This is a genomic window from Kitasatospora sp. NPDC006697 (genome assembly GCF_042869935.1).
Lineage (GTDB): Bacteria > Actinomycetota > Actinomycetes > Streptomycetales > Streptomycetaceae > Kitasatospora.
On sequence record NZ_JBIAGU010000001.1, the window covers coordinates 226,067 to 282,248 of the forward strand.

The window sequence follows — 56,182 nt, forward strand, 5'->3', positions numbered from 1 at the left end:
GTCATCCAGGCGTACCGGGACAGCCACAACGGCACGTCCCCGTCGCCCGCGCTGGTGAAGAAGTTCCTCACCGGCACCGCCGCCGACCTCGGCCTGCCGGCCGAGGAGCAGGGCGCCGGCCTGCTGAACGTCCGGGCCGCCGCCGAGGCCGCCCGCGGCTACCAGAGCCCCGTCGGCGCCCAGGGCAGCAGCACCGTCGCGGTGACCACCGGTCAGATCAACGACACCGGCGCGGCGGGCACCTCCCGCACCGCCGAGGTCACCGTGGTCAACACCAGCGCCAAGCCGCAGACCGTGACCGCGAGCAGCCGGGTCTTCGCCCCGCTGGGCGACGCCCAGCAGACGGTGCAGATCAACTCCGGCACCGACCCGCAGTTCTCGTACGCCACCAACGGCGCCCCCTGGGTCTCCCACAAGGTCACCTTCACCGTCCCCGCCGGCGCCGACCGGCTGGCCGCGTCAATAGCGTGGCAGGGTGCCCCGCAGGCCTCCGGCAGCTCCACCGTCACCCCGGTGGTCCGGATGACCCTGCTGGACCCCTCCGGCCGGTTCGAGACCAACACCCGTCCGCAGGGCGGCCCGGTCTCCCCGAACTTCGGCATCGTGGACGTCCCGCACCCGGCGGCCGGCACCTGGACCGCCGTGCTCTACACCCCGGCCGGCAGCAAGGGCTTCACCGGCCCGGTCCTGCTGGACGCGGCCACCCAGCGCGCGGTGCCGGCCGGCGCCGTCAGCCCGCAGGTCACCGACCTGGCGCCGGGTCAGAGCAAGACCCTCAAGGTGCAGCTGACCACCCCGCCGGCCGGCGGTGACGCCACCGAGTCGGTCGTGGTCGCCTCCTCCAACGGCACCACCACCAGCGTCCCGGTGGTGCTGCGCAGCCTGGTGCCGCTGACCGGCGACACCGGCACCTTCACCGGCACCGTCACCGGTGGCAACGGCCGGGCCAGCTCGCCGGCCCAGAGCTTCTCCTGGGCCTTCGACGTGCCCAAGGGCAAGCAGGACCTGCGGGTCGGCGTCAGCGTCGCCCAGGACCCGAAGCTGTTCATGCAGGGCGTGCTGGTCAGCCCGAACGGCACCCCGGTCGACGCCGAGTCCAACGCGGTCTTCGACACCAGCGGCAACCTGACCGCCACCACCGGCGGCGTCTCGGCCACCACCGTCAACCCGGCCGCCGGCCGCTGGCGGTTCGTGCTGAACATCCTCAACCCGGTCAGCGGCGCCGAGCTGGGCCAGGGCTTCACCGGCACCATCGGCCTGGACCAGAACCAGGCCAGCGCGCCCGGCCTGCCGAACTCGGCGGCCGTCCGGCTGCCGGCCGGCAAGCCGGTCTCGCTGACCGTCGACTACACCAACAACACCGCCGCGGTGCAGCAGCTGCAGGCCGACCCCCGGCTGACCAACCGGGTCAACCTGCCGCTGGTTCCGCTCGGCGGCTCGGCCACCGTCTCCCTGCCGCTGAGCGCCAGCTCGGTGGTGCCGGGCTTCCTGGTCCCGCCGGGCACCGACACCCTGACCGGTGTGGCCGCCTCCAGCACCGCGGCGCAGTTCGAGATGAGCAGCCCGACCGGCTCGCCCGACCTGTTCGGCGACCTGAAGAAGGCCCAGGACGGCTCCACCGTCTCGGTCGTCAAGGACGGCGCCAGCGCCTCCCAGCCGGTGGTCACCGGCTTCTGGGGCACCTCGGTGCAGCAGATCGGCCCGTTCCCGGCGGCGGGCGCCCCGGCCGGCAGCTCCACGCTGACCGCCTCGGCGCACACCCTGGCGTTCGACCCGGCGCTGAGCTCCAGCACGGGTGACCCGTTCGCGGCCTCCTGGAACGCCGCGGCTCCCGCGGTCACCCCGGTGACCGTCCAGCCGGGCGCCTCCGGCAGCCTGCAGGTCACCATCACGCCCAAGGGCGCCAAGGGCAGCGTGGTGCACGGCGTGCTCTACCTGGTCTCCGGCCCGGGTGGCGCGGTGCTGGCGAACAACAGCTTCGCCACCACCGGTTCGGTGCTCGCGCAGCTGCCGTACAGCTACACCGTGAGCTGACGCTCCACCGCTCCACCGCTCCACCAGGCGAGGCCGTCCCCTTCCCGGGGGCGGCCTCGTCCGGCTGTGGCAAGCTTCCGGGGTGAACGACGCAGCTCAGCGCAATCCGATCGGCGCCCACGTCCCGGTGGCCGGGCGCGGCCTGGTCGGCACCGGCCTGGCCTACAACGAGCGGATCGGCGGCGAGGCGGTCCAGGTCTTCGTGGCCAACCCGCGCGGCTGGGCCACCCCGGCCGGCAACCCCGCCCAGGACGAGGCCTTCCGCACCGCCTGTGCCGAGCAGGGCGTGCCCGCCTACGTGCACGCGCCCTACCTGATCAACTTCGGCTCGCCCAACCCCGCCACCCGCACCGCCTCCACCGACTCCCTGCGCCACTCGCTGCGCCGCGGAGCCGCGATCGGCGCCCTCGGCGTCGTCGTCCACACCGGCTCCTCGCTCACCCCCGACCGGCGCGCCGAGGCGATGGCCCAGGTCCGCGCGGACGTCCGCCCGCTGCTCGACGAACTCGACGACGCCTCCCCCTGGCTCCTCCTCGAACCCACCGCCGGCCAGGGCGCCTCGCTCTGCTCCCGCCTCGAGGACCTCGCCGAGTACCTGGACGCCCTGGACCGCCACCCCCGGGTCGGCATCTGCCTCGACACCTGCCACGCCTTCGCCGCCGGCCACGACCTCGCCGCCCCCGGCGGCGTCGACGCGGCCCTCGCCACCCTCCTCACCGCCGCCGGCCCCGACCGCCTGCGCCTGATCCACGCCAACGACTCCAAGGACGTCGCGGGCGCCCGCAAGGACCGCCACGCCAACATCGGCGACGGCCACGTGGGCGCCGACCCGTTCCGCGACCTCCTCGCCCACCCGGCGACGGCGGGGGTGCCGTTCATCCTGGAAACCCCGGACCGCTCGGCGGCCCCGGGCTTCGGGCACCGGGAGGACGTGGCGCGGCTGAAGGCACTGCGCGCGGAGGCGGCGGCACAGGGCCGCTGACCAGCACGGCATATGCGGAACGCGCCCCGGCACCTCCGCCGTGCCCCTGCCGGGCGCGGGTCGCCGCCCCCGCCGCCACCTGGCTGGCAAGGATCCGGCAAGGCCGCGTCAGGGGTTCCGCCAGGCGACCGGAGTACCCCCGAAGTGGCTGCGTGTCTCACCGCCGCAGCCCCAGTGCCAGACCAAGGGGGAAACAACCATGTCGTCGATCCAGCAGCGCTCCGGGCCGGTCCGGCGCGATCCCACGCAGTGGAGTTCGCTGTCCGAGATCAAGCGGGTGCTCGTCGTCATCCACACGGCCGTCTACGGGCGCCGCCTGCAGGACGTGATCCACCTGTTCCGAGCCGACCTGCGGGTCGGCGTCCAGTTCACCGTTGCCCCGCACGCCTTCAACAGCGGCACCGAAACCGTCCTCGCCGATCTCGGCAGCACCGCCATCCCGTGGGACGAGGCCCGCCGCACCACCTTCGACCTCATCCTGACCGCAGGCTCCCAGGGCATGGAGCAGTTGACCGGCCCGGTGGTCCGCCTCCCGCACGGTGCGGGGCACATCAAGCTCTCGCGCCCGCAGGACGGCGCCGAGCGGACCGTCGGCGGCTTCGGCCGGCGCTACCTCACCTGGGAGGGCCGGGTGGTGCCGGTGGCCTTCGCTGTCGCGCACGACGAGGACCTGGCGGCGATCGGGCGCTGGTGCCCGGAGGCACTGCCGATCAGCGAGGTGGTCGGCGACGCCAGCTACGACCGGATCGCTCTTGGGCTCGGCCACCGTGCCGCCTACCGGCGGGCGTTGGGGCTGGGCGAGGACGAGCGGTTCGTGCTGGTGAGCTCGACCTGGGGGCTCGGCTCGGCCTTCAACCGGCTGGATTCGCTGCTGCCCCGGCTGCTCACCGAGCTGCCGGACCACCGGGTGGCGATCCTGGTACACCCGAACGTCTGGTCTAACTACGGCTCCTGGCAAGTCCGTTCATGGCTCGGGGACGCCCTCGGCGAGCGAATCGCGCTGGTGCCGCCGCACCACGACTGGCGGCCGCTGCTGATCGCCGCCGACTTCGTGATCGGTGACCACGGCTCGGTGTCGCTCTACGGCACGATGACCGGAGCACCGATCCTGATCTCGCGCTACCCGTTCCGGTCCGTCAACCAGGACTCCCCCGGCGCCCAGCTCGCCCGCACAGCACCGGCGCTCTCGCTGACCGCGCCGCTGGCCCGGCAGCTCGAGTACGCGGCCGAGCGGTACCGGCCCGACGATTACCGGGTCATAGCAAGCCGAATCTCCTCCCAACCGGGGGCCTTCAACTCGAACACCCGTCGACTCCTGTACCGCATATTGGAGTTGGGCGAGCAGGCACATCGGCCCGATACTGAACCCCTCACCCTTCCGGTACCGCTCGGCGCCAAGGAGATCTGATCGTGCGTCAGATGATGACCGTCACCGTGCGGAGCAGCGGAACGGGGGCGCAGGCCGCGCTGCAGCGGGCGGGGCTGGGCGATGCCGCACCGCTGCTGGCGCAGTTGGAGCTCCAGGCGCGGCCGGTGGGCGCAGGGCTGATGGGCGATGGGCTGGTGGACGAGCACCTGGCCCTCGACCTGACAGCGGAGCGCCCTGACCTGGCCGACGTGCTGTACCGGAACACCGAGGGGCCGGAGCAGCTGGCGGAGGTCCTGACCCTGTACCCCGCCTGCCTGGTCGCCGCGCTCACCTGCCGGGACGGCGGCACCGCGATCGGCTGGCGCGGCGGCGGCCGGCTGCTCTGGCGCCCGGGCCTGAGCGCGCCGGGCGTGCCCGCCGGGGTGCTCGGCTCGCTGGTGCACGCCTGCCTGGTGCACCGACTGCTCCCGGAGCGACTGCACACGGTAGCGCTGGTCACCCCGACGGGCTCGCTGGTTTCCACGGTCGAGCAGTGGCCGCGTTCCGGCGGTGTGCCGGATCAGCCCGCCGCACCGGCCTCCGGTGGCAGCACGGCGGACAGCCGCCCCAGCGCGACGCCCAGGCGGTCGGCGTCGGGCGCGCCCATCCGCTGATACCTGGCCAGGGACTCCTCGTAGCAGGCCCGGGCCTGCTCCGGGGCGTCCCTGGCCTCTGCGAGTTCGCCCAGCAGCTCCAGGGTCCGCCCCTCCCAGTACAGCGAGCCTGCGGCCCGGAAGAGCTCCAGGGCGCGGTCCAGGTCGGCTGCGGCAGCCGCATGGTCGCCCAGCCCGGTCCGGGCCGCGCCCAGGTGTGCAAGCGCCCTGGCCACCTCGTAGGTCTCCCCCAGGTCCGACAACTCTTGCTGGGCCAGCAGGAGTTCCGGTACCGCGCGGTCTGGCAGGCCGCGCGCGACGGCCACCTCCGCCAGAGTCACCCGGGTCAGTGCCGCGCCCCTGCGATAGCCGGCGTCCAACCGCAGTCGCAGTGCCTGCTCGAAGCTCTGCTGGGCTTCGTCGAGTTGGTCGGCAGCCCGGTGGATCCGACCGATCCCATGCAGTGCCTGGGCCTTGCCCTTGTCGTCGCCGCGGCTCTCGGCCGCCGCCAGCGCCTCGCGGTAGAGCGCGATCGCCTCGGGACCGCGCCCGAGGTTGTAGAGCCGGCTGCCGCTGTCCGTGAGCAGCCGTGCGAGGGCCGCCGGATCGCCGTCTTCACGGGCGCCCTTGAGGCCCAATTCATGAACCTCTGCTCCGAGTTCATGGGCTCGCAGGCGGTTGAAGAGCGGGTGCATGGCGTCGGCCAGCTGCCAGGCCAGATCCGGCCAGCCGCGCTCGGCCGCCATCCGGACCGCCGCGGCGAGGTGGCTCCGGCGGGCGTCCAGCCAGTCCAGCGCGGCCCGCTGGTCGGCCGGGTCGAAGGGCAGGGGCTGCGGCGGGAAGCGGTAGTCGCGGCGCTGCTTGGCGTGGTTGGGGGTGAGCAAGCGCTCGGCGGCACTGCTCGCGGCCAGGTACCGCTCCAGTACTCGGCGCAGCGCGTCCGCCCGCTCCGCGGTGGTTTCGCGGTCCCGGGCCCAGACACCGGCGTGCAGGCGCACCAGGTCGTGGAAGCGATGGCGGCCGGCGCCCAGGTCCTCCACCAGGTTGGCCTCGGCCAGCAGCTCCAACAGTTCCTCGGCCGGGCCGGGCTCGGTGCCGAGCAAGGCGGCGCAGTCCGCGGCGCCGAAGTCGGCGAACTGCAACAGGCCCAACAGGCGGTAGAGCCGTCCGGGTTCCCTGGCCAGCCCCGCGCAGCTCGCATCCAGCGCGCTCTGCACGGCGAGTTCGCCGGCCAGCCGCAGCGCGGTCAGGCGCTCGCCCTCGCGTTCGAGGGCGGTGGCGGCCTCGGCCAGGGTCATCCGCGGGCGGGATGCCACCTGGGCGGCCACCACCGAGATCGCCAGCACGAGTCCGCCGCAGCGGGCGACGACCTCACGGGCCGCCTCTGGCTCGGCTTCGGCGCGGCGTGCGCCGATCCGGCGGGCGAGCACCTGGCGGCCCGTGGTCTCGTCCAGCACGCCGAGCGCCAGGAAGGCCGCGCCGTCCACACCGAGCCCGCTGAGCCGGTGCCGGCTGGCCACCGCGACCAGCCCGTCCGGTCCGCCCGGGAGCAGGTGGCGGACCTGGGCGGCGGAGAGTGCGTCGTCCAGCAGCACCAGCACTCGCTTGCCGGCCGTGACGGAGCGCCAGAGCGCGGCCGCCTCCGCGGCGTCGTCGGGGATCCGGTCGACGCCGAAGGCCCGTAGGAATCCGCCCAGGGTCTCGGCAGCGCCGGCCGGTTCGCCCGGGCCGTTGCCACGCAGGTCGGCGAAGAGCTGACCGTCGCGGTCAGCCGATCGGCGTTCGGCCCAGGCCAGCAGCAGCCCCGTCTTGCCGACGCCGGCCGGGCCGTTGACCACCAGCAACCGATGCGTGGCCGCGAGTTCGTCGAGGACGGACAGTTCCTCTTCGCGCCCGACAAAGGCGGCGGTGGGGGCGGGGAGTTGGCGCGGCACCGGAGCCGGCGGTCGGGCCGGGTGCAGGTGCACCTCACCGATGTCTCGAGCCTGCACGACACTGCCGGAGAGATGCGCGGTGCCGGTGATGGAATTGGTGTGGGTCGGGCGGTCGGACATTCGGGCGAGCCAACTCAGCAGAGCTGCGGCGAGGACGGGGTCCTCAGCCGCCCTGCTCGTCGCATACTCGGCCAATTGGCGATCGTTTGACGAGAGTTCACCTTCCGGCGGCACGCCGATCAGACCCAGTAGTGCCGCGCGGCCGGATGGACCGTAGCGGACCAGCGCCTGTACCACCAATTCGACCTCGATTGCACTCATGACCTCCCCCTTTTCCTAATTGATCATTGATCGATCAACTTCTTTCGCTTTTCTTGTTAGTTCGAAGCTCGATCGGCAAATACTTTGCATAACCAACAAATGGCTAGCACAGTGATCTCTACCCCACCAAGCACCCGGTCCGAACGCATGGCGTGGGGTGAGCCCGACCGGAAGGAGAGATTCCTTGGTGGAGCTGCGACTGCTCGGCACGGTCGAACTGGTGGCCCTCGGCCGACCCACCAGAATCAGCAGGGAGCAGGTCCGCTGCCTGCTCGCCGCGCTGGCAGTGGACGTCAACCGGCACCTGTCGCTCGGCGCCCTGGTGGAGCGCATCTGGGACGGCCAGTTGCCCGCCGAACCCGCGAACAGCCTCTACTCCCTGGTCTCCCGGCTGCGCGGCGCCCTGCAGTCAGCGACCGCGGCCGAGGGCCTGCCCGCTGACACCTTCGAACTCACCGGCCATGCCCACACCTACACCCTGGCCGCCGACCCGGAGTTGATCGACTACCACCGGTTCCGCCGCCTCACCGAACGCGCCCAGGCCCACGCCGAACGCGGCGAGGACCGCAGCGCCTTCGACCTGCTCCGGCAGGCCGAGGACTTGTGGCAGGGCGAACCCCTGGCCGGCCTGAACGGCGGCTGGGCCACCGCCACCCGCTCGGCACTGCGCTCCCATCAGGTCGCTGCCGCGCTCACCCAGGCCACAGTGGGGATGCGGCTCGGGCGTTTTGGCGAACTGGTGCCGGTGCTGCGCAGGTTGACCGACCAGCACGAGACCAACCAGCTGCTGGTGGCACGGTTGATGGTGGCGCTGTACGGGTCCGGGCGGCAGGACGACGCGCTGCTGCTGTTCCACCACACGCGCAAGATCCTCAAGGCCCGACTGGGCACACAGCCGGGGCGGGAACTGACCGAGCTGAACCAGCGGATCCTGGCCGGCACCGCTGCCGCGGACCTGGTACCCCCGCCGGCCGAGCGACCGGCGGGCCGACCTGCTCCTCGCACGGTCCCCAACAACCTGCCCACCCCGCGGCTGTTGGTCGGCCGCGATAACGAACTCGCAGCTGCTCTAGATCCCTTGGCGGTCGGCCCACTGGTGATCAGCGGGCTCGGCGGCACTGGCAAGACCTCCCTCGCCACTCATCTGGCCCACCGCCTGGGCGAGCGGTACCCGGATGCCCAGGTCAAGGTGGAGCTCCAGTCCAGGTCCGCCTCGCAGCGGCCGCTGACCACGGACGCTGCCCTGCTCGCCCTGCTGCGCGCCTTGGGGCTGCCGCCCCAAGCCGTACCCGCCGACCGCGAGAGCCGCACCGCGCTCTGGCACCAGCTCCTTGCCGAACGCCGTTGCTTGATCATCCTCGACGACGTGGCCGACAGCGACCAGGTGCGCGAGCTGCTGCCGATGAGCAGCCGCTCACTCGTCCTGCTGACCAGCCGCCGCGGCCTGAGCGACCTCCCGGGCGCCCGCCACCTTTTGCTCGATGCCCTGCCGGACGACCGGGCGGTCGACCTCTTCCGTGCCCTGGTCGGGCCGGAACGGGCCGACAACCCGGACCGGATCGAGGAGATCGTCCAGCGATGCTACTGCCACCCCTACGCAGTCGAGTTGGCAGCCAGCCGGTTCAAGACCCGCTCCACCTGGACCCTCGACCACCTGCTCAAGCGGCTCCGCCACGCCACCCGACTGCTGGATGAACTGCACGACACGGGGAGAGACCTGGCCCCAATCCTCGAACTCTCCTACCGCACCCTCTCCGAAGAGCATCAGGAGTCCTTCCGCCTGCTCAGCCTCTACCCCGGCCCGCGCTTCGGTCAGCACGCCGCAGCGGCACTGCTGGGGCGCTCCGCGGCTGCGACCGAGCGGGCCATCGAGGAGTTACTGGAGACCCACCTGTTACAGGAGCCCAGGCCTGAACTCTACGCATTTCATGACTTGATGGCGGAGTTCGCGGCGAGCCTGGCCCACCGCACCAATCCGGGCACTTCCGAACGCGCGGCCATGACCCGCCTGGTGCACTTCGCCATCGACGCCGTCGACCGCGCGGACCGGACCCTGTACCCGCACCGCCTGCGGCTGCCGATACCGGCGGAGTTCACTGCGGCTGCGCCGACACCGCACTGGGCGGATCCGGCAGCGGCACGGGCCTGGCTGACGGACGAACTGGAGGGCCTGCTTGCCGTGTTGCAGTACGCCACGGACACCGAACAGGAGATCGAAGCCGCCTGGCTCACCCACGTCCTCGGCGGCCACCTAGACGTAGAAGGCTACTGGACGGAGGGAATCGCCCTTCATCACACAGCGGTCGACCACTGGCACAACACCGGCGATCTCCACGCCGAAAGCCGCGCCCTCCTCGACCTCGCCGGCCTCTACATCCACCTGGCCCGCTTCCCCCAGGCGGCAGCCATCAATGCGCAGGCGGCCACGCTCGCCCACCTCGCCGACGACCCGGAGGCGATCGCGGAGTCGATCGCCCAGTCGGGCACCCTGCACGGCAAGACCGGCGACTTCCGCGCCGCGTTGAAGGCACAGGACCGGGCCCTGACTTTGGCGTTGAGCATCGGGAACTCGCTGCAGGCGGACCGGATCAGGAACAACATCGGAATCGTGACCATCTATTTGGATGACCTGTCCACCGCGATCGCCAACTTGGAGGAAGCACTGGTCGGGTTCCAGCGGGTGGGGAACCTGCGGATGGAGGCGAGTGCACTGAACAATCTGGGGCAGCTTCTGTTCCAGAAGGGCGACAAGGATTCAGCGAGAACGGTCATCGAGAGATGTCTGGCCATCGGCGAGTTCGTCCTCTCCACACACGAACTCGCGAGTGCACAGACGAACTTGATCGCCACCCTTGATGGCCCGAACGACTGGCAACGCGGGCACGAGTTGGGCATCTCGGCGCTGGCGGCCTTCCGCAGGGCAGGGGAACGTCTCTCCCAACTGAACACCATGATCGCGCTCGGCGACCTCCTCCGCCGTGCCGCGCACCCCGAGGAAGCGATCTCCTGGTACCAGGAGGCCCTACCCCTCAGCATTGTCATCGGAGCAGACCACGAACGCGCCGCGGCGACCCACGGCCTCGGTTCAGCCGAAGCCGACGCCGGACGCCTGGACTCCGCCGAGGCGCGCCTCACGGCCGCAGTCGGCATGGCCCAGCGACTCCAGATCCCAAGCGAGGAGGCCGAATCGCGCAGCACGCTCGCGGCGGTTCTGTCACGGCTGGGCCGCCACGCGGATGCCGCCGAACACACCCGCATCGCGGCCCTGCTGACACAGCAGTCCACAGAACCCCGGGGGCTCCACTAGGCACTCCTGGCATATGCCACCAAGCAACAGTCCTAGCACATCATCAGCTTCATCGACAAGTCGATTTGTAGCTCAACAGAGAGGGTGACTAACCTGTCAGATGATCAGTCAATCCTGCTGGTCAGAAAGACAGTTAAGGACACCAATGAGCAACCAGAAGGTCGACGGCCGAGCCACGTGCGCCTGGCCGTCACCCGAGTCCACCGCCTCTCGCGGCAGCCGCACCCCAGCCGCGGCGAGCCAGTCCATAGCCGACTGGATCCCGCTCTGGCTGATCATCTGCTGCTGACGGGGTCGGCCAGGCTCGAACGGGGTGCGCTCGACGAGCGCACCCCGTTGCACTGCGCGGGTTCCGTGACCGCTTGCGCAGTACCGGTCACTCTTGGGGATGAAGAAGCGGCCCGACGGGCTGTACTTGCATAAGACGCAAGATACTCTTCAACTTATGCAATCTCCTCCGCCGGCGCTCCTACCACTGCTACGCACGCCGTTCCAAGGAGAGATGCTGGCCTGGCTGTATCTGCATCCGCAGGAGGAGACTTCTCTGGCCGACATCGCCGCGCGCTTCGCCGTTTCGACCGCGACCGCGAGCCGCGAGGCGGACCGGCTGGTCGAGGCAGAGCTCGTCAGAGAGCGACGGTATGGAAACCTGCGACTGCTGCGGGCCAACACCACCGGGCGGTTGGCGGGTCCGCTGACCGAGTTGTTCGCCCTCACCTACGGCCCGATCGCAGTGCTCGGTGACCTACTGCTCCCGCTGTCCGGTGTAACGGAAGCTCACATCTACGGCTCCTGGGCAGCCCGCTACTCGGGAGAACACGGTGGGGTGCCCAACGACGTCGACGTGCTCGTGGTGGGCGACCCCGACGAGGACGAACTGTACGAGGCTGCGCGAAAGGCGGAGCGGCTACTCGACCGAGAGGTCAACGTTCACCGGGTCTCGTCGGTCCGGTGGCATGAGCCGGGCCCGGATCCGTTCCTCACGGGCGTCAGGAGCCGGCCAACGGTTCAGCTCGAGGCGTTCGAAAGGAAGCACAAGGGATGAAGTGGCAGCAGGGCCGTTCCGCAGTCGAAGGGATCGATGCCGTCGGCGCCTACCAGCTGCTGTACGACGCCGCCCGAAAGGCGTTGGTCGCAGTCCTGGAGAACCAGGGGCTGCGACCAACCAGCCGAGGGGGTCACATCGCGGTCCTGGAAGCTGTCAGCGCGCAGCTCGATCCGCCTCTCGGTGCGACTCTCAGGCCGTTCGACCGCATGCGCCGACGCCGGAATCAGGCGGAGTACGCGGATCTGGAAGCGCCTCGGATCGAAGCTCAGGACGTGACGAACGATGTTCCGAAGGTCCAGGCGATCATCGAGCTTGCTCAGCGGGTCCTGGATGAAATGAGCCCGTTCTGACGTACTGCGGTGACGGCCCCGGGGCGGTCGGCGCTGCGCCTCGGCCCCGGATCGGTCATCGAGATGGCGGACCGACCGGATAGTTGGCTGCAACTGGCTCCTGCTCCCGCCCTCCCCCGAGCGCGGTCCGGCGTACGATCCCCGCCAGCGCCACCGCCGCCGTCCCCGCCCCGAACTCCACCGCCGCCACCAGCGGGAAGCTCCCGTGCTGGGCGAAGCCCGCCTCCGCCCAGCGGACCAGGCCCGGCACCGTCGCCGCCACCCCCGCGGCGAGCAGCACCGTGGCCGGCGCGCGCAAGGGGGCTTCCGGGCGCAGGGCGCGCGCGGCGCCGGCGAGGGCGCGGTGCAGGGGGCCCAGTGCGGCGAGCAGCGGCAGCAGGAGCAGCGAGAGCACGGCCAGCCAGGGCAGGCGGTACAGCCACCACCCGCCCGAGCCGTACACCGGCTCCGGGGCGAGGTCCGTCAGGTAGAACGCCGCGGCCGCCGCCAGCACGGGGACCATGTGCCACAGGTACAGCGTCATGCTCTGCGCGCCCAGCGGGCGGACCAGGCGCCAGATGCGCTCCCGCGCCAGCACCCGCCGCATCGCGGGCGCGAGCAGCACGCACAGGCCGGTCTGGGTGAGGGCCCAGGCGAGCATCGCGGGTGAGGGCGGGTTGGTGTTGCTGAGGCGTTCGCCGGTGACCAGGACCAGGCTCACCGGGTACGGGCCGAGGCCGATCAGCAGGGCGAAGGCCGCCGCTCCGGCGCCGGCCAGGGCAGCACTCCGCCGGAGCGTCAGTTGTCCGTCGTGCCAGCAGAATCCGAGTTGGTAGGCGACGCCCCAGACCAGCAGGTAGTCGGCCGGTGCGAGCGGCGTGCGGCCGAGCAGCAGGGCGGCGGCGGCGAGGGCCGCGGGCACCAGCAGGCCCCAGCGGCGGTGCGCCGCGTGCAGGGCGGGAGTGGCGGCGCCGAGCAGCAGGAAGACGGGCAGGAACCAGAACTGCATCCCCAGCGCCCACCCCACCATCCCCAGCAGCCCCCGGTCCACCCCGGCTGCCGTGCAGACCGCCATCGCGCCCAGCACCAGCACCGCGTACGCCGCGGTCGGCAGCAGCAGCCGCAGCGCCCGGGACCGCATCCACGCGGTGGCCGGCAGCGGATTGCGCGTCAGCGAGCCGGCGGCCGCATAGCCGCCGGCCAGGAAGAAGAGCGGCATGATCTGGAAGCCGAGCGTCAGCCACTGCGTCCACGGCACGGTGGCCAGCAGTTCGGGCGCGCTGATGCTGCCGTCCGAGTCGCGTACCAGCCCGGTGATCAGCCAGTGTCCGAGCACCACCAGCACGATGGCGAGCGCGCGCAGGAAGTCGACGTACCGGTCTCTGCTCATGGTCCGTCATGCTCGCCGACCGGCGGTTCGGCCACCCACGGCTTGGTCTGGCTGTGACTGATTCGTAGCCGCTCCGGGGCCCGACCCGGTGGAGGGCGGCGGGCCGGCACGACGGCTCGCAGCCAGGTAGATAGAATCTACGTAGATGGGATCTACCTAGATGGGACCGCCGCCATGGCCTCCTCGTTCGTCGGGCGCACGATGGAGCTCGCCCTGCTCGACAAGCGCCTCCAGCGGATCGCCGCCTCGGGCGCCGGTGCCGCGCTCGCGATCCGCGGGCGACGCCAGGTCGGAAAGTCTCGCCTCGTCCAGGAGTTCTGCAACCGGGCCGACACCCCGTACCTCTTCTTCACCGCCACCAAGGGCGCTTCACCGGTCGAAGCCGTCGACGAGTTCCTGGACGACCTCCGGCAGTCCTCCGTACCGCTGGACAAGGACCTGATCCCGTCCAGCGGCACCGGCAGTTGGCCGGACGCGTTCCGCGCCCTGGCGGCCGTGCTGCCCGACCGGCCCTCGATCATCGTGATCGACGAGGCTCCGTGGCTCAGCGAGCAGGACGGCCTCTTCGAAGGAGCGTTGCAGACCGCCTGGGACCGGCTGCTCTCCACCCGGCCGGTGCTGCTGCTCCTGCTCGGCAGCGACCTGCACATGATGGAGCGGCTGACCTCCTACGACCGGCCCTTCTACGGCCGCGCCGACAACCTCACCCTCGGCCCGCTGAATCCCGCGGAGACCGGTGCCGCCCTGGGGCTGGAGCCGGCCGACGCCATCGACGCCCACCTGGTCTGCGGCGGCCTGCCGGGCATCCTCCGGGCCTGGCCGCACGGCACACCGGCCCTGAGGTTCCTCGAACAGGAATGCGCCGACCCTGCCTCGCCGGTCTTCTCCGTTCCCGAGTCGACGCTGTTGGCCGAGTTCCCCGCGCCCGATCAGGCGCGCCGGGTGCTGGAGGCGGTGGGCGGCGGCGACCGGACCCACAAGAACATCGCCGCGACGGCGGGCAGCCGCGAGGGCGCGCTCCCGTCGGGTTCGCTGTCGCCGCTGCTGCGGCGCCTGGTCGAGGAGAAGCACGTCCTGGCCATGGACGAGCCCCTGTCGACCAGCCCGGGGAAGCCCGCCCTCTACCGGATCGCCGACAGCAGCCTGCGCCTCTACCTGGCCGTGCTGCGCAGCGCGCACGAACAGATCCGGCGCGGCCGCCCCGAGGCGGCGTTCCGGGTGATCGACCGCCGCTGGACGGCATGGCGCGGACGGGCCGTCGAGCCGCTGGTCCGCCAGTCGCTGGAGTCGGCGGCCATGGACGACGCGCTGCCCTGGAGCCAGGTCGAGGCGGTCGGCGGTTGGTGGAACCGGCAGTTCGACCCGGAGCTCGACCTGGTGGGCGCCGATCGCGCTCCGGCGGCCCGGCAGGTCTCCTTCGTCGGCTCCGTCAAGTGGCTGCTCTCCCCCTTCGACGGCCACGACTTCGCCGCCCTCGCCCGATCCGCCCCTCAGGTGCCGGGGTTCACAGCCGGGACCACGGGGCTGGTGGTGGCCTCCCTCTCCGGGGTCGCCCCGGAGGTCGACCCCGCGGGCGTCGGCCTGGTCTGGGGCCCGCGGCAGGTGGTCGGCGCCTGGGCGTGACTGCCCCTCACGCCAGCCACGGGTACGCCGGCGCCAGGATCGCCAGCGCGCGCTCGCGCACCGCGCCCGCGTGCGGTGGCAGTCCGCCCTCCGTCAGGCCGCGGGTGAGGTGCAGGTGCAGCGCCTGCAGGGTGGCGAAGATGTTGAAGGCCCAGACGGGCACCGGTCCCGGGCCGCCGCCTTCGAGGGCGGTGACGAGGTGGTCGAGCCAGCCGAGGGCGGCCGGTTCCGGGAGGTCGGGGGTGTGCAGGATGCCGGTGATGGCGCGGGCCAGGCGGGCGTCCTCGAGCTGGACGTAGCGCGAGGTGGCCCCGGGGGCGCAGATGCGGTGGGCGCAGAGGTCGAGGAGGTCGGGGGCGCGGTGCGGGAGGGCGGTGGCGAAGGCGGCGGCCGCGTCGGCGCCGTGGGCGACGGCGTGCAGCCAGCCGAGGCGGTCGTCCCAGCCGCGGGTGTCCGGCTCGGCGGGGTACCAGGCGGCGAAGGCCGGGTACCAGCGCTCGGCGTTCTCGGGGCTGACGCCGCGGGCGAGGACGCAGCGCAGCACCAGGGGCGCGAAGGTGCGGGCCTGCACCTCGGGGTGGGTGAGGCGGTCGGCGGCCGCGTCGCCGAGGCGTGGCAGCACCGTGTCGAGGCGGCCCTCCCGGGTCCACTGGGCGAGGGCGGTGTAGGCCTGGTCGTCGCGGATCGCGGGGTCGGGCGAGGTCAGCAGGTCGGCGAGGGTGTCGGCGACCTGCTCGGCCGGGAGGTCGGCGGGGAACGGGAAGTCGGGTGCGAACAGCTGCATCCGCGGAGTGTACGAGAGGGCGTCAGCGGTGCGGCGGCCAGGCGTGGTCCAGCTCCCGCACGGTGACGATCAGGATCGGCTCCCTCCGGGCTACCCGCGCTCGCTCAGCTCCTCCACCTTGCCGAGCGCGGCGATCTGCGCCTCCGGCACGTAAGCGGGCGGGATCTCGCGGCCCCGGCCGAGGTGGTTGAAGAACAGGTTGAGCAGGATCGCCAGCACGCAGCCGGCCGAGATGCCGGAGCTCAGCACGGTGGCCAGTTGCTCGGGCAGCGCGTGGTAGAAGGAGGGGTAGGCGATCGGGACGATGCCGAAGCCGAGGCTGACGGCGACGATGATCGCATTGGACCCCACGCTCAGGTCGGCCTTGCTCAGGGTGCGGATGCCGGCCACCGCCACCGAGCCGAAGAGCACCACCCCGGCCCCGCCGAGCACCGGCTGCGGCACCAGCGAGACCAGCCCGCCGACCACCGGCATCAGACCCATCACGACCAGCAGGCCGCCGCCGAGCGCCACCACGAACCGGCTGCGGATCCGGGTCAGCGCCACCAGGCCGATGTTCTGCGCGAAGGCGGAGCAGATGAACCCGTTGAAGACGGCGCCGAAAGCGGTGGCCAGCCCGTCGGCACGGAGCCCGCCGGCGATGGTGCGGTCGTCGGCCGGGCGCTCGACCACCTCGCCGAGCGCGATCATGTCGGCGGTCGACTCGGTCATCGCGACCACCATCACCACCAGCATCGAGATGACCGAGGCGAGTTCGAACTTCGGCGCACCGAAGGCGAACGGGTGCGGCAGCTCGAAGACCGGCAGCCGGCCGAGCGCGGCGGTGTCCACCTTGCCGAGCGGCACCGCCACCAGGGTGCCGGCCAGCAGGCCGAGCAGGATCGCGATCCGCTGCAGGAAGCCGCGTAGGTAGCGGTTGAACACCAGCACCGCGAGCAGCGTCACCCCGGCCAGCCCGAGATCGGCGAGCGAGCCGTAGCCGGCCGCGTGCGCGTTGCCGCCCTGCGCCCAGTTGCCGGCCACCGGCAGCAGCGAGACGCCGATCAGGGTGATCACCGTGCCGCTGACCACCGGCGGGAAGAACCTGACCAGCCGGCAGAAGACCGGCGCGAGCAGGAAGCAGAACAGGCCCGCGATCAGCGTGGATCCGAAGATCAGCGGCAGCGCTGCGCCCTTCTTGGCCGCCACCACGGCGAGGATCGGCGAGACGGTGGCGAACGAGACCCCGTTGACGAACGGCAGCCGCGACCCGACCCGCCACACCCCCAGGGTCTGCAGCAGGGTCGCCACACCCGCCACGAAGAGGCTCGCCGCGAGCAGCGTGGTCAACTGCGCCGGATCGAGCCCGACCGCGGCCCCGATGATCAGCGGCGGCGCGGCCACCCCGGCGTACATGCTCGCCACGTGCTGCACCGCGACGGCCGACATCCGTCCGAGCGGCAGCACCTGGTCCACCGGGTGCCGGCCGGTCTCCTGCATCAGCTGACGGTCCATCAGGGACAGCTCCCTCCACATCCGAACGGTGTTTCGGGTCCGGGAACGACCACCGGATGCGGGACGGGCACGGCGACGCTGGAACGACCCGGGCGAACGGCTCCTGCACCGCCCGCCCCGCCGGCACCCGCGGCGACGGGTCCGGCCCACTGTGCTCACGACCTCCCTCCCCGGCCACAGCTTCGACCGGGGAGAAAATCCGCAATGCGGAAAATCTCTTCCGCATTGCAGGAGAATCTAGAAAGTCCTCCGACCTCCGTCAATACCTCCGGCAGCCTCACCACGCGGTCGGCGCAGTCTTGGAGCTTCCTCCAGGACGGAGGGTCAGTACTTCATCCCCATCACCTCCAGCACCTCCGCCAGCGTGCGGTCCGCGATCTCGTTGGCGCGGGCGTTGCCGCGGGTCAGGACGGCGCGCAAGTGGGCGCGGTCGTCGGCGAGTTCGGCGCGGCGCTTGCGGATCGGGCGGAAGTGGTCGTTGACCGCGTCGGTGACCAGGGACTTGAGGCGGCTGGCGCCGCCGTCGCCGATCTCCTCGGCCACCGACTGGGGGTCGCGGCCCTGGCAGAGGGCGCCGAGCAGCAGCAGGCTGGAGACCTCGGGGCGGCCGACCGGGTCGTAGGTGATCCGGCGTTCGGCGTCGGTCTTGGCGCCGCGGAGCAGTTCGGCGGTCTCGTCCTCGGTGGCGGCGAGCGAGACGGCGTTGCCGCGGCTCTTGCTCATCTTGCCGCCGTCGGTGCCCAACAGCCTCGGGGCTGCCGAGAGCAGGGCCTGCGGTTCCGGGAAGACCGGTGAACCGGGGTGGGCGTAGCGGGCGTTGAAGCGGCGGGCGATGGTGCGGGTGGCCTCCAGGTGGGGCAGCTGGTCCTGGCCGACCGGCACCAGCCCCGGCTTGCAGAAGAGGATGTCGGCCGCCTGGTGCACCGGGTAGGTGAGCATCAGGCCGCTCACCGCGGACTGCTGGGAGTGCGCGATCTCGTCCTTGACCGTCGGGTTGCGGCGCAGTTCGGCGGCGCTGATCAGGCTGAGGAAGGGCAGCAGCAGCTGGTTGAGGCCCGGCACGGCGCTGTGGGTGAAGATCACCGCGCGCTCCGGGTCGATCCCGACCGCCAGGTAGTCCAGCACCAACTCCTCGACGTACTCGGCCAGTCGCTCGGCCACGTCGCGGTCGGTCAGCACCTGGTAGTCGGCGATCACCACGAAGAGCTCGGCGCCCTCGGCCTGCAGCCGGACCCGGTTCTGCAGGGTGCCGAAGTAGTGGCCGAGGTGGAACCGGCCGGTGGGGCGGTCGCCGGTGAGCACGCGGGGGTGGACCTGGGGCATCGGGATCTCCTCGTCGGGCGGGGTTTCTGCCGTCCGCGCGGGGCCCGCGGCGAGGAGCACGCGAAAGGGCCGTCCGCACGGACGGCCCTGGGCATGGTGGATGCGCGGCCGTCCTAGGACGGCCACCAGCTGAACGACGGCAGCGGTGTGCGCATGGTCCTCACTCTAACGCGGATCAGCGTTCAGTGCGGCGCTGTTCCGTGTTCACTCCACGGGCGGCGGCGGAACCTAGTCTGATCCGCCTCTACGACCCCGAAGTGAGGATCATTCATGGACCAGCCCCATGACGCCCCAGCGACGCAGCCGGCGGACGGCACCGTGAGCCGGCGCAGTGCGCTGCGGCTGACCGCCTCGGTGGGGGGCGCCGCGCTGGCCGCCGCACCACTGCTGACCGCCACCCCGGCGGCGGCTGACGCCCCGTCGGGCAACTCCGACGACCAGGGACAGGACCAGGGGCAGGGCCAGGGCTCGCCGCTGCTGCTGACCCGGCCGGAGTCGATGGGCGCCCCGGCCGTCGAGGGCCTGCACCTGACCTTCGGCCAGGACCCGACCCGGGAGATGACCGCCTCCTGGACCACGGACGGCCCGGTCCGCCGTCCGCGCGTGCAGCTGGGCACCCTGGACGGCGGCTTCGGCCACACCGTACAGGCCGAGACCCGCACCTACGTGGACGGCGTCAGCAACCGCACCGTCTACACGCACCACGCGAAGATGCGCAACCTGCGCCCGGGCACCTACTACACCTACGCCGCCCTGCACGACGGCGGGCGCCCGGACGCCGGCACCTTCCGCACCGCCCAGCGCGGCCGGCAGGCCTTCACCTTCACCTCCTTCGGCGACCAGGCCGTGCCGATCACCACCTGGCAGCCGGACGGCAAGGGCGGCTACACCTCGGTGCCCAGCGGCATCGCCTCGCCCGCCTCGGCCGACATCGTGGCCGGCATCGAGCAGGTCGACCCGCTCTTCCACCTGCTCAACGGCGACCTCTGCTACGCCAACATCTCGCCGGACCGGCTGCGCACCTGGCAGGGCTTCCACGCCAACAACACCCGCTCGGCCCGGTACCGCCCGTGGATGCCGGCCGCGGGCAACCACGAGAACGAGAAGGCGAACGGCCCGATCGGCTTCACCGCCTTCCAGACCCGGTTCGACCTGCCCGACAACGGCGGCGACGCCGAGACCAAGGGCCTCTGGTACTCCTTCACCGTCGGCTCGGTGCACGTGGTGGTGCTGCAGAACGACGACGTGGCCTACCAGGACGCCGGCGACGCCTACGTCAACGGCTACAGCGGCGGCGCCCAGCGCGCCTGGCTGGAGAAGGACCTGGCGGCGGCACGGTCGGACAGGTCGATCGACTGGGTCGTGGTCTGCATGCACCAGGTGATCATCAGCTCCTCCGACGCCAACGGCGCCGACCAGGGCATCCGCGAGCAGTGGGGCCCGCTCTTCGACCGCTACCAGGTCGACCTGGTGGTCTGCGGCCACGAGCACGACTACGAGCGCTCGCACCCGGTGCGCGGCACCGTCTCCGGCTCGGAGACGCTGACCCCGAACCCGGTCGCCACCGACACCGACCTGATCGACACCTCCCAGGGCACCGTGCACATGGTGCTGGGCGGCGGCGGCACCTCCTCGCCGAGCAACAGCAAGTTCTTCAACCCGGGCAAGGCGAAGGTGATCACCGGCGTCGGCGCGGTGGGTGCCAACGGCAAGCGGGCGCCGATGTACGTGTTCGAGGACGCGCCGTGGATCGGCAAGCGCGACCTGGACCACTCCTACGGCTTCGCGGCCTTCACCGTGGACCCGGGCACCCACCCGGGCGCGACCACCAGCATCCACGTGACCTACTACACGGTGGCCCAGCCCGACGGGGCGATCAGCCCGCTGGAGACCTTCGTGCTGCAGCGCAAGCGGTCCGACGGCCGCTAGTCCGCGGGCTTGCAGGGGCGCCGGAGCCGCGCCCGTCCGAGGGGGGCGGGCGCGGCTCCGGCGTTTCCGGGGGTCGTGGCGTTGACAGGGGAGGCCTGCTGGCTAGGCTAAGCAAGCGCTTAGTCACCACCCTCTGGAGGACGCCCATGCCCGAGAACCCCCCTGGCCTCGACCTCGCCAGGCTCCAGGCCCACCTGGGCACCGGCCCGCTGCGCGCCGAGCTGATCGAGGGCGGCCGCTCCAACCTGACCTACCGGCTGACCGACGGCGCCGAGCGCTGGGTGCTGCGCCGCCCGCCGCTCGGGCACGTGCTGGCCACCGCGCACGACATGGGCCGGGAGTTCCGGGTGCTCAGCGGGCTGCACGGCTCGGCCGTGCCGGTGCCCCGCCCGCTCCGGCTGACCGAGGATCCGGAGGTGATCGGCGCGCCGTTCTACCTGATGGAGTTCGTGGACGGCACCGCGCACCGGGACGCCGGGGCGCTGGCCGCGATCGGCCCGCAGCGGGTCCGGGCGCTGGGCGAGCACCTGGTGGACACCCTGGTCGCCCTGCACGCCATCGACCCGTCGGAGGTCGGCCTGGCCGACTTCGGGCGCCCGGAGGGCTTCCTCGCCCGTCAGCTGCAGCGCTGGGGCAAGCAGTTGGACGCCTCCCGCAGCCGCGAGGTGCCCGGGATCGACGAGCTGCGCGACCGCCTCGCCGCCACCCTGCCGGACTCCCCCGCACCGGCCCTGGTGCACGGCGACTACCGGCTGGACAACGTGCTGGTCGGCCCGGACGACCGGATCACCGCGGTGCTCGACTGGGAGATGTCCACCCTCGGCGACCCGCTCACCGACCTCGGCCTGCTGGTGATGTACACCCAGCTCGCCGGGCGGTTCGCCGGCGTCATCCCTGGCGTGGCACTGGCCCCCGGGTTCCCGGACAGTGCCGAACTGGTCGAGCGCTACACGGCGGGCTCCGCCCGGGACACCGCCGCCGTCGACTGGTACGTCGCCTTCGCCAGCTTCAAGCTCGCCGTGGTGCTGGAGGGCATCCACTTCCGGTTCCAGCAGGGCCGCACCGTCGGCACCGGCTTCGACCGGGTCGGCGAGCTGGTCCCGATCTTCGTCCAGCACGGCCTGGCCGCCCTCAAGGAGCGCTGACAGCAGTGGACTTCGCCTTCGACACCCGCACCGAGGAGCTGCGCGAGCAGCTGACCGCCTTCCTGGAGGAGCGGGTCTACCCCGCCGAGTCCCGGCTGGCGCTCCAGCCCGACTGGTCCACCCCGGCGGTGATCACCGAACTGCAGCAGGAGGCCCGGGCCCGCGGCCTGTGGAACCTGTTCATCGAGCTGCCCAACCTGCAGTACGCGCCCCTCGCCGAACTCACCGGCCGCAGTATCCAGTTGGCACCGGCCGCACTCAACTGCGCGGCCCCCGACACCGGCAACATGGAGCTGCTCGCCCAGTTCGGCGACGAGGCCCAGCGCAAGCAGTGGCTGGAGCCGCTGCTGGCCGGCGAGATCCGCTCCGCCTTCGCGATGACCGAGCCCGAGGTGGCCTCCTCGGACGCCACCAACATCGAGACCCGGATCGAGCGGGTCGGCGACGACTACGTGATCAACGGGCGCAAGTGGTACATCACCGGGGCGATGAACCCGGAGTGCCGGATCTTCATCGTGATGGGCCAGACCGACCCGGAGGCCGACGTCCGCCGCCGCCAGTCGATGATCCTGGTGCCGCGCGACACCCCGGGCGTCACGGTGAAGCGGGCGATGACGGTCTTCGGCTACGAGGACCGGGACCACGGCGGCCACGCCGAGGTGCTCTTCGAGGACGTCCGGGTGCCGGCCGGGAACCTGATCGGCGAGCCCGGCTCCGGCTTCGCCATCGCCCAGGCCCGGCTCGGCCCGGGGCGGATCCACCACTGCATGCGGGCGATCGGCGTGGCCGAGCGGGCCCTCGAGCTGATGTGCCGCCGGGTCGGCGAACGCACCGCCTTCGGCAGGCCGCTGGCCGCGCAGGGCGTGATCCAGGACTGGATCGCCGAGTCCCGGGTGCGGATCGAGCAGGCCCGGCTGCTGGTGCTGAAGGCCGCCTGGCTGATGGACACCGTGGGCAACAAGGGCGCGCACACCGAGATCCAGGCGATCAAGATCGTGGTGCCGCAGACCGTCGAGTGGATCCTGGACAAGGCCGTGCAGGCGCACGGCGCGGCGGGCGTCAGCCAGGACACCCCGCTCGCCCAGCTCTGGGCCGGCCTGCGCACGCTCCGGCTGGCCGACGGGCCGGACGAGGTGCACCGGCGCTCGCTGGCCCGCCGCGAGCTGGCCAAGTACCGAAGCTGACGAGGCCTGCGGGCCCGACCGCAACCGGCCGGGCCCGCAGGGCCGTTCAGGGGAGGATGACCACCCGTCCGGTGGTGCGCCCGGCCAGCACCCGCTGCACCGCGTCGGCCGCCCCCTCCAGCGGCAGCCGCTCGGAGACCAGCGGGCGGATCACCCCGGAGTCGGCCAGCGCGGTGAGCTCGCGGTGGCAGTCCCGCACCGCCGCCGGGTCCTTCGCCGCGTAGAGGCCCCAGTGCAGGCCCAGCAGCGTGTAGTTCTTCACCAGCGCGTGCCCGAGCGGCGGGTTGGGGATGGTGCCGCTGGCGAAGCCGACCACCACGATCCGGCCCTCGAAGGCGATGCACTTGGTGGAGCCGGTGTAGGCCGACCCGCCGACCGGGTCGAAGACCACGTCGGCGCCCCGCCCGCCGGTGAACTCGCGCACCGCGGCGACGAAGTCCTCCCGGGTCCGGTCCACCACCAGGTCGGCGCCCGACTCCTGGGCCAGCTTGGCCTTCTCGGCGCCGCCGACGACGGCCACCACCCGGGCGCCGGCCGCCCGGCCGAGCTGCACGGCGGCGCTGCCGACCCCGCCGACGGCCGCGTGCACCAGCAGCGTCTCGCCGGCCCGCAGCGCGGCCCGGCGGTGCAGCGCGAACCAGGCCGTCTGGTAGCCGATGTGCAGCGCGGCCGCCTCGGCGTCGTCCAGCGCGGCCGGGGCCGGGAAGAGCGCCCGGGCGTCCAGCAGCGCGTACTCGGCGAAGGCCCCGCTGGGCGCGGCCGGGGTGCCGATCACCCGGCTGCCGTCCGGGAGTTCGCCGCACAGCTCGACGCCCGGCACGAACGGCAGCGGCGGCTTCAGCTGGTACTGCCCCAGGCACATCAGCGCGTCGGGGAAGTTGACCGCCGCCGCCCGCACCTTCACCAGCACCTGCCCGTCCGCCGGTTCGGGCTGCGGAAGGCCCGCCAGCAGCCGCATCACCTCGGTCGGCTGCCCCTCGCCGGTCACCTGCCAGCCCCTCATCGGCCCTCCTCCGTCCCGCTCGGCCCATCCGTCACGAACTTGCGCTGCAGCCGGTTCATCCCGTCCAGCCAGCGGTCCGGGTCGGTGGCCCGGACCGCGTAGAACTGCGCCACCTCCGGGTGCGGCAGCACCAGGAAGCGCTCCTGCTCGATCGCCCGTAGCGTCTCGGCCGCCACCTCGGCCGGCTCCAGCGCCCCGGCGCCCATCAGCGCCTGCCCCAACTCGCCGGACTCGGCGAGCAGCTGGGTCCGCACGCCCTGCGGGCAGAGCGCGTGCACCCGGATGCCGCGGTGCCGGTAGGTGGCGGACAGCCACTCGGCGAAGGAGAGCGCGGCGTGCTTGCTCACCGAGTACGGCGCGGAGCCGAGCATGGTGAGCAGCCCGGCGGCCGAGACGGTGGCCACGAACCGCCCGGCGCCGCGCTCCAACCACTCGGGCAGCAGCAGTTCGGCGGCCCGGACGTGGGCCATCACATTGACCTCCCAGGCGGCGGACCAGAGCGCCTCGGGCGCCTCCGGCCCGCCCGCGGGCGCCACGCCGGCGTTCGCGCAGTAGACGTCGATCCCGCCCAGCTCGGCCCGGGCCGCCTCGATCAGGCGGGCGACGCCGTCCCGCCCGGCCGCGTCGCCGGGCACCGCGGTCCCGCCGGTCCGGGCGGCGGTGCGGGCGGCGGCGGCCGCGTCCAGGTCGTTCACCACGACGCGGGCGCCGGCGGCCGCGAAGGCCTCGGCCAGCGCGGCGCCGATGCCGTTGCCCGCGCCGGTGACCACCACGCGCTGCCCGGTGACCGGACGCCGTCCGGCGGGCGCACCGGTCACAGGCCACCGCCGAGGGTGACGCCGCCGTCGATCACCAGGGTCTGGCCGGTGATCCAGGAGGCCTCCTCGGAGAGCAGGAAGGCGACCGCGCCGGCCACGTCCTCGGGCAGGCCGAGGCGCTTGAGCGGGTAGGGCGCGGCGGCCTGCTCCTCGCGGCCGGCGTACAGCGCCTCGGCGAACTTGGTCTTCACCACGGCCGGGGCGACGGCGTTCACCCGGATCCTCGGGCCGAGCTCGCCGGCCAGCTCCATGGTGAGCCGGGAGAGCGCCGCCTTGCTCACGCCGTACATGCCGATGCCCGGCGAGGTGCGCAGGCCGGCGATGGAGGAGACGTTCACCACGGCGCCGCCGTGCTCGCCCATCCAGGCCTGGTGGGCAAGCCGGGTCCAGGCGAGCGGGCCGAGCACGTTGACGGCGAGGATCTTGGCGGCGGCCACCGGGTCGGTCTCCAGCACCGGGCCGAAGACCGGGTTGATGCCGGTGTTGTTGACCAGCAGGTCGAGCCGGCCGAACTCGGCCACGGTGCGGTCCACCGCCGCCTGCTGGTGCTCGGCGTCGTCCGCCTTGCCCGCCACGCCGATCGCCCGGTCCGGGCCGCCGAGCTCCAGCACCGCCTCCGCCAGCGGCTCGGGGGTGCGGGCCGTGACGCAGACCCTGGCGCCCCGGGCGACCAGCTCGCGGGCGATCCCGAGGCCGATGCCCCGGCTGGCCCCGGTGACCAGAGCCACCTGTCCCTTGAAACTCAGCGTCATGGTGGACCCCAATCACGGACGGAGCACGGCCGACGGGCCGAACTCGCAAGTAACTAAGCGCTTGCTTAGCATCTTGGGTGCGGCACACACTGTCAACACCGGCCGGCCGCGACCCCATGCGAGGATGTGCACCATGACCACCGCGCCACACCCCGCCGACCAGTGGCCGGGCGAGCGCCCCGAAGCCGCCAGACGACTGCTGAGCGCGGCCGTCGACTCCTTCGCCCAGCGCGGCTTCCACGCGACCACCACCCGGGACATCGCCACCCAGGCCGGGATGAGCCCCGCCGCGCTCTACATCCACTACTCCAGCAAGGCCGCGCTGCTCGCCGAGATCAGCCGCAGCGGGCACGCCGCCACGCTGGCCCTGGTCGAGCAGGCGGTGGCCGGCACCGAGGGCGGGCCGCGCGAGCAGATGCGGCGGCTGGTCGAGGACTTCACCGCCTGGCACGCCCGCGGCCACACGGTCGGGCGGATCGTCAACTACGAGCTGCGCGCGCTGCCCGAGGAGGACTTCGCCGTCGTCGCGGAGCTGCGGCGGCGGATCGAGGACACCGTGCGCCTGGTGATCGAGGCGGGCGTGGCCGACGGCAGCTTCACGGCCACCGACATCCGCACCACGGCCCGCGCGATCACCGGGCTCGGCATCGACGTCGCCCGCTGGTACAACGACCGCAGCACCGAGACCCCGGAGCAGCTGGGCCAGCGGTACGGGGAGCTGGTGCTGCGGATGCTGGGCGCCGGCTAGCGGCAGCGGCGGCGGCGCCGCCCCGGTAGCCGGTGGCGGCCACCACCGGGCGCCGTCGCCCCACCGGACCCCGTCACGCCCCCGCCGTCACCGCCGCCACCGCGAGCAGCAGCACCGCCGACGCGGTGGACGCCCGCCGCGCCCCCCGCTCCGAGCGCGCCAGCGACCCCTGCGCCCGCCCGGCCAGCAGCGCCACCACCCCGTAGACCCCCGCGCACCCCAGCACGTTGAGGCTTCCCAGCACCGCCACCTGCCCGCCGATCGGCAGCGCCGCGTGCGGTGCGATGAACTGCGGGATCAGCGAGAGGTAGAGCAGCAGCCCCTTGGGGTTGAGCAGCGCGGTGAGCAGGCTCTGCCGCAGCACCGTCCGCCCGCTCGGCTGCGCGGCGGCCACCGCCCCGACCGCCCCCGCCCCGCCCCCGCCCCCGCGCCGCGCGGCGAGCAGCAGCCGGACGGCGATCAGCACCAGGTACCCGGCGCCGAGGTAGCGCAGCGCGGGCAGCGCGGCCGGCACCGCCCGCACGGCGGCGGCCAGCCCGGCCGCGGCGAGCAGGGTGTGCAGGGCGTAGCCGGCGCAGATGCCGGCCACGGCGGTGAGCCCGGTGCGGCGGCCCTGGCCGAGGCTGCGGGCCAGGACGTAGAGCCAGTCGGGCCCGGGGGTGCAGACCAGCAGCAGGTCCACGCCCAGGAAGAGCAGCAGCAGGTGGGTGTCCATGATGGGCCCGAAGGTAGCCGGAACGGCGTGGCAGCCGATGACCGGTTTCCGCAGCTCACCGGGGTGATGTGGCAGGATGTTGCGCCATGGACCGGATTGACCGCAGCATCCTGCGCGAGCTTCAGCAGGACGCCCGCCTGACCAACGCCGAGCTGGCCGACCGGGTCGGCCTGACCCCGTCGCCCTGCCTGCGCCGGGTGCGCCACCTGGAGCAGCGCGGCGTGATCCGCGGCTACCGCGCCCTGCTGGACGGCGCCTCGCTCGACCGGGGCTTCCAGGCCTTCGTCACGGTGGTGATGGCCCGCGAGGACAAGCCGACGGTCGCCGAGTTCGAGGGCCGGGTGGCCGCCCTGCCCGAGGTGATCGAGGCGCACCGGCTGTTCGGCGACCCGGACTACCTGCTCCGGGTCGCCGTCGCCGACCTGGCCGCCTACGAGCGGTTCCACACCGATGTGCTCTGCGGCCTGCCCGGCATCGCCCAGGTCAACTCGCACCTGCCGCTGAAGCTGGTGCGCCCCGACGAGGGCATCCCGACCGGCAACTGACGCCCAGGCCCTACGGCTTGGGCAGCGTGCAGCCGGCCAGCGCGAGGTTCAGCCGGGTGCCGGGCCCGAAGCAGGCCGGTATCCCGTAGGTCTCCTCGGCGTAGTTGGTGCCCTGGTGCACCGTGATGTTCCCGTTGGCGTCCACCTCGCAGGGGTTGTCGAGGGTGCAGGTCTCGCCGTTCTCGTTGCCGGTGTTGTTGACCGCGACCACCAGGCCGCTGGCGGCGTCGAGCACCGGCGAACCCGAGGTGCCGCCGATGGTGTTGCAGCTGGAGGTGTACCGGACCGAGTCCTTCCAGGTCCAGTCCGCCTCCTTCAACTCCGGCACGAAGCCGTCGATCGAGCAGCTGTAGACGGTCTTCCAGTAGCCGGAGACCACGTTGATCGCGGTGCCGGCCGCCGGGTGGTTCGTCGAGAGGGTCAGCGCGCTGATGCCGTACCGCTGTTGGATGCTCTGGTAGGTGGTGTTCAGCTGGTAGATCGTCACGTCCGTGTCGGTCATGGTGGAGTAGACGACCTTGGTGGCGCGCAGGGTGGCCAGGCGGCCCCCGCTCGCGGAGAGCAGGGTGAAGGTCCGGCTGGAGGCCTGGTTGGTGATCACCTCGCCGGGCGACGGCATGCCGGTCTCCAGGCAGTGGCCGTTGGTGAGCACCAGCGCGGGGTCGGCGGGCTGCGAGCCGGGCATCCGGATCACCGAGCCGGAGCAGTCGTCCAGCGCGACGGTGCCGGCGAACGAGGCGGCGGCCCGGACCTGGGCGGCGGGAGCGGCACCGGTGGGGGCGGCGGCGCTGGCGGGGTTGGCGGCGGACAGCACGCCGGCGGTGCCGAGCAGGGTCACTGCCAGCAGGCCGCTGAGGGGCGTCTTCATGTGGGGGTTCCTCCGAGGTGTGGGGATCCCACCACATTGTCCCGTACATGACGACCCGTCAAGAGGTCCGGCAGTGGCCCGGGAACCCCGTCGCCCCGCCGGCAACTCCAGTCTTCCGGTGCCCCGTTAGCGCTCCGACTCGGTGATCATCCGGACGATCTCCTCCGGCCGCACCGGCCGCCCGAAGAACCACCCCTGCGCCCGGTCGCACCCCATCTGCCGCAGCCGCTCCGCGTGGTCGGCGTTCTCCACGCCCTCCGCGGTCACCGTCAGCCCGAGGGTGTGCGCCAGCGAGACCAGGCCGCCGACGATCCGCCACCCGAGCACCTGCTCGCGCCCGGTTTCCCGCAGGTCGCTGACGAAGGAGCCGGCGATCTTCAGGCTGGAGACCGGCAGGTCGCGCAGGTAGGCGAGGTTCGACCAGCCGGTGCCGAAGTCGTCGATCGCCAGCGAGACGCCCATGGCCACCAGCGAGTTGAGCGCCCGCAGCGACTCGTCCTCGGGCCCGACCACGGCGCTCTCGGTGATCTCCAGCTGCAGCCGCTTGGGCTCCAGCCCGGTGCTGCGCAGGATCCGGTCGATGTCCTGCACCAGGCCGGCGTTGCGCACCTGGCGGACCGCCAGGTTGACGTTGACGTGCGGTGCCCGGTCGCCGAACCGCCGCACCCAGTCGGCGGCCTGGCCGCAGGCCTGCTCCAGCACCCAGCGGCCGAGCGGCATGATCAGGCCGGTCTCCTCCGCGGTGCCGATGAACTCGTCCGTCCCCAGCACGCCGAGCTGCGGGTGCCGCCAGCGGACCAGCGCCTCCACCGAGGAGAGCGAGCCGTCCTCCAGCCGGCAGAGCGGCTGGTAATCGATGAAGAACTCCCCGCGGTCCAGCGCCACCGGCATCCGCACCGAGACCGCGTAGCGGCTGACCGAGCGGGCGTTGCGCTGCGGGTCGAAGAGCGTCCAGCGGCCGCGGCCCTCCTCCTTGGCCCGGTAGAGCGTGAGGTCGGCGGCGCGCACGGCGGCCAGCGGGGTGGTCGCGGCCACCGGCCGCTCCAGCACGCCGATGCTGGCGCCGATCGCCAGCCGGTGCCCGTCGATCGGCACCGGCTTGGCCAGCGCGGCCAGCACCGTCTTGGCGGCGGCCACCGCCTCCTGCTCGCCCCGGCAGTCCTCCAGCAGCACCACGAACTCGTCGCCGCCGAGCCGGGCCACCAGGTGGCCCAGCGGGCGCAGCGCGGACTCCAGCCGCAGCGCGACGGCGGCCAGCAGCTGGTCGCCCATCTCGTGGCCCAGGCTGTCGTTGACCACCTTGAAGCCGTCCAGGTCCACGTAGCAGAGGCCGAACCGGGCCCCGGGCTCGGGCGAGTCGAAGACCGCCTCCAGCCGCTCGAAGAAGGCCGAGCGGTTGGGCAGGCCGGTCAGCGGGTCGTGGGTGGCCTGGTGGCGCAGCCGCTCCTGCAGCCGGTAGCGGTCGGTGATGTCCTCCATCATCGCGACCTGGTAGACCGGGGTGCCGTCGTCGTCGCGGATCAGCGAGCAGGTCAGGTGGGTCCAGACCACCTCGCCGTCGTGCCGGTAGTAGGGCTTGTCGAAGGAGAAGGCCTCGCGCTTGCCGCTGACCATCTCCTCGTAGGCCTCCCAGACCCCGGGGGTGTCCTCGGGGTGCACCAGGTCGTTGACCCGGCGGCCCTGCAGCTCGTCCGGCTTGGCGCCGAAGATGTCCTGCAGCGCCTTGTTGACGGCCAGGATGTTGCCCTCGACGTCGCCGATGCCGATGCCGATCGCGGCCGACTCGAAGAGCGCGCGGAACCGCGCCTCGGACTCGCGCAGCGCCCGCTCGGCCTCCCGGCGGGCGGTGTCGGCGGCCAGCCGGATCGCCTCCTGCTCCTGCAGGGTGCGCTCGCGCAGCGCGGCGGCCCAGCCGGCCGCGAAGGCGCCGGAGAGCTCGGCGCAGACCCGGTGGCCGGGCCGGTCGGTCTGCAGCAGGCCGATCGCCCGGGCCAGCAGGTCGGGGTCGGTGAACTGGGCCTCGACCAGCAGCGCGCCGGCCTCCGCGGCCGGGCCGGGGTCCAGTGAGCCGTCCGCCTGGGCCTCGTGCAGCAGCGCGGTGGTACTGCCGACCAGCCGGTTCAGCGCCTCCGGGTGCATCGCCGCGCCCTGGCTGCTGCGCAGCAGCCGGGCCCACTCCTCGGGGTCGGGCACCGACCCGGCGCCCTCGGGCCCGGCGTCGGCGGCCGCGCCCGGCAGCCGCCCGTCGACCATGGGCAGCGGGTCGCCCGCGGGCACGGGGCTGGTCACGGCAGCAGCCCCACGCCGACCACGCCGACCATGCGCTCCGGGTGCTCGCCGACCTCGTGGGGCTCGTCCGGTCGCCACTGCGGCAGGTAGACCACGCCCGGCTCGACCATCCGGTAGCCGTCGAAGAAGCCGGCGATCCGCTCCCGGGAGCGCATCGTCATCGGGGTCGGGGTGCGGTTGTACAGCTCCTGGTGCGAGTCCGCCTGGTCCGGGCGACCCTCCAGCGAGGCGTGGCAGATCGCCAGCGCACTGCCGGGCGGGAGCGCGTCGCGCAGGGTGCGCAGGATCCGCTCGGGGCCCTGCTCGTCGGTGACGAAGTGCAGCACCGCGACCAGCAGCAGGGCGACCGGCTCGCCGGGGGCCAGCAGCTCGGCCACCTCGGGGCGGGCCAGCAGGTCGGCCGGGTCGGTCAGGTCGGCCTCGACCACGGCACTGAGCCCGTCGCCCTCCAGCAGCAGCCGGCTGTGCGCGACGGCGACCGGGTCGCGGTCCACGTAGACCACCCGGCTCTCCGGGCGGATCGCCCGGGCGACCTCGTGCACGGCGCCGAAGGTGGGGATGCCGGAGCCGATGTCCAGGAACCGGGTGATGCCCTGTTCGGCCAGGTAGGCGACCGCGCGGCGGAGGAAGGCCCGGTTGGCGCGCATGATCAGCGGCAGGTCGGGCCACATCTCGATCGCCCGGCGGGCCATCTCGCGATCGGCGGCGAAGTTGTGCGACCCGCCCAGGTAGTAGTCGTACACGCGGGCCGCTGCCGGACGGTCCAGGTCCATGCCTTCGGGCACCCACGACGGTCGCGGCATCAGGGACCCCTTCCGACCCAGAAATAGACAAGAGGCACAAAGATCATCCTACGGACGGACGGGTGCCGCAAGCCTCTGACCGCCCCGGCGGTGCGCCGGCGTGTGCCCCGTCCGGCGACGACCCCGAAAGGTACCAGGTCGTCGCCGGAACGCTTCGAACGGCCCCGGAGCAGCGCGTGTCCGAACGGCTACTCGACGGTCACCGACTTCGCCAGGTTGCGCGGCTTGTCCACGTCGCGCTGCAGCGCCACGGCGGCGTGGTAGGCGAACAGCTGCAGCGGGATGTTGAGCAGCAGCGGGTCCAGCTCGGGCTCGCTCTTGGGCACCAGCAGCGCGTGGTTGGCCAGCTTGGCGTCCGGCGCGGTGTGCGCGATCGCCAGCACCCGGCCGGCCCGGGCGCGGATCTCGCCGAGGGTGGTGAGGTTCTTGTCCAGCAGCTCGTCGTCCGGCACCAGCGCGACGGTCGGCAGCTCGGGGCTGATCAGCGCCAGCGGGCCGTGCTTCAGCTCGGAGGCCGGGTAGGCCTCGGCGTGCACGTAGCTGATCTCCTTCAGCTTCTGCGCGCCCTCGCGGGCCACCGGGTAGCCGCGCACCCGGCCGATGAACATCATGCCCTCGCAGTCCGCGTACTCGGCGGCCAGCTCGGCGATCTCCTTCTCCCGCTCCAGGATCTGCCGGATCTGGCCGGGCAGCGCCTTCAGGCCGTCGACGATCCGGCGGCCGTCGGCCGGCGAGAGGTCGTTGATCCGGCCGAAGTGCAGGGCGAGCAGCGAGAACGCGACGACGGTGGAGGTGAACGCCTTGGTCGAGGCGACCGAGATCTCCGGGCCGGCGTGCAGGTACATGCCGCCGTCGCAGGCCCGGGCGATGGCGCTGCCGACGGTGTTGACCACGCCGAGCACCCGGCCGCCCTTGCGCTTGACCTCCTGCACGGCGGCCAGCGTGTCGTAGGTCTCGCCGGACTGGCTGACCGCGATGTAGAGGGTGTCGGCCTCGATCACCGGGTTGCGGTAGCGGAACTCGGAGGCCGGCTCGGCGTCGGCGGGGATCCGGGCCAGCTCCTCGATCAGCTGGGCGCCCATCTGGCCCGCGTAGTAGGCGGAGCCGCAGCCGATGATCTTCACCCGGCGGATGTCGCGCAGCTCGCGGGCGTCCATGTTGAGGCCGCCGAGGTGGGCGGTGGCGAACCGCTCGTCCAGCCGGCCGCTCAGGGTGCGCTCGACGGCGGAGGGCTGCTCGTGGATCTCCTTGATCAGGAAGTGCGCGTGGCCGGCCGTGTCGTAGGAGTCGATCTCCCAGTCGACGGTGGACGGCTGGCGGGTGGTCGGCCGGGCGTCCTCGGTGAAGGTGCGGAAGCCGTCGGCGCGGACCACGGCGAGCTCGCCGTCCTCCAGGTGCACCACCTGGCGGGTGTAGCGGACCAGGGCGGCGACGTCGGAGGCGACGAACATCTCCTTCTCGCCGATGCCCAGCACGATCGGGCTGCCGTTGCGGGCCACCACCACGCGGTCGGGCTGCTCGGCGTCCAGCACCGCGATGCCGTAGGTGCCGACCACCAGGGCGAGGGTGGCGCGGACGGCCTCCTCCAGCTCCACACCCTCGGCGCTGTGCGCGGCGATCAGGTGGACCAGCACCTCCGTGTCGGTCTCGGAGGCGAAGACGGCACCGTCGGCGATCAGCTTCTCGCGCAGCTGGTCGGCGTTCTCGATGATGCCGTTGTGCACGACGGCGAACCGGCCGGCGTTGTCCAGGTGCGGGTGGGCGTTGGCGTCGCTCGGCTCGCCGTGGGTGGCCCAGCGGGTGTGGCCGATGCCGGTGGAGCCCTTGAACCGGGCCGGCACGGTGGCGGCCAGGTCGGCCACCCGGCCCTTGGCCTTGCGCAGCTTCAGGCCGGCGCCCTTGCCGGTGACGGCGACGCCGGCCGAGTCGTAGCCGCGGTACTCGAGCCGCTGCAGGCCTTCGAGCAGGAAGGGGGTGGCGTCCTTGGGACCGATGTAAGCGACGATTCCGCACATGGTGAGGGGTGGCTCCTTGGTCGAAGGTCGAGGGTCGAGGGTCGAGAGTGAGGGTGGATGCGGGGGGCGGCCGCCGCTCAGCCGTAGACGATCCGGCGCAGCTGGCGGGCCGACAGCTCCGGGGCGACCACCCGGCGGGCGGGCAGCTCCTCGGCGATCCGGGCGAAGATCTGGTCGTTGGTCAGCCCCCGCGCCTGCAGCTCCCCGTGCCGGCGCCGGACGAACTCCGCGGTGGTCTCCGAGAAGTAGTCGAGCACCTCGGCCACCACCCGGGCGGCTTCCCGCGGCCCGAGGGCGCTGGTCCGGGTGAGGTGGGCGAGCAGGTCCGCGTGCGGCACCTGGGGCGAAGAGCTGGACACGGGCAGTGAGCCTAGGCTCGCAGATCGGATAACACCAAGATTTGTGCCCGATATCGGGCAGGATCCGGGCTCGGCTCCCGCTGATGCCGCAACTTCGGGCCCTCCGGGTTGCGCGCCGCGCGCCCCTGGGCATGCGAGGGCCGCTGCGCTACGCTCCTTGACGTGTTTCTCTCAGATCCGCACTGACGGCCCGTCGGCCGCCTGCGACCGGTAGCCACCGGCGGGCGGCAGACGCTCCTCCGTCGTGCCCGCGCGCGCCCCGGCTTCCCGGTGCGCCGCCTTCCTCTGGAGAACACCCATGTCTTCCGGCGCGTCCTACCGTGCTGTCCTCGCGCTGCCCCGTGCGCGCACCCTCTTCGCCGCCGCGATCGCCGCGCGGCTCTGCTACGGCCTGCTCGGCATCCCGCTGCTGCTCGCCGTGCGCTCCGGCACCGGGTCCTACGCCCTGGCCGGCACCACCGTCGGGATCGCCGGGCTGGCCACGGCGCTGCTCGGTCCGCTGCGGGCCCGGCTGGTCGACCGGCGCCCGGCGGCGCTGCGGCCGCTCGCGGCGGGGTACGCGGCGCTGCTGGCGCTGCTCGCCACCGCCTGCGCCGGGCACTGGCCGGTGCCGCTGGTGGTGGCGGTCGCCCTGCTGGCCGGCTGCTGCCCGCCGCCGGTCGGGCCGCTGATGCGCACGGTCTGGGGGCGGCTGGCCGCCGGCGAGGCGCAGCGGCAGTCGGCGCTCAGCCTGGACACCGCGGCCGAGTCCACCGTCTTCGCGCTCGGCCCGGTGCTCGGCGGCGTCCTGGTCGCGGCCGTCTCGGCGCCGGTGGTGCTGGGCGGCTGCGCGGTGCTGGTGGTCCTCGGCTTCGGCCTGCTGGCGGCCGCCCTGCCGACTCCCGAGGCCGCTGTCGCCGCTCCCACCGGGCGCCGAACTCCCCTGCGGGCCAAGGGCTTCCTGCCACTGCTCGGGTTGACCGCGGCGATCGCGGGCGCCCTCGCACTGGCCGAGGTGGGCCTGCTCGCCGGCCGGGGCACCGTCGTCACGGGGGTGGTGACCACGCTCTTCTCGGTCGGCGGCGTGCTGGGCGGCCTGCTCTACGGACGGCGGACGGTGGCGGTGCCGCTGACCCGCCGTCCGGTCCTGCTGGCCGGCACGGCGGCGCTCTGCTACGCCCTCCCGGCCGCCGTGCCCACGGTGGCGGCGGCGGGGGCGGGCCTGCTGCTGGCCGGCGCCTGCACCGACGTCCTGCTGATCGCGGCCTACCAACTGGTCGACCACCTCGCCCCAGAGGGCTCCCGCACCGAGGCCGGCGCCTGGCTCACCACCGCCTACAACCTCGGCGCGGCCGCCGGCACGGCGCTCGCGGGCGTCCTGGTGGACCGCCTGGGCACGGCCGCGGTGCTGCCCGCCGCCGTCCTCGGCCTGCTCGCGGCGGTCGGCGGGTCGCTGCTGCGGTCCGCCCGGCCGGGCGTCGGCTCACCGGCGGCGGCGCAGCGGTAGTCGGGCGCGGGGCTGCCCTCGCGGAGTGGGTGGGGCTCCGCGAGGGCAGGGTGGGTGGATGGTCAGGGGGTGGTGGGGCGGCTCCGGCGGAGCAGCCGGCGGCGGGTGGGCTGGTCGGGCAGCCAGCCGAACGAGAGGCTGCTGCCGATCAGGCCGAGCAGCAGCCCGATCAGGAAGCCGCCCAGGTTGGAGGTGACCCAGCTGACCAGGGTGAGCAGCACCGCCAGGATCGAGTAGAACAGCCGCTGGGACGGGTGGAAGAGCAGCAGCAGCCCGCAGAGCACCATCATGCCGGGCACGATGTAGCCGGCCAGGCCCTGCATGCCGATGTGCAGGATCACCGGGAGCGCCGCCTTCTCGGTGAACAGGATCTCGGTGCCGGCCAGGGTGACCAGCAGGCCGCCCCAGAACGGGCGGGCGCCGCGCCAGCGCTTGAAGCCGCGCCGGCGTTCGGGGGCCGGTGTGCTCTCGGTCGGCTCGGCCATCCGTCAGCAGCCCTGGTCGCTGAAACTCAGGTGCAGGTTGGGCAGTTTGAAGGTGGCGGCGGTGGTCGCGTAGTTGTCCTGCCGCAGGTTCTGGATGACGACCGTGTCGGCCTGTTGGCCGAAGACCCCGGGCGGGCCCTGGACGCCGGCCTTGGTGAAGGTGGAGGCGTCACCGCCGATCTCCATGGTGGTGAACGCGGCGTCGCCGGAGAGCACGTCGGAGTCGGTGGTCAGGCCGGTGGCGGTGACCGGGGTGCCCGCGTCGCCGGCCGTGATCCTCAGGTTGGTGCCGCCCAGGTTGACGCTCTGGCACAGGTTGGTGAGCTGGGCGGACTTGATCGCGGAGACCGCCACCAGCACCTGGCCGCCGGTGTTGCCGGCGTTCGGGCTGTTGTCGATCATGTTGTCCAGGCCGCCGAACTGCTCGAAGCCGGTGCCGTCCAGGCGGTCCGCGGTGACGGTGAAGGCCATGCCGGAGATGGAGAACTGCGCCCCCAGCACGCCCTGTGCCGTGAGGGCCATCAGCACCCCGCCGGCCACGCAGGCGGGCACGGCCATCAGTGCGGCGCGTCGCAGCCGGACCCGGCCGCGGCCGGTCTTCGCGGCGACGGGGGCATCAGGAGTCTCGGTCGGATCGGTCGCGGGATCGACGGAATCGGGCATGGCTGCTCCAGGAAGGTGAGGGGATCTGCGAACTCGGCAGCACGGTGTCCTGGCGCGGACAGCGCACCCGTCGGGCGATCAATCACCGGCCCTGGCAGGGGAATTGACGATGAGTCGGGCGACGGGCCAACTTCTTGGGAAGTTACCTCGGGGTAGACAGGGGGTCAAGGCTTCGCGCACGGCAGGTCCGGGCGCCGCCAGTTGGCCCCGGCCGCCTCGGCCTGCGCCACCCGCTCGGCGGCGGCCGCCGGGCCGATGAACGCGGCCAGCGCGAAGTGCGCCAAGGTCGGTAGCAGGGAGGGGAGTTCATCGTGCCTTCCGGCGGCGATGCAGCGGTAGATCGCCGAGTAGATGCCGCCCACCACGGCGTCCACCAGCAGCTCCCCGTCCACCCCCGGCGGCGGGCCCGGGCAGCCGGCCAGCAGTCGGCGCAGCCGCACCCGCAGCTGCTCCCGGGCGAGCCGCCCGGCCGGCCCGACCGCGTCGATCTCCACCACCGCCATGGTGGCGAAGGCGGGCACCTCGGCGAGGATCGACAGCACCGCCCGCAACGCGGCGTGCAGCCCCGCGCACCAGTCGACCTGGCCGGTGTACGCCTCCTCCATCCGGCGGATCACCACGGCCGTGCCGTGCCGGTGGGCCGCCAGGAAGGCCTCCTCCTTGCCGCTGAACTGCTCGTAGAAGACCGGTCTGGTCACCCCGGCCGCCCGGCAGATGTCGCTCACCCGGGCACCGTGGTAGCCGCACTCGGCCACCGTGTGGACCACTCCGTCGAGCAGCCGCTCGCGCTGGGTGGCCGCCACCACCTCCGCCGGGATGCGGCTCGGGCCGCGCCGGATCGATCGTGCCGGATCGCGTCCGTTTCGCTCTCCCGGAAGGATGAACTCGCCTGCGATGATGTGGTTTTCAAGATTTATCCGCAACTTTCGCACCGTCCCTTGACGCTGGCGTGACGCAGGTTTAGAACCTTCCCAGGTTTCCAATCGAGCCGAGGCCAACCAGGCACATCCGTCGAGGAGTTGGCGGTTCTGGACGTCAGCGGTCCAGTATCGCGCAGAAAGTGCCGAAGAGCGGTGGCAGCCGCCGGGCCCGGCACCGGGAAACCTGTCACCCGGTTCAGTGGGCCGGACCCCCGTGGCGCCGGGCGGTCCGACCCCTGCCGGCCGCCCCCGTGTTCGCGAGGAGCCTGCCATGCCCCGTACCGCACCCGCAGCACCCGCACCCAGCTCCGCGTCCAGTACCACCCCGACCACCCTGCACCGCAGGGGCCGTCGGGCCGCCACCGCACTCGCGTCGGCCTGCACCGCGCTGCTGCTGGCGGTCGCGACCGCCCCCGCCGAGGCGGTCGGCGCCCCGGGCGGCGGCTACACCGGCATGGGCCACTGCCCGCTCAACTCCACCTCCATGCAGGATCCGAGCGACCTGCAGGTGGGCTGCGTGGTCGCGGTGACCAGGGGCGGCAGCTTCACCATCGGCTCCACCACCGTGCCGCTGACCTCGCCGATCACCCTGCAGTTCGGGGTCTACTGGGACAAGTCCGCTCCCCAGGTCACCTTCCCCGACGGCAGCACGGCCAACCAGTACACCACCGTGGCACCCGCCGGTGCGCCGCTGCTCAGCGCGCAGCCCGCGCAGATCACCATCCCGGGCATCGTCAACTTCCTGCCGGGCATCACCAGCATCTTCGCGCAGGTCGAACTCGCGGGCCAGGTCAAGGACTTCACTCCACTGGCGGCCGGCGAGTCATACCCGGTCTTCAAGCTCCCGGTGAAGCTGCACCTGTTCAACGCCTTCTTCGGCGACGACTGCTACATCGGCTCCGACTCCTCGCCGATCGTGCTGGCCCCGACCACCGGCACCACAGCCCCGCCGCCGCCCGCCAAGCCGATGACCGGCGACCCCGGCACCATCGGCGTGAATCCGGACCCGAACGGCTACGGCTCGCTGCTGGCCTCGTTCACCGGCGCCTCGCTGGTGGACAACACCTTCACCGTGCCCCGGGCGAGCGGCTGCGGGCTGGGCGGCAGCCTGGACTGGATCATCAACCTGGCGATGGGCCTGCCCGCCGGGGCCGGCAACGGCTCGGTGAGCTTCCTGCAGACCGACACCACGCTCGCGCTGGACACCAGCATCAGCGACCTGGGCGCGGCGATGAACGCCTCGGCCGGCCACTGAGCCGCCGGCCCGCCCCCACAGCCGCACTCCCCCACGCACCACCAGAAGTACACCCCCACCCAGAAGGAAACAGAGGAACCCTCATGCGCAACCGCCTCCTGCTCGGCACCGCCGCCCTGGCAGCCGCAGCCCTGACCGCCCTCACCGCACTGCCCGCCAGCGCCTCCTCCGCCGTGCTCACCTACGGCAGCGCCGGCGGCAGCGCGGTCGGGGTCGGCGACACCCTGACCGCCTCGCTCGCCAGCGGCACCTTCGCCACCCTCTACTCCACCGCCGCGGGCGGCGCCGGCGTCAAGTGCGCCACCTCCACCTTCAACGCCACGGTGACCGCCAACCCGACCGCCCCCGGCACCGCCGTGGAGACCCTCAACACCCAGACCTTCGGCAGCTGCACCGCCGTCAGCGTCCCGGGCGTCACCGGCGTCAGCAGCGTGACGGTGAACAACCTGACCTACACCAACTCGGTCAGCGACGCGAGCGGCGACCCGGTCACCCTCAGCCCGGTCAGCGGCCCGATCCAGACCACCATCGTGCTGCGCACCCTGCTCGGCACCGTGACCTGCGTCTACCAGGCCTCGCCGACCAGCCTGACCGGTGTCGCCTCCAACGCCGCGCAGACCCTCAGCTTCACCAACCAGTCCTTCACCAAGAGCAGCGGTCCGGCCACCTGCTTCGCGGCCGGCTACTTCACCGCGGCCTACGGCCCGATCCAGGACACCTCGCAGAGCGGCAGCCCGTCGGTCTGGGTGAACTGACCCGATGATCTGACACCCCGTCAGTTCGGTTCCGTCCAGGTGAACCGACCTGCCGCCGTCACCCCCTGAGCCGGCCGGCCAGGGCCCGCGCCGCCGCCAGCACCGGATCCCAGACCGGGGCGAACGGCGGCGCGTAGCCCAGGTCCTGGAACAGCAACCGTTCGACCGTCAGCCCGCAGCCGAGCGCGACCGCCACCGCGTCCACCCGCTTGGCCGTCCCGGGCCCGCCGACCAGCTGGCCCCCGAGCAGGCGGCCGGTGCCTCGCTCGGCCAGCAGTCTGACGGTGACCTGGGTGCTGCCCGGGTAGTAGCGCGCCCGGGTGCTCCCGGTCGTGGTGACCGCCGTCCAGTCCAGGCCGGCGGCGGTCGCCTGCCGGGCGTTCAGTCCGGTGCGGCCGATCTCCAGCTCGCAGAGCTTGGTGACGGCCGTGCCCACCACGCCGGGGAACTCCAGCGGTTCACCGGTCAGGTTGGCGCCGATCACCAGCCCGTGCTTGTTGGCGTGGGTGCCCAGGGCCACGTGGGCGAACTCGCCGGAGACCAGCTGGCGCACCTCCACGCAGTCGCCGCCCGCCCAGAGCCCGTCGACCGCTCGCCCGTCGGCGTCCAGCACACGCATCCGCGGATCCGTGCGCAGCCCGCCGTGCGCGCCCAGCGCCAGCCCGGCTTCCCGGGCCAGCGCGGTCCGCGGCCGCACCCCCGTACCCAGCACCACCAGCCGCGCCGGGTGCTCGCCCGCCGTGCTGCGCACCGCGCGCGGCCGCCCGTCCGGGCCGAGCAGCACCTCCAGGGCCGCCGCGCCGGCCACCACCTCGACGCCCAGCTCCACCATCCGCGCGCGGACCAGCGCGCCCAACTCCTGGTCCAGGCTTGGCATCGGCTCGTCCGACCGGCAGACCAGGGTGACCCGGCGGCCGCGCAGCAGCAGTGCCTCAACCAGCTCGATCCCGATGTACCCGCCGCCCACCACCACGGCCGGCCCCTCCGGTTCGGCGGCCAGCGCGTCCAGCAGCGCGCCGCCCTGCGGCAGGGTGTGCGCGGTGTGCACGCCGGGCGCGTCGAAGCCGGGCAACTGCGGGCGGACGGCCTCGGCGCCGGTGGCGAGCACCAACTGGTCGTAGTCGGTCCAGCTCTCCCGGCCGGTCGCCGCTTCGATGCTGCGGACCCGGCGGTTGGCCAGGTCCAGCTCCACCACCTCGGTGCCGGTGCGCACCTCGATGCCGCGCGCCCGGTGCTGCTCGGGGCTGCGGGCGATCAACCGGTCGCGCCCGGCCACCACCTCGCCGACCCAGTACGGGATGCCGCAGGCCGAGTAGGAGGTGAACGCGCCGCGCTCGAACGCGGTGATCCGCAACTGCTCCGGCCCGCGCCGCCGCCTGGCCTGCGAGGCGGCGGTCATGCCGGCCGCGTCGCCGCCGACCACCACCAGGTGCTCCGTCATCTCCCACTCCCTGCTCTCCGGGGTTGCCCGCCCACCCTGCCATGATCGCCGCGGCTACCGCGCAGGGTGGAGACGGCGGTGCGGCTACCGCGCCGGGTGGAGCCGCGGATAGCGCGGATGATCGATGTGCCGGGCGGAACCCGCCGGTACGGTGATCGCCATGGCCCGCCGGAGCGGGGGCCGATGGATCGGTCACCGGCGGCCAAGGCGCGCATCCCTGTCCCGCCGGTCGGCCCGGTTCGTGGTGCAGCCCCCGGGCGGCGGTCGGGATGTGGTCCCCGGCCCGCCGTCCGGGGCTCTTCGGGGGCGCACCGGCTCCGGAGAATTTTGCGTACCGCGCAATATTGCATGTCGCGCAAAAATATCTACAGTGGAGACATGACGACGGATCAGGTCGGTGCCTCCGACGGCGGCGGGCTGCGCGAGCGCAAGAAGCAGGCCACCCGCGAGGCGTTGAGCTGGGCCGCGCTGCGGCTGGCGGTGGAGCACGGGCTGGAACAGGTCCGGGTGGAGGAGATCGCGGCGGCCGCGGGGGTGTCGCCGCGCACCTTCAACAACTACTTCGCCAGCAAGCACGAGGCGATCATCTACCGCCACCTGGAGCGGAGCCGGCAGACCGCCGAGGCGCTGCGGGCCCGGCCGGCGGCGGAGCCGCTCTGGACGGCGATGGCCGCCGCGGTGCTGGCGCCGTACGGCGTCGGCGCCGAGGGCGAGCCGGCGGAGCCCGGCCTCTCCTCGGGGCCGGCCGGCCCCACGGCCACCGACTCACCGGGCCCGGCCTGGACGGCCGGTGTCCGCCGGATGCTCGCGGAGCCCTCGATGCGGGGCGAGTTCGCGCGGGCCGGCGTGGCAGCCCGGGCACAGCTGGCAGCCGCGATCGCGGAGCGCACCGGCACCGATCCCGAACACGACCTCTACCCGGAGCTGGTGGCCTCCGCCGTGCTCACCGCGCAGCAGGTGGCCAGCGACCAGTGGCTCCGCCACGACCCGCCCGTGCCGTTCGGGCCGCTGCTGCGCCGGGCACTGGACCTGCTCGCGGCGGGGCTGCCGGATCCGTCGGCGCCTTAACGGCGCATTCGACCCGATCACCTCACCCGAAGGGCACCACCATGTCTCCTGACGGCACCTCCATGCCTGCGGACGCTCCCGAGGGCACCATCGACGTGGCCATCGCCGGCGGCGGGCCCAACGGCCTCATGCTCGCCTGCGAGTTGGCGCTGGCCGGCCGGCGCCCCGTGGTCTTCGAGCAGCTTCCCGAGCCCGGGGCCGCGCTGCGGGCCAACGGGCTGGTCGGCCAGGCGGTCCGGCTGATGGACCAGCGCGGTCTGTTCCGGCGCATCACCGGAACGGACCAACCGCCCGCCCCCATACCGCGGTTCATGTTCGCCGGGTTCCCGCTCGACCTCAGCGGGCTGGACCGGAACCCGGTGCACCTGCTCTCCGTGCCGCAGCGCCGGCTCGAGGCGCTGCTGGCCGAACGCGCGGCCGAGCTCGGGGTGGAGCTGCGGCGGGGCCACGAGCTGCGCGGGTTCGAGCAGGACGCCGACGGCGTCGACCTCGAACTGGTCAACGAGCGGGGGGACTTGCGGGTCCGGGCCCGCTACCTGGTCGGCTGCGACGGCGGGCGCAGCACGGTGCGGCGGCTGGCCGGCATCGGCTTCCCCGGGGTGACCGGGCCGAACATCGTCTCCCGCACCGCGCACGCCACCGTACCCGCCGAGTGGGTGGACCCGGAGACCGGCGCACTGACCGTGCCGGGCCACGGCCCGGTGCCGTCCTTCCTGCACTACCGCACCGAGCGCGGCGTCTTCGTCTTCGCCTCGCCCGCGCCGAACAACCCGCTGGTCGCCACCCTGGAGTGGGAGGACGACCCGGTCGATCCCGAACTGCCCATGACGCTGGAGGAGATCAGCGCCAGCGCGAGCCGGGTGCTGGGCGCCCCGGTGCCGCTGGGGCCGCCGACCAGCGAGGGGCCGCACCTGCTGCGGCGGCACACCAGCGGCAACACCCGGCTGGCGGAGCGCTACCGGGTCGGCCGGGTGCTGATCGCGGGCGACGCGGCGCACGTGCACTCGGCGGTCGGCGGGCCCGGGCTCAACCTCGGCCTGCAGGACGTGGTGAACCTGGGCTGGAAGCTGGCGGCCGAGCTGGACGGCTGGGCGCCGGCCGGGCTGCTGGACAGCTACCAGAGCGAGCGGTATCCGGTCGGCGAGCGGGTGTACATGCACTCGCTGGCCCAACTCACCCTGCTGGCACCGGGTCCGGAGATGACGGCGCTGCGCGGGCTGTTCGGCGAGCTGCTGGCGGAGCCGGCCGCCACCCGGCACGTCGCCGAGCTGATCGCGGGCTCGGACGTGCGCTACCCGACCGGCTGCCCGCACCCGCTGGCCGGCCGCTTCGTGCCCCCGTTCGCCCTCGACGGCGACCGGGAGTTCGCCGAACTGATGCACCAGGCCCGGCCGTTGCTGCTCGACCTGACCGCCGACCGGCGCTATCTGGCCGCCGCCGCGCCCTGGCGCGACCGGGTGCGGACGCAGGCCGCGAGCAGCCCCGAGGCGCCCGCCGAGGCGCTGCTGATCCGCCCGGACGGGTACGTCGCGTTCGCCACCGAGGACCCGCACGGCACGGACCCGGCGGTGAAGGAGCTCCGGGCCGCCCTCACCGAGTGGTTCGGCGAACCGCTCTCCGGCTGAGCGCCACCACCCGGAGCACCGGATATTCGCTGGCCGGGCCCGCCGCCCGCTCCTACAGTTTCCGGGGCACGAGGAACGCGGAACGGGACGTGCCCCGAACGAGACAGCGGCAGCACGGCGGGAGCGGAGCGATGCGCACGCAGTACCCCCGGACGCCCCACCTCCCCTGGTCGCCCGGCGCCACCGGTGACGACCTGCGCACCGGCGACCTGTCCGGATTGCTCGGCCGGGAGGTGGTGGTGACCGAGAAGCTGGACGGCGAGAACACCACCCTCTACCGGGACGGGCTGCACGCCCGCTCGGTGGACTCCGCCCACCACCCCTCCCGCACCTGGGTGAAGGCGCTGCAGGGCCGGATCGGTCGGACCGTGCCGCCCGGTTGGCGGATCTGCGGCGAGAACCTGTACGCCCGCCACTCGCTCGCCTACCGCGAGCTGCCCGGCTACTTCTTCGGCTTCTCGGTCTGGGACGAGCAGAACACCTGTCTGGACTGGGATCTGACGGTCAGTTGGCTGAGCGAGCGCGGCATCCCGACGCCGGCCGTGCTCTGGCGCGGGGTGCTGGACCAGCGGGCGGTGCGCGAGCTGCGGGCGCTCCGGCTCGATCTGGAGCTCCGGGAGGGGTACGTGGTCCGCACCGTGGCGGGCTTCGGGCGGGCGGAGTTCGGGCAGCGGGTGGCCAAGTGGGTGCGGCCGAACCACGTGCAGACCGCCACGCACTGGATGCACAGCCAGGTGGTGCCCAATGAGCTGGGCACCTCGGCCGCGCTCTGGTCGGTCCGCTCCGGCGGGCCGGCCGAGGCCGGTCAGCTGCTCGCCGCCCTCGGCGAGCCCGAGGCGCCGGCCGAGGACCCGGGGATCACCGACCGGCTCGACCTGCTGGGCCGCACCGGCGACGCCCGGCTGGCCGGGGTGCTCGCCGCGCTGCTGCACGGCGGACACCGGGGCCGGCTGGCCGGCCGGCTGAGCGGTGTGCTCGGGGTGCCGCTGGCCCGCCGGGTCGCCGACCTGGTCGGCCTGCATGGCAAGCTGCTGCTCCCCCACCCCGACCAGGACCGGCGCGCGGGTCTGGGCCGGCTCGCCCTGGCCGCCGACCTCGGGGTGCTGCACGCGGTCGCCGCGGCCGTCGCCGCCGGCCCGGCGGGCACGGCGCAGGAGCGCGAGCAGGTGGAGTGGTCGGCGCTGCTCGCCGAGGAGGCCGGACTGCTCGGCGCCGACCCGTTCGCCGAGCTGCGCACGGAACTCGCTGATGCTTTCAGTGGGTTGAGCACCGACGCCGCCGACCGCTGCTGGGCGCAGGCCCGGGAGGCGTTCGCGCTGGGCCGGATCGGCAGCGCCGCGGAGGCGGTGGCCGCCACCTGGCGCCGGCGTGACGGCGCGTTCCCCCGGCTGGTCCAGCTGGTCGGCCCGTCCGGCAGCGGCAAGAGCAGCTACGCGAGGACGCTGCCCGCCTCGGCGGTCCGGATCTCGCTGGACGACCTGCGCGAGGCCCGCGGCGACCGGGCCGACCAGCGCGGCGGCGGCGAGCTGCTGGCGCTGGCCCTGGACCGCCTGGACAGCGAACTGGCCGCGGGCGCCACCGTGCTCTGGGACGCCACCTCGCTCACCCCGCAGCAGCGGTCGAAGGCGCGGGCCATCGCGGCGCGCCGGGACGCGCTGACCACCCAGGTGGTCGCCCTGGTCCCGGAGGAGGAGCTGGTCCGGCGCAACGCGGTGCGCGAGCACCCGGTGCCCGCCGACGTCCTCGCCGCCCAGCTGCGTCGCTTCGCCCCGCCGTACCCGGGACAGGCGCACCGCACCTGGTACCTGGACGCCGACGGCGCGGTGGCGGACCGCGCCGACACGCTGTGGGCGGCCGATCGGCCGCGACCGGCCGCCCGGGAGGCGTGATGCGCACCATCGACGAGCTCTACCACCGGGTCCGCTGGGACGCCCGGTTCGACCCGGCGCGCTTCGTGCTCGGGGTCAGCCGGCGCCAGGCCGAGCCCAAGCGGATCCCGCTGCCCGCATTCGTGCCCGGCGGCGACATCCCCTGGCACCGGGTGCTCTTCGTGGAGGCCGACGGCGAGCTGGTCTGGGACCGGTCCATCGGCCTGGACCTGCTGGACAGCACCACCGCCGGGCTGGCCCGCGAGCCGCGCCTGCTCCAGCCGCCGTTCTTCACCGCCGCCCGGGTGTGGCGCTGGGGCGGCACGGGCTGGGCGGCCGACGCCGGGGCGGACGGGCTGCCGGGCGTGTCGCATCCGCGGGTGGTCACCTGGAACACGCTCTGGGATCGCTATGACAGCGAGCTGATCGACACCGAGCGCCGCCGTCCGCTGCTGCTCGCCGCGCTGGCCGAGGCCGACGCCGACCTGATCGCGCTGCAGGAGGTCGAGCCGGCGCTGCTCAAGCTGCTGCTGCGGGAGCCCTGGGTGCGGGCGGACTACGCGCTGAGCTGCGGCCCGGGCGAGTCGCGGGCGCTCGCCGAGCACGGGCTGCTGCTGCTCAGCCGGCTGCCGGTGCGCGAGGCGGCGCACCACGCGCTCGGCCCGCACAAGGCGCTGACCGCCTTCACGGTCGCCACCGCCGGCGGCCCGCTGGTGCTGGCCGCCACCCACCTCAGCAGCGACCACACGCCCTCCGGGGCGGCCAAGCGGGAGACCCAGCTCGCGGAGATCGGGGAGGGGTTGAGCGCGGTTCCAGGTGAGCTGGTGGTGCTCGGCGACTTCAACGACGGCCGGGAGGGGCAGGCCGGACCGGGCGTGGCGCTCGGGCTGCGGGACGCCTGGACCGAGCTGCACGGGCCGGCCGACCGGACGCCGACCTTCGACCCGGCGGCCAACCCGCTGGCGGCCGTCTCCTCGCTGACCGGCCGGTCCGCGCGGCTGGACCGGGTGCTGCTGGGGCCGGGCACGGCCCGGGTGGCCGGCGCCCGGCTGCTCGGGCGGGCCGCCGGGCCGGGACAGCTGCCCCCCTCGGACCACTACGGCGTGTCGGTGGACCTGGACCTCAGCGGCGACACGCCCGAGGGTCTGCTCGACCTGGCGCCGACGGCGCGCACGGCGGTGGCCTGGCTGCCGCCGGCCGGACTCCGGCCCGCCATCGAGGAGATCCGGCGGCGCCACGACGCCCAGGTGGACCGCTGGCCGCCGCACGTCAACCTGCTCTTCGGCTTCGTCCCCGAGCACGCCTTCGAGGCGGCGGCGCCGCTGCTCGCCGCGGCGGCGGCCGAGGTCGCGCCGTTCACCGCACGGCTGAGCGGCTTGCACAGCTTCGGCCACCGCGAGCAGGCCACCGTCTGGCTGGACCCGGCGGCCGGCGGCGAGCGGCCCTGGGCCGAGCTGCGGCACGCCCTGCTGCGCCGGTTCCCGCGCTGCGCGGGCCGGGCCGAGGGGTTCACGCCGCACCTGACGCTCGGTCGCAGCACCGATCCGCAGGCCGTGATCGCGGCGGCCGGGGCGGTCCTGGCGCCGGCCTCCGCCCAGGTGGGCGAGCTGGTGCTGCTCTCCCGGCGCGGCGACGGGCCGATGCGGGTGCGGGCGACGGTCGCCCTGGGCAGCGGCGAGCTGCGCTGGGCGGCGGAGGAGGCGGGCTGCGCACCGCCGGAGCCGGCCGAGGACCGGGCGCTGGTCGCCGAGGTGGTCGCCCGGGTGGCCGCGCAGGGGCCGCTGGTGGAGGTGGTGGGCTCGCGCCGGATGGGTTGCGCGGCGGCGGGCGCGGACCTCGACCTGGTGGGCGTCGTGGCGGGGGACGTCGACCTGACCGACTTTCAGTTCCCCGCAGCGGTCGAGGTCCGGGAGGTGACGGGCGCTCGGGTGCCCGGCCTGCGGCTGCGCTGGGACGGGCGGCTGACGGTGGACCTGGCCCTGGTCGGCTCGGGCGGACTGCCCCCGGAGCAGGCCGTCGCCCGCCGCGCCGAACTCGGCGGGGCCGCCGCGGTGGCGCTGAGCGCGGTGACCGACGCGGCGGCGGTCCGGGCGGCGGTCGGCGCCCGGCATCCGGCGTTCGCGGTGCTGGCGCGCCGGGTGAAGGCCTGGGCCCGGGCACGCGGCTTGGACGGCGCGCCGTTCGGCGGGCTGCCGGGGTTGGCCTGGTCGGTACTGGCCGCCCGCACGGTGCTGACCCACCCGGAAGCGGCGGGCGACGCGCTGCTGCGGGAGTTCTTCGCGGACTGGGCGGGCTGGGACTGGCGGGTGCCGGTGACGCTGGACGGCGCCGCCGCCGCGCCGACGGGACAGCCGCTCACGGTGCTGACGCCCACGGCGCCGGTGCGCAGTTGCACGGAGCAGGTGGACGCCGGCCGGGTCGACCTCCTGGTGCAGGAGCTCTACGCGGCCTGGGAGTCCCCGGCGCCGGACCTGCTCACCATGCCGCCGCTGCACCGGCGGCACGCGGCCTGGGCGGTGGTCGACGCCCCGGCGGCGGAGGCCGGCCGGGTCCGCGGCCGCCTGCGGGCACTGCTGACCGTCCTCGCGGAGGCCGGCTCGCCGGACCTGCACGCCTGGCCGCACCCCGGGTCCGGCGGCATCCCGATCGGCCTCGGGCAGACCCCGCCCACCGCCGCCCGCCTCGCCGAGCTCACCGCCCCCTGGCTGCACGGGTTGTCGGGGGTGGCCGTGCACTGGCGCCCGGGCGGGGAGGTCGCGGTCCCCGGGGCAGCGTCAGTGCCGCCTGCTGGAATCCGCGCATGAGAAGCACCGACCTGTACGCCGAGATCAACCTGGAGTGGCCCCGGTCGCCCACGGCCTACGAGCAGCTGGCGCGCGCCTGGCTCGACGGCGGTTTCAGCGCCCTCGCGCCCGAGCACCGGCTCGCCCTGGAGACCGGGCCGAAGCTGCCGCCCGAGGCGATCCGGCGCGCCGTCCCCTGCGGACCGCCGCACGCCGCCTGGGGTTTCGTGTCGATCGTCCGCCATGACGGGCGGCAGGACCGCCGCTCCGGGCGGGTGATCTCCGCCCGCAGCATGGCGTGGTTCCTCAAGCAGCTGGCCGATCCGCCGCGCACCGCCGCCATCGGGCTCTCGGTGCTCGACGAGCACGGCTACCCGGGCGCCAGCCCGCTGCGGATCACGGTGGACCGCCCGGAGGCCGACAACTGGCCCGAGGCCATCGACTGGGCGGTGCTCTCCTTCGAACTCCCCGAGGCCGACCTGCTCGACCCCGTCCGGCAGGAGGCCGTGCTCGGCTTCCTGCGCCGCACCGTCGAGGCGCTGGACCCGTCCTTCGGCAACCTCACCTACCACGACGGGCTGGGCAGGACCGGCCTCGAGCGCACCCTCGGGCCGCCGTGGAAGTTCCCCAAGGACACCATCCCGGTCAGCCGCCGGGTGCTGCGCGGGTACGACTGGTGGACCGTCTGTCCGAAGGAGCTCGCCGCCACCCTCGGCGGCGCCGAGGGCCTGCGCGCCACCGGCGCGTTCCACGAGGTGGACCGGCTCCCCTCCGGCGCGCTCTGGCTGCGGGCGACCGAGCACTACCGGGACTACGGCCCCGACGCCTACCCGGCCGTGTTCCACGCGCTGGCCCCCGCCCTGCCCCCGGGCGTGCCGAAGCGGTTCGAGCCGCGCGAGGGCGAACGGGTGGAGCGGATCGTCCACGCCGACGCCTCGGCCGTCACCCGGTGAACCGGGCGGTGGTGCCGCGGCGGACCGGGTGAGCCCCGCCTCGGATCAGCCCGCGGGCGCCCACTGCGGGTCGCGGCCGGAGGCGGCGAGCGCCCGGTCCAGCGCGGAGGCCTCGCCGGCGGTCGGCACCGCCTCGGCGAAGCCGCCGTACTGGCGGTAGAGCTCGGCGTTCTCCTCGACCACGGCGAGCACCAGGGCGGCCAGCTCCTCGCTCACCGCGAACCGCCCGCCGGTGGCCCGGGCGAGGTCCCAGCCGTGCAGCACCGTCTCGGCGATCAGCAGCTTGGCGACGCCGTCGGCCGCCACCGGCGAGCCGCCGAGGTCGATCTCGCCCTCCCAGGCCGCCGGGTCGGCCCAGGCGGCGACCGCGCGGTCGAGCTGCTTCCGGTAGGCGCCGGCCCAGTCGGGCTCGGCGGTGTAGTCGCGGGTGGCCAGGTCCTCGGGCAGCGGCTCGCGCAGCGCGCGCCGCTCCAGGCCGTACGAGGTGTAGGCGACCCAGTGGTTGACCAGGGCCTTGGTGTCGAACTCGGTACAGGGCGTCGGCCCGGCCAACTGCTCGGGCCGGACCTCGGCGGCCAGCCGGCCGGCCTCGGCGGCGGCCTCGGACATCAGGGGGTGGAGTGCGTGACCATGCATGCCTCGATCCTGGGCGGCGGGCGGCGCCGGGTCTTGAAGAAACGCGACGAGGCGCCACGCGTGCGCCGCTCCGCCGGGGCGGCCGGTCACCGCGCCCCTCTACCCTGGCCGCATGTCCTCTCCCTCCATGGGCCGCGGCGTGCTGCACCCCGAGCCCGCGGCCGCCGCCCTGCGGCTGGCCTCGTACCAGCCCGCGCCCGGGCTGGCGCAGGTGGTGGAGCTGTACTGGGAGGTGCGCTGGGACCGCCGCGGGCTGCCGGCGCACGAGCAGAAGGTGCTCGCCCACCCCAATGTGCACCTGGTGTTCGAGGCCCCGCGGGCCACGGTCTACGGCGTGGACCGGACACTCTTCGTGCGGCGGCTGGAGGGTGCCGGGCGGGTGCTCGGGGTCAAGTTCCGCCCCGGGTGGTTCCGGCCGTTCACCGACCGCCCGGTGGCGGAGCTGGCCGACCGCACGGTGCCCGCCGCCGAGTTGCTGGGCCCGGAGGCGGACCGGCTGAACCAGCTGGTGCTCGCCGACGACCCGGGCGCGAAAGCCGCAGTGGACGACTTCCTGCTCAGCCGCCTCCCCGGCCCCGACCCGCTCGCCGAGCAGGCCGCCGCACTGGTCGAGCGGATCACCGGCACCACCGACCTGCACCGGGTGGACCAGCTGGCGGAGCTCTCCGGGCTGAGCGTGCGCGGGCTGCAGCGGCTCTTCGCCGAGTACGTCGGCGCCGGGCCGAAGTGGGTGCTGCGCCGGGCCCGGCTGCACGAGGCGGCCGAGCGCGCGCACCGGGGCACCGACGTGGACTGGGCGGCGCTGGCGGCGGAGCTCGGCTACGCGGACCAGGCGCACTTCACCCGGGACTTCACCACGGCGGTCGGCACCTCCCCGGCCCGCTACGCGGCGGCGGGCGGGCCGACACCGTAGCGTCGACCCGCCCGACTTCCCGTGCTGTTGGGCCGGGACCCGTCAGCAGCTGGGACAGCTCTTGCAGGCCTGCACCTTGACGTTGTCCACCACCGGCCCGGCCGCGCCCGCGTTGGTGCTCGCGAAGGAGAGCGTGGTGGTGTCGTCGACGGCGACGAAGGTGAACTGCCGCCCGACGTAGCCCATGGCGGCGGTGGTCTTGCCGGTGGTGTCGAAGCTGAAGTCCTGGAAGTCCTGGCCGTCGATCGAGGCCCGGCCGGTCTTCAGCGCCGGGCCGAGCTGCGGGTTGCCGGCCAGCGCGTAGGTGACGGAGTAGGTGGTGCCGGGCACGGTGGCGAAGGTCTGCGCGATGCTGCCGGCCGCGTTGCCGTTGAGGTCCACGGACTGGTTGCCCTCGGCGGCCTGCCAGAAGCCGGCGCCGATCAGGTCGACCGAGCCGCCGGTGACCTGCCAGGGGCCGATGTTCTGCCCGGCGGCCAGCTCGGTGAAGGCGTTGGCGGGAGCCTTCTGGTACTCGAAGCTGCCGTCGTCGAACCCGGTGGCCGCCCGGTTGGCGGCACCGGAGGGCGCGGCCAAGGCGGTCGCGGCGCCGAGCAGCAGGGCGGTGGCGGCGAGCGCGGTGGCGGTGCGCGGGAACTGCATGGGTCCTCCCCGGAGTACGTGCGGTGTGACGGCTGATGGTGGATCAGCCGCACACAGAGCGTCCGCCCCCACCTGCGACAGCCCAAGACGGGCGCGGTGGTGCGGCCACGGCGCGCGCCTCTCCCGTCGCGCCCGTGCACCGCCGGAAAGCCCGTCACTGACGGCCCATCAGCCCCGCGGGCCGTGCGGGGCCCGGGTGGTGGAACCGGGGAGCGTTTGCGGCGATACACGCCCCGGCAGACGCGCCGGTTGACGGTCCCTAGGATGGCCGGATGACCGACGATCTGCGCATCTGCTTCATCGGCGACTCCTTCGTCCAGGGCCTCGGCGACCCCGAGTACCGCGGCTGGCCCGGGCGGGCCCTGCCGGTGCTCGGCGTCCCGGTGACGGCGTTCAACCTCGGGGTGCGCCGGGACACGTCGGCCAACGTGCTGCGCCGCTGGGCGGAGGAGGTCGGCGCCCGGCTGCACCCCGGGGCGGACAACCGGCTGGTGGTCTCGGTCGGCAGCAACGACGCGATGCCGCAGGAGGACGGCTCCGGCCCCCGGGTCGGGCACGCCGACACCCTGGCCAACCTGGCCGCCGTCCTGGACGGCGCGCACACCATCGGCCTGGCCGCCATGGTGGTCGGCCCGCCGCCGGTGGTCTGCGGCGGTCCGGAGCACCTGGCCCGGCTGCTGACGCTGGTCCCGGACCAGCGGGCGCTCTGCGCCGAGCGCGGCGTGCCGTTCGCCGACGTCACCCGGGCCCTGGCCGAGGACCCGGTCTGGACGGCCGAGGCCGCGGCCGGCGACGGCGCCCACCCGGGCGCGGGCGGCTACCGGCGGCTGGCCGAGCTGGTCCTCGCGGCGGGCTTCGGGGACTGGCTGGCGAACGGCCGGTGACGTCCGGGAACAGCGGATGACGACTGGTCAGCGGCCCGGCTGCCGGGGTGCCGCCCCGTCCGTCCCGGGTGCGATCATGACGGCATGACAGCATCCGGGCGGATCATCTTCCTCAACGGCACCTCCAGCTCCGGGAAGTCGAGCATCGCCACGGAGCTCCTCCGCATCCTGGACGACGGCGTCTTCTCGCTGCTCGCCGTGGACGCCTTCAACGCGATGCGCACCAGGCGCCCGCTCAGCGAGGAACAGCTGACCGGCGCGCTGCGGCGGACCCGGATGGGCTTCCACCGCTCGATCGCCGCGATGGCCTCGGCGGGCAACGACGTGGTGGTGGACCACGTGCTCAGCGAGCCCTGGCGGCTGACCGACTGCCTGGAGGTGCTGCCCGCCGAGCAGGTGCTCTTCGTCGGCGTGCACTGCCCGCTGCACGAGCTGAACCGCCGCGAGCGGGCCCGCGGCGACCGCCAGCCGGGCGCCGCCGCCCAGCAGTTCCCGGTGGTGCACGCGCACGGCGACTACGACCTGGAGGTCGACACCGGCAGCGCGGGCCCGCGCGAGTGCGCCGAGCGGATCAAGGCCTTCCTGCCGCACCGCCCGCTGCCCACCGCCTTCAGCCGGTTGCGGCTGCAGCGGATGATCGACGCCCCCGGGACCCTGCCGGTACCGGCGCGGGGCCCGGCACGAAGGCCCGTCACGGCCCCCGTCACGGCCGCCGGAACAGCCCCGTGAGCAGGAAGTCCACCCCGAACAGCGCCGACTCCGGCCCCTGCTCGCGCATCGGGCGGATCTCCAGCTCCTCCAACTCGGCGAAGATCCAGCGCAGTGCGGCGGGCGAGTGCGCCAGCCCGCCGCCGAGCGAGCGCTGCCGGTAGTGCTCCTCGTCGGCCAGCTCGGAGCCCATCCGCCCGGTGGCGAAGCAGGTCAGCGCGTAGTGCCCGCCCGGGGCCAGCCGGCGGCGCAGCAGCTCCAGGTAGGAGATCCGGCGGTGCGGCGCCAGGTGGTGCAGGCAGCCGGAGTCGTAGACCAGGTCGTACTGCTCGTGCGGCAGCTCCACGGCGAAGATGTCGCCCTGGTGGAAGCGCGGCGGCCGGGCCAGGCCGGCGCAGCGCTCGGCGGCCCAGGCCAGCGCGGCGGGCGAGAGGTCGACCGCGTCCACCTCGGCGCCGAGCTCGGCCAGGTGGCGGGAGTTGCGGCCGGGCCCGCAGCCGAGGTCGAGCACCCGGGAGGGCAGCGCGGGGTGCAGCCGCTCCAGCAGGTCGGCCAGGTTCTCGTCCGGCTTGTCGACGAAGAACGGCACCGGGCGGGCCCGGTCGGCGTAGAACCGGTCCCACCAGTCGGCGGCGGTCTCGCCGCGCGGCTCGGCGTTCTGCCGCGGGAAGAACCCGTCGAGCAGCTTCAGCACGTCCCCGAACTCACGGATCCAGCGCTGGTCGGACGGAAGTTGATGGTTGATCAGGCGTTCTCTCGGGATGGTCACATGGCGAGCCTAGCGCTGGTCAGCGGGCCTTCCGGGGGCTGGAACGGGGGCGCTCGGCGGCCCGCGCGGGCGGTTGGCACCCGTCCCACCACCCGCGCCCGCGCCGCTCGTTCGCACCCCCACCGCGGGCCGGGAGGGGGCCGTCGGGCGTCGCCGCCGGCACCCGCCGCGACCGGGTGCGCGGAAATTTTCCCCTCCGTCCGGTGCGCGGTTCCCGCGCACTGTGACCGGGGCAACTGCGGGCGGCCCACCGCGCCCGCCCGGCCGGGCGATAGGCTGCCGGGGTTTCCTGCCGAACCGCCCTGACCTGCGAGGAGTCCCCGTTGAGCAGTCCCGCACCGCCGCCTGCGGTGACCGTGGTCGGGATCGGCGCGGACGGCTGGGACGGCCTCGGGCCGGCCGGGCGCGAGGCGCTGCTGGCGGCCGAGGCGGTGCTCGGCGGCGGCCGGCAGCTCGGCCTGCTGCCGGCCGGGGTGACCGCCGAGCGGATCGCCTGGCCCTCGCCGCTGCGCCCCGCCGTGCCGGGGCTCTTCGCCGGACTGGCGGGCCGCCGGGTGGCGGTGCTGGCCAGCGGTGACCCGATGTTCTTCGGCATCGGCCGGACCCTGGCCGAGGAGCTGGGCGCCGACCGGCTGCGGGTGCTGCCGCACCCCTCCGCCGTCTCCTACGCCTGCGCCCGGCTCGGCTGGCCGGTGGAGCTGACCCCGGTGGTCAGCCTGGTCGGCCGCGACCCGGACGCGCTGGCCGCCGAGCTGCACGACGGGCGCCGGCTGCTGGTGCTGAGCGCCGGCGCGGACACCCCCGCGCTGGTCGCCGCCCTGCTCACCGGGCGCGGCTTCGGGCCCAGCCGGCTTCGGGTGCTGGAGCAGCTGGGCGGGCCGGGCGAGCGCGAGCTGGCCGGCACCGCCGACGGCTGGGCGCACCCGGCGGGCGACCCGCTGAACCTGCTGGCCGTCGAGCTGCGGGCCGCCGCCGGCACCCCGCGCGGCTCGCTGGTGCCCGGCCTGCCGGACGAACTCTTCGAGAGCGACGGGCAGCTGACGAAGCGTCACATCCGGGCGGCGACCCTGGCCGCGCTCGCCCCGGCGCCCGGCGAGCTGCTCTGGGACGTGGGCGGCGGCTCGGGCAGCATCGGCATCGAGTGGCTGCGCGCCGACCCGTCCTGCCGGGCCGTCAGCATCGAGAAGAGCCCGCTGCGGGCCGAGCGGATCGCCCGCAACGCCCGGGCGCTCGGCGTGCCGCGGCTGCGGGTGGTCACCGGCGGCGCGCCCGGCGCGCTGGCCGGACTGCCCGCGCCCGACGCGGTCTTCGTCGGCGGCGGCCTGACCGCCCCCGGCCTGCTGGCTGCCTGCTGGGCCGCGCTGCCGCCGGGCGGCCGGCTGGTGGCCAACACCGTGACGCTGGAGTCGGAGGCGCTGCTCGCCGAGTGGTACCGCCGGCACGGCGGCGAGCTGGTCCGGCTCGCGGTGGCGCACGCCGTCCCGGTGGGCGGGTTCACCGGGTGGCGGCAGGCGATGCCGGTCACCCAGTGGTCCGTCCGCAAGCAGAGCACCCCTCCCAGTGACAGTGGAGTCGAGCAGTGACCGTCTACTTCATCGGCGCCGGCCCCGGCGCCGCCGACCTGATCACCGTGCGCGGGGCCCGGCTGCTGGCCCGCTGCGGGGTCTGCCTCTACGCGGGCAGCCTGGTGCCGGCCGAGCTGCTGGCCGAGTGCCCGCCGGACGCCCGGCTGGTGGACACCGCCAGGCTGAACCTGGACCAGATCACCGCCGAGCTGGTCGCGGCGCACCGCGCCGGGCAGGACGTGGCCCGGCTGCACTCCGGCGACCCGTCGGTGTTCAGCGCGGTGGCCGAGCAGATGCGCCGGCTGGACGCGGCCGGGGTGGACTACCAGGTGGTCCCGGGCGTGCCCGCCTTCGCGGCGGCCGCGGCGGCACTGAAGCGCGAGCTGACCGTGCCGACGGTGGGCCAGACCGTGATCCTCACCCGGATCTCCCAGCAGGCCACCCCGATGCCGCCCGGCGAGGACCTGGCCACCCTGGGCCGCAGCGGCGCCCTGCTGGTGCTGCACCTGGCCGCCCGCTACGTGGACCGGGTGGTGGCCGAGCTGCTGCCGCACTACGGCCCGGACTGCCCGGCCGCCGTGGTGGCGCTGGCCAGCCGCCCGGACGAGCTGGTGCTGCGCGGGTCCCTCGCCGACATCGCCGACCAGGTGAAGGCGGCGGGCGTGCTGCGCACCGCCGTGATCATGGTCGGCCGCACCCTGGCCGCCGAGCAGTTCCGGGACAGCCACCTCTACTCCTGCGACCGCGACCGCAGCGAGCAGCTCTGACGCCGGTGCTAGCGCGAGGCGGGCGCGCAGCGGCCGACGATGGTGCCCGCGCGGTCGATGCAGATCACGTCGACCGCCACCGGCGCCTCGCGCAGCACGTCCAGCGCGGTGGCCCGGGCTGCCTCGGCGACCGCGTCGCCGAGCGGCACCCCGGCGGCCCGGCAGAGCTGCACGGCCTGCAGCCCGGTGTTGGCCTCGGCCACCGCCGCGGCCAGCGGCTCGCCGGCCCCCGCCGACCGGGCCAGCCCGGCCA

Annotated in this window: 49 protein-coding genes (2 of these 49 cut by a window edge); 27 read left to right on the forward strand and 22 right to left on the reverse strand. The window is 73.8% G+C overall.

Going from position 1 to position 56,182, the window contains the following annotated elements:
* The 4 genes from ACFYNO_RS00960 to ACFYNO_RS00975 form a co-directional block, all read left to right on the forward strand.
* Positions 1-2,034, forward strand: partial view of a S8 family serine peptidase gene (locus ACFYNO_RS00960; protein ID WP_388003047.1) — the 3' portion only. The gene continues 1,452 nt to the left of window position 1, outside the view; 2,034 of the gene's 3,486 nt are visible here — the last part of the coding sequence; its start codon lies off the left edge, out of view; its stop codon occupies positions 2,032-2,034.
* Between the two features lie 82 nt (positions 2,035-2,116).
* Positions 2,117-3,016: a deoxyribonuclease IV gene (locus tag ACFYNO_RS00965; RefSeq protein ID WP_388003050.1), complete on the forward strand. Its 900-nt coding sequence runs from the start codon at positions 2,117-2,119 to the stop codon at positions 3,014-3,016.
* 199 nt (positions 3,017-3,215) lie between these two features.
* Positions 3,216-4,424, forward strand: coding sequence for a hypothetical protein (locus ACFYNO_RS00970; protein WP_388003053.1), 1,209 nt, complete (start codon positions 3,216-3,218; stop codon positions 4,422-4,424).
* Between the two features lie 2 nt (positions 4,425-4,426).
* Positions 4,427-5,038 carry a hypothetical protein gene (locus ACFYNO_RS00975; protein ID WP_388003056.1) on the forward strand — a complete coding sequence of 204 codons (612 nt, stop codon included), beginning with the start codon at positions 4,427-4,429 and terminating at the stop codon, positions 5,036-5,038.
* Here the strand turns inward: ACFYNO_RS00975 and ACFYNO_RS00980 are convergent.
* Positions 4,945-7,071 carry a tetratricopeptide repeat protein gene (locus ACFYNO_RS00980; RefSeq protein ID WP_388003059.1) on the reverse strand — a complete coding sequence of 709 codons (2,127 nt, stop codon included), beginning with the start codon at positions 7,069-7,071 and terminating at the stop codon, positions 4,945-4,947. The genes ACFYNO_RS00975 and ACFYNO_RS00980 overlap by 94 nt on opposite strands.
* 388 nt (positions 7,072-7,459) lie before the next feature.
* Between ACFYNO_RS00980 and ACFYNO_RS00985 the strand changes: the two genes are divergently transcribed.
* From ACFYNO_RS00985 to ACFYNO_RS01000, 4 genes are all read left to right on the forward strand, one after another.
* Positions 7,460-10,579, forward strand: coding sequence for a BTAD domain-containing putative transcriptional regulator (locus ACFYNO_RS00985; protein WP_388003062.1), 3,120 nt, complete (start codon positions 7,460-7,462; stop codon positions 10,577-10,579).
* 145 nt (positions 10,580-10,724) lie between these two features.
* On the forward strand, positions 10,725-10,868 hold the full coding sequence (locus tag ACFYNO_RS00990) for a hypothetical protein (RefSeq protein WP_388003065.1): 144 nt from the start codon (positions 10,725-10,727) through the stop codon (positions 10,866-10,868).
* A gap of 213 nt (positions 10,869-11,081) precedes the next feature.
* The gene (locus tag ACFYNO_RS00995; RefSeq protein ID WP_388003068.1) at positions 11,082-11,624 is read left to right on the forward strand and encodes a MarR family transcriptional regulator; all 543 of its coding nucleotides are present in this window, start codon (positions 11,082-11,084) and stop codon (positions 11,622-11,624) included.
* Positions 11,621-11,977 (forward strand): hypothetical protein, encoded by a 357-nt coding sequence (locus tag ACFYNO_RS01000; protein ID WP_388003071.1) that lies wholly within the window; start codon positions 11,621-11,623, stop codon positions 11,975-11,977. The genes ACFYNO_RS00995 and ACFYNO_RS01000 overlap by 4 nt, the downstream gene beginning before the upstream one ends.
* A 55-nt stretch (positions 11,978-12,032) precedes the next feature.
* Here the strand turns inward: ACFYNO_RS01000 and ACFYNO_RS01005 are convergent, their stop codons facing one another.
* A complete protein-coding gene (locus ACFYNO_RS01005; RefSeq protein WP_388003074.1) occupies positions 12,033-13,346 on the reverse strand; it encodes an acyltransferase in 1,314 nt (437 codons plus the stop codon).
* A gap of 174 nt (positions 13,347-13,520) precedes the next feature.
* Here ACFYNO_RS01005 and ACFYNO_RS01010 point away from each other — a divergent pair, with 174 nt between their 5' ends.
* Positions 13,521-14,969 carry an ATP-binding protein gene (locus ACFYNO_RS01010; RefSeq protein WP_388003077.1) on the forward strand — a complete coding sequence of 483 codons (1,449 nt, stop codon included), beginning with the start codon at positions 13,521-13,523 and terminating at the stop codon, positions 14,967-14,969.
* Between the two features lie 7 nt (positions 14,970-14,976).
* Here ACFYNO_RS01010 and ACFYNO_RS01015 read toward each other — a convergent pair whose 3' ends face one another.
* The 3 genes from ACFYNO_RS01015 to trpS form a co-directional block, all read right to left on the reverse strand.
* Complete coding sequence (locus ACFYNO_RS01015; RefSeq protein WP_388003080.1) at positions 14,977-15,753, reverse strand: DUF2785 domain-containing protein; 777 nt, start codon at positions 15,751-15,753, stop codon at positions 14,977-14,979.
* A 90-nt stretch (positions 15,754-15,843) separates the two neighbouring features.
* Positions 15,844-17,247 (reverse strand): nucleobase:cation symporter-2 family protein, encoded by a 1,404-nt coding sequence (locus ACFYNO_RS01020; protein ID WP_388003083.1) that lies wholly within the window; start codon positions 17,245-17,247, stop codon positions 15,844-15,846.
* Positions 17,248-17,571: 324 nt separating this feature from the next.
* Positions 17,572-18,570: a tryptophan--tRNA ligase gene (trpS, locus tag ACFYNO_RS01025; RefSeq protein ID WP_388003086.1), complete on the reverse strand. Its 999-nt coding sequence runs from the start codon at positions 18,568-18,570 to the stop codon at positions 17,572-17,574.
* Between the two features lie 270 nt (positions 18,571-18,840).
* On the opposite strand from trpS, the gene ACFYNO_RS01030 reads away from it, so the two are divergent.
* The 3 genes from ACFYNO_RS01030 to ACFYNO_RS01040 all read left to right on the forward strand — a co-directional run bounded on the left by ACFYNO_RS01030 (position 18,841) and on the right by ACFYNO_RS01040 (position 22,828).
* The gene (locus ACFYNO_RS01030) at positions 18,841-20,499 is read left to right on the forward strand and encodes a purple acid phosphatase family protein (protein WP_388003089.1); all 1,659 of its coding nucleotides are present in this window, start codon (positions 18,841-18,843) and stop codon (positions 20,497-20,499) included.
* 146 nt (positions 20,500-20,645) lie between these two features.
* Positions 20,646-21,644: a phosphotransferase family protein gene (locus ACFYNO_RS01035; protein ID WP_388003092.1), complete on the forward strand. Its 999-nt coding sequence runs from the start codon at positions 20,646-20,648 to the stop codon at positions 21,642-21,644.
* A 5-nt stretch (positions 21,645-21,649) separates the two neighbouring features.
* Positions 21,650-22,828 carry an acyl-CoA dehydrogenase family protein gene (locus ACFYNO_RS01040; protein WP_388003095.1) on the forward strand — a complete coding sequence of 393 codons (1,179 nt, stop codon included), beginning with the start codon at positions 21,650-21,652 and terminating at the stop codon, positions 22,826-22,828.
* Positions 22,829-22,874: 46 nt separating this feature from the next.
* Here ACFYNO_RS01040 and ACFYNO_RS01045 read toward each other — a convergent pair whose 3' ends face one another.
* The 3 genes from ACFYNO_RS01045 to ACFYNO_RS01055 are packed head-to-tail and all read right to left on the reverse strand — an operon-like array spanning position 22,875 to position 25,401.
* Positions 22,875-23,831, reverse strand: a complete 957-nt coding sequence (locus ACFYNO_RS01045) for an NADPH:quinone oxidoreductase family protein (protein ID WP_388003098.1) — start codon at positions 23,829-23,831, stop codon at positions 22,875-22,877.
* Entirely contained in the window at positions 23,828-24,649 is an 822-nt protein-coding gene (locus ACFYNO_RS01050; protein WP_388003101.1) for an SDR family NAD(P)-dependent oxidoreductase, read from the reverse strand. The genes ACFYNO_RS01045 and ACFYNO_RS01050 overlap by 4 nt, the downstream gene beginning before the upstream one ends.
* A complete protein-coding gene (locus ACFYNO_RS01055; protein ID WP_388003104.1) occupies positions 24,646-25,401 on the reverse strand; it encodes an SDR family oxidoreductase in 756 nt (251 codons plus the stop codon). Before ACFYNO_RS01055 ends, ACFYNO_RS01050 begins: the two co-directional genes overlap by 4 nt.
* 124 nt (positions 25,402-25,525) lie before the next feature.
* On the opposite strand from ACFYNO_RS01055, the gene ACFYNO_RS01060 reads away from it, so the two are divergent.
* Entirely contained in the window at positions 25,526-26,149 is a 624-nt protein-coding gene (locus tag ACFYNO_RS01060) for a TetR/AcrR family transcriptional regulator (RefSeq protein ID WP_388003107.1), read from the forward strand.
* 73 nt (positions 26,150-26,222) lie between these two features.
* On the opposite strand, the gene ACFYNO_RS01065 is transcribed toward ACFYNO_RS01060, so the two are convergent.
* Positions 26,223-26,864 carry a LysE family translocator gene (locus ACFYNO_RS01065; RefSeq protein ID WP_388003110.1) on the reverse strand — a complete coding sequence of 214 codons (642 nt, stop codon included), beginning with the start codon at positions 26,862-26,864 and terminating at the stop codon, positions 26,223-26,225.
* An 86-nt stretch (positions 26,865-26,950) separates the two neighbouring features.
* On the opposite strand from ACFYNO_RS01065, the gene ACFYNO_RS01070 reads away from it, so the two are divergent.
* Positions 26,951-27,409 (forward strand): Lrp/AsnC family transcriptional regulator, encoded by a 459-nt coding sequence (locus tag ACFYNO_RS01070; protein WP_388003113.1) that lies wholly within the window; start codon positions 26,951-26,953, stop codon positions 27,407-27,409.
* Positions 27,410-27,419: 10 nt separating this feature from the next.
* On the opposite strand, the gene ACFYNO_RS01075 is transcribed toward ACFYNO_RS01070, so the two are convergent.
* The 5 genes from ACFYNO_RS01075 to ACFYNO_RS01095 form a co-directional block, all read right to left on the reverse strand.
* The gene (locus ACFYNO_RS01075; protein WP_388003116.1) at positions 27,420-28,277 is read right to left on the reverse strand and encodes a trypsin-like serine peptidase; all 858 of its coding nucleotides are present in this window, start codon (positions 28,275-28,277) and stop codon (positions 27,420-27,422) included.
* 126 nt (positions 28,278-28,403) lie between these two features.
* Positions 28,404-30,566 (reverse strand): putative bifunctional diguanylate cyclase/phosphodiesterase, encoded by a 2,163-nt coding sequence (locus ACFYNO_RS01080; RefSeq protein WP_388003119.1) that lies wholly within the window; start codon positions 30,564-30,566, stop codon positions 28,404-28,406.
* Positions 30,563-31,369, reverse strand: a complete 807-nt coding sequence (locus ACFYNO_RS01085; protein ID WP_388003122.1) for an SAM-dependent methyltransferase — start codon at positions 31,367-31,369, stop codon at positions 30,563-30,565. The genes ACFYNO_RS01080 and ACFYNO_RS01085 overlap by 4 nt, the downstream gene beginning before the upstream one ends.
* A 188-nt stretch (positions 31,370-31,557) precedes the next feature.
* Entirely contained in the window at positions 31,558-33,384 is a 1,827-nt protein-coding gene (gene glmS, locus ACFYNO_RS01090) for a glutamine--fructose-6-phosphate transaminase (isomerizing) (protein ID WP_388003125.1), read from the reverse strand.
* Between the two features lie 77 nt (positions 33,385-33,461).
* Positions 33,462-33,743, reverse strand: coding sequence for a hypothetical protein (locus tag ACFYNO_RS01095; protein ID WP_388003128.1), 282 nt, complete (start codon positions 33,741-33,743; stop codon positions 33,462-33,464).
* Between the two features lie 298 nt (positions 33,744-34,041).
* Between ACFYNO_RS01095 and ACFYNO_RS01100 the strand changes: the two genes are divergently transcribed.
* Entirely contained in the window at positions 34,042-35,229 is a 1,188-nt protein-coding gene (locus ACFYNO_RS01100) for an MFS transporter (protein ID WP_388003131.1), read from the forward strand.
* 62 nt (positions 35,230-35,291) lie between these two features.
* On the opposite strand, the gene ACFYNO_RS01105 is transcribed toward ACFYNO_RS01100, so the two are convergent.
* The 3 genes from ACFYNO_RS01105 to ACFYNO_RS01115 form a co-directional block, all read right to left on the reverse strand.
* A complete protein-coding gene (locus ACFYNO_RS01105; RefSeq protein WP_388003134.1) occupies positions 35,292-35,714 on the reverse strand; it encodes a DUF6114 domain-containing protein in 423 nt (140 codons plus the stop codon).
* Between the two features lie 3 nt (positions 35,715-35,717).
* Positions 35,718-36,377: a DUF6230 family protein gene (locus tag ACFYNO_RS01110; protein WP_388003137.1), complete on the reverse strand. Its 660-nt coding sequence runs from the start codon at positions 36,375-36,377 to the stop codon at positions 35,718-35,720.
* A 164-nt stretch (positions 36,378-36,541) separates the two neighbouring features.
* A complete protein-coding gene (locus ACFYNO_RS01115) occupies positions 36,542-37,180 on the reverse strand; it encodes a TetR/AcrR family transcriptional regulator (RefSeq protein WP_388003140.1) in 639 nt (212 codons plus the stop codon).
* A 388-nt stretch (positions 37,181-37,568) separates the two neighbouring features.
* Between ACFYNO_RS01115 and ACFYNO_RS01120 the strand changes: the two genes are divergently transcribed.
* A complete protein-coding gene (locus ACFYNO_RS01120; RefSeq protein WP_388003143.1) occupies positions 37,569-38,552 on the forward strand; it encodes a hypothetical protein in 984 nt (327 codons plus the stop codon).
* An 83-nt stretch (positions 38,553-38,635) separates the two neighbouring features.
* The gene (locus ACFYNO_RS01125; protein ID WP_388003146.1) at positions 38,636-39,307 is read left to right on the forward strand and encodes a Tat pathway signal sequence domain protein; all 672 of its coding nucleotides are present in this window, start codon (positions 38,636-38,638) and stop codon (positions 39,305-39,307) included.
* Between the two features lie 58 nt (positions 39,308-39,365).
* Here the strand turns inward: ACFYNO_RS01125 and ACFYNO_RS01130 are convergent, their stop codons facing one another.
* On the reverse strand, positions 39,366-40,748 hold the full coding sequence (locus ACFYNO_RS01130) for an FAD-dependent oxidoreductase (protein WP_388003149.1): 1,383 nt from the start codon (positions 40,746-40,748) through the stop codon (positions 39,366-39,368).
* A 378-nt stretch (positions 40,749-41,126) separates the two neighbouring features.
* Here ACFYNO_RS01130 and ACFYNO_RS01135 point away from each other — a divergent pair, with 378 nt between their 5' ends.
* The 5 genes from ACFYNO_RS01135 to ACFYNO_RS01155 all read left to right on the forward strand — a co-directional run bounded on the left by ACFYNO_RS01135 (position 41,127) and on the right by ACFYNO_RS01155 (position 49,045).
* The gene (locus ACFYNO_RS01135) at positions 41,127-41,816 is read left to right on the forward strand and encodes a TetR family transcriptional regulator (protein ID WP_388003151.1); all 690 of its coding nucleotides are present in this window, start codon (positions 41,127-41,129) and stop codon (positions 41,814-41,816) included.
* Positions 41,817-41,878: 62 nt separating this feature from the next.
* Entirely contained in the window at positions 41,879-43,441 is a 1,563-nt protein-coding gene (locus ACFYNO_RS01140; protein WP_388003154.1) for an FAD-dependent monooxygenase, read from the forward strand.
* Positions 43,442-43,572: 131 nt separating this feature from the next.
* Positions 43,573-45,330 carry an RNA ligase family protein gene (locus ACFYNO_RS01145; RefSeq protein ID WP_388003157.1) on the forward strand — a complete coding sequence of 586 codons (1,758 nt, stop codon included), beginning with the start codon at positions 43,573-43,575 and terminating at the stop codon, positions 45,328-45,330.
* Entirely contained in the window at positions 45,330-48,113 is a 2,784-nt protein-coding gene (locus ACFYNO_RS01150; protein ID WP_388003160.1) for a poly(A) polymerase, read from the forward strand. Before ACFYNO_RS01145 ends, ACFYNO_RS01150 begins: the two co-directional genes overlap by 1 nt.
* On the forward strand, positions 48,110-49,045 hold the full coding sequence (locus ACFYNO_RS01155) for a hypothetical protein (protein WP_388003163.1): 936 nt from the start codon (positions 48,110-48,112) through the stop codon (positions 49,043-49,045). The genes ACFYNO_RS01150 and ACFYNO_RS01155 overlap by 4 nt, the downstream gene beginning before the upstream one ends.
* Positions 49,046-49,090: 45 nt before the next feature.
* On the opposite strand, the gene ACFYNO_RS01160 is transcribed toward ACFYNO_RS01155, so the two are convergent.
* Complete coding sequence (locus tag ACFYNO_RS01160; protein ID WP_388003166.1) at positions 49,091-49,681, reverse strand: TIGR03086 family metal-binding protein; 591 nt, start codon at positions 49,679-49,681, stop codon at positions 49,091-49,093.
* Positions 49,682-49,793: 112 nt separating this feature from the next.
* Here ACFYNO_RS01160 and ACFYNO_RS01165 point away from each other — a divergent pair, with 112 nt between their 5' ends.
* Positions 49,794-50,594 (forward strand): DUF6597 domain-containing transcriptional factor, encoded by an 801-nt coding sequence (locus ACFYNO_RS01165; RefSeq protein WP_388003169.1) that lies wholly within the window; start codon positions 49,794-49,796, stop codon positions 50,592-50,594.
* A 42-nt stretch (positions 50,595-50,636) separates the two neighbouring features.
* On the opposite strand, the gene ACFYNO_RS01170 is transcribed toward ACFYNO_RS01165, so the two are convergent.
* A complete protein-coding gene (locus ACFYNO_RS01170) occupies positions 50,637-51,236 on the reverse strand; it encodes a choice-of-anchor C family protein (RefSeq protein WP_388003172.1) in 600 nt (199 codons plus the stop codon).
* Between the two features lie 272 nt (positions 51,237-51,508).
* On the opposite strand from ACFYNO_RS01170, the gene ACFYNO_RS01175 reads away from it, so the two are divergent.
* On the forward strand, positions 51,509-52,120 hold the full coding sequence (locus ACFYNO_RS01175) for a GDSL-type esterase/lipase family protein (RefSeq protein WP_388003175.1): 612 nt from the start codon (positions 51,509-51,511) through the stop codon (positions 52,118-52,120).
* A gap of 84 nt (positions 52,121-52,204) precedes the next feature.
* On the forward strand, positions 52,205-52,849 hold the full coding sequence (locus ACFYNO_RS01180) for a chloramphenicol phosphotransferase CPT family protein (RefSeq protein WP_388003178.1): 645 nt from the start codon (positions 52,205-52,207) through the stop codon (positions 52,847-52,849).
* Here ACFYNO_RS01180 and ACFYNO_RS01185 read toward each other — a convergent pair.
* Positions 52,824-53,597, reverse strand: a complete 774-nt coding sequence (locus tag ACFYNO_RS01185; RefSeq protein WP_388003181.1) for a class I SAM-dependent methyltransferase — start codon at positions 53,595-53,597, stop codon at positions 52,824-52,826. The genes ACFYNO_RS01180 and ACFYNO_RS01185 overlap by 26 nt on opposite strands.
* A 323-nt stretch (positions 53,598-53,920) precedes the next feature.
* Here ACFYNO_RS01185 and cbiE point away from each other — a divergent pair, with 323 nt between their 5' ends.
* Both cbiE and cobM read left to right on the forward strand, forming a co-directional pair.
* Complete coding sequence (cbiE, locus tag ACFYNO_RS01190) at positions 53,921-55,180, forward strand: precorrin-6y C5,15-methyltransferase (decarboxylating) subunit CbiE (protein ID WP_388003184.1); 1,260 nt, start codon at positions 53,921-53,923, stop codon at positions 55,178-55,180.
* Positions 55,177-55,929: a precorrin-4 C(11)-methyltransferase gene (gene cobM, locus ACFYNO_RS01195; protein WP_388003187.1), complete on the forward strand. Its 753-nt coding sequence runs from the start codon at positions 55,177-55,179 to the stop codon at positions 55,927-55,929. Before cbiE ends, cobM begins: the two co-directional genes overlap by 4 nt.
* 8 nt (positions 55,930-55,937) lie before the next feature.
* On the opposite strand, the gene ACFYNO_RS01200 is transcribed toward cobM, so the two are convergent.
* Positions 55,938-56,182 carry the end of a cobalt-precorrin-5B (C(1))-methyltransferase gene (locus tag ACFYNO_RS01200; RefSeq protein WP_388003190.1) on the reverse strand. 871 nt of this gene lie beyond the right edge of the window, so only the last 245 of its 1,116 coding nucleotides appear in the window; the start codon falls outside the window, past its right edge; the stop codon is at positions 55,938-55,940.

Coding starts and splice junctions, on each gene's coding strand:
- ACFYNO_RS01055 (WP_388003104.1), bottom strand. CDS start 25,401: ATGACGCTGAGTTTCAAGGGACAGGTGGCTCTGGTCACCGGGGCCAGC.
- ACFYNO_RS01175 (WP_388003175.1), top strand. CDS start 51,509: ATGACCGACGATCTGCGCATCTGCTTCATCGGCGACTCCTTCGTCCAG.
- ACFYNO_RS01120 (WP_388003143.1), top strand. CDS start 37,569: ATGCCCCGTACCGCACCCGCAGCACCCGCACCCAGCTCCGCGTCCAGT.
- ACFYNO_RS01035 (WP_388003092.1), top strand. CDS start 20,646: ATGCCCGAGAACCCCCCTGGCCTCGACCTCGCCAGGCTCCAGGCCCAC.
- ACFYNO_RS01160 (WP_388003166.1), bottom strand. CDS start 49,681: ATGCATGGTCACGCACTCCACCCCCTGATGTCCGAGGCCGCCGCCGAG.
- ACFYNO_RS01105 (WP_388003134.1), bottom strand. CDS start 35,714: ATGGCCGAGCCGACCGAGAGCACACCGGCCCCCGAACGCCGGCGCGGC.
- ACFYNO_RS00995 (WP_388003068.1), top strand. CDS start 11,082: ATGCTGGCCTGGCTGTATCTGCATCCGCAGGAGGAGACTTCTCTGGCC.
- ACFYNO_RS00970 (WP_388003053.1), top strand. CDS start 3,216: ATGTCGTCGATCCAGCAGCGCTCCGGGCCGGTCCGGCGCGATCCCACG.
- ACFYNO_RS01140 (WP_388003154.1), top strand. CDS start 41,879: ATGCCTGCGGACGCTCCCGAGGGCACCATCGACGTGGCCATCGCCGGC.
- ACFYNO_RS01075 (WP_388003116.1), bottom strand. CDS start 28,277: ATGAAGACGCCCCTCAGCGGCCTGCTGGCAGTGACCCTGCTCGGCACC.
- ACFYNO_RS01085 (WP_388003122.1), bottom strand. CDS start 31,369: ATGCCGCGACCGTCGTGGGTGCCCGAAGGCATGGACCTGGACCGTCCG.
- ACFYNO_RS01180 (WP_388003178.1), top strand. CDS start 52,205: ATGACAGCATCCGGGCGGATCATCTTCCTCAACGGCACCTCCAGCTCC.
- ACFYNO_RS01150 (WP_388003160.1), top strand. CDS start 45,330: ATGCGCACCATCGACGAGCTCTACCACCGGGTCCGCTGGGACGCCCGG.
- ACFYNO_RS01165 (WP_388003169.1), top strand. CDS start 49,794: ATGTCCTCTCCCTCCATGGGCCGCGGCGTGCTGCACCCCGAGCCCGCG.
- ACFYNO_RS00990 (WP_388003065.1), top strand. CDS start 10,725: ATGAGCAACCAGAAGGTCGACGGCCGAGCCACGTGCGCCTGGCCGTCA.
- ACFYNO_RS01070 (WP_388003113.1), top strand. CDS start 26,951: ATGGACCGGATTGACCGCAGCATCCTGCGCGAGCTTCAGCAGGACGCC.
- ACFYNO_RS01005 (WP_388003074.1), bottom strand. CDS start 13,346: ATGAGCAGAGACCGGTACGTCGACTTCCTGCGCGCGCTCGCCATCGTG.
- ACFYNO_RS01015 (WP_388003080.1), bottom strand. CDS start 15,753: ATGCAGCTGTTCGCACCCGACTTCCCGTTCCCCGCCGACCTCCCGGCC.
- glmS (WP_388003125.1), bottom strand. CDS start 33,384: ATGTGCGGAATCGTCGCTTACATCGGTCCCAAGGACGCCACCCCCTTC.
- ACFYNO_RS01125 (WP_388003146.1), top strand. CDS start 38,636: ATGCGCAACCGCCTCCTGCTCGGCACCGCCGCCCTGGCAGCCGCAGCC.
- ACFYNO_RS01065 (WP_388003110.1), bottom strand. CDS start 26,864: ATGGACACCCACCTGCTGCTGCTCTTCCTGGGCGTGGACCTGCTGCTG.
- ACFYNO_RS01020 (WP_388003083.1), bottom strand. CDS start 17,247: ATGGACCGTCAGCTGATGCAGGAGACCGGCCGGCACCCGGTGGACCAG.
- ACFYNO_RS01135 (WP_388003151.1), top strand. CDS start 41,127: ATGACGACGGATCAGGTCGGTGCCTCCGACGGCGGCGGGCTGCGCGAG.
- ACFYNO_RS01000 (WP_388003071.1), top strand. CDS start 11,621: ATGAAGTGGCAGCAGGGCCGTTCCGCAGTCGAAGGGATCGATGCCGTC.
- ACFYNO_RS01030 (WP_388003089.1), top strand. CDS start 18,841: ATGGACCAGCCCCATGACGCCCCAGCGACGCAGCCGGCGGACGGCACC.
- ACFYNO_RS01145 (WP_388003157.1), top strand. CDS start 43,573: ATGCGCACGCAGTACCCCCGGACGCCCCACCTCCCCTGGTCGCCCGGC.
- trpS (WP_388003086.1), bottom strand. CDS start 18,570: ATGCCCCAGGTCCACCCCCGCGTGCTCACCGGCGACCGCCCCACCGGC.
- ACFYNO_RS01060 (WP_388003107.1), top strand. CDS start 25,526: ATGTGCACCATGACCACCGCGCCACACCCCGCCGACCAGTGGCCGGGC.
- ACFYNO_RS00980 (WP_388003059.1), bottom strand. CDS start 7,071: ATGTCCGACCGCCCGACCCACACCAATTCCATCACCGGCACCGCGCAT.
- ACFYNO_RS01110 (WP_388003137.1), bottom strand. CDS start 36,377: ATGCCCGATTCCGTCGATCCCGCGACCGATCCGACCGAGACTCCTGAT.
- ACFYNO_RS01010 (WP_388003077.1), top strand. CDS start 13,521: ATGGCCTCCTCGTTCGTCGGGCGCACGATGGAGCTCGCCCTGCTCGAC.
- ACFYNO_RS01100 (WP_388003131.1), top strand. CDS start 34,042: ATGTCTTCCGGCGCGTCCTACCGTGCTGTCCTCGCGCTGCCCCGTGCG.
- ACFYNO_RS01170 (WP_388003172.1), bottom strand. CDS start 51,236: ATGCAGTTCCCGCGCACCGCCACCGCGCTCGCCGCCACCGCCCTGCTG.
- ACFYNO_RS01130 (WP_388003149.1), bottom strand. CDS start 40,748: ATGACGGAGCACCTGGTGGTGGTCGGCGGCGACGCGGCCGGCATGACC.
- ACFYNO_RS01045 (WP_388003098.1), bottom strand. CDS start 23,831: ATGAGGGGCTGGCAGGTGACCGGCGAGGGGCAGCCGACCGAGGTGATG.
- ACFYNO_RS01155 (WP_388003163.1), top strand. CDS start 48,110: ATGAGAAGCACCGACCTGTACGCCGAGATCAACCTGGAGTGGCCCCGG.